Source organism: Micromonospora sp. WMMD714, from assembly GCF_029581315.1.
Classification (GTDB): domain Bacteria; phylum Actinomycetota; class Actinomycetes; order Mycobacteriales; family Micromonosporaceae; genus Micromonospora; species Micromonospora rifamycinica.
This window is the reverse complement of record NZ_CP120744.1, coordinates 5648502-5706172: the sequence shown is the minus strand read 5'-3', so window position 1 is coordinate 5706172 and position 57671 is coordinate 5648502. Positions and strand designations below refer to the sequence as shown.

Genomic DNA, 57671 nt, shown 5'->3' with positions numbered 1-57671 from the left:
GGCCTTCGGGCAGGGCGGGTTGTTGGCGTAGTGCGGCACGTGCACCCAGAACGAGACCGCGTCGACCTCGGCCCGGGTGCAGGCGTCCTGGAGCACCCCGACGATGCCGGTGGGCCCGTCGTAGCGGGTGGGGGTGAGCTGGTAGCGCTGGGCGGCCTGGGCGTCGGAGGCGCTGCCGCTGATCGGCAACGGCCGGGTGTACGGCACGTCGGCCAGCAACGCGCCGAGCAGCACCACCCGCTCCACCTCCAGGCTGTGGCAGATCTCCAGCACCTGCTGGCAGAAGGTGCGCCAGCGCATGCTCGGCTCGATGCCCCGGATCAGCACCACGTCGCGCTCGGTGCCCTCGGGGCTGGCCACCATGAACTTCGTGGTGGGCCACTCCACCCGGCGTGTCTCGCCGTCGGACATCGTGATGGTCGGGCGGCTGACCTGGAAGTCGTAGAACTCCTCCGGGTCGATCTCGGTGATCTCCCGGGCCTGCCAGACCTGTTCGAGGTGTTCCACGGCGGCGGTGGAGGCGTCCGCGGCGTCGTTCCAGCCCTCGAAGGCGGCGATCGCCACCGGGGACCGCAGCACCGGCAGCCCGTCGAACTCGGTCACGCCGTCACCTCGCCCCGCTCGTCGCCGACGGCGCCGGGGGTCGTCCCGGTCACCCGCCCGCCGTGCACGGTGGCGTCCCTGATGTCCTTCACGTCCGCCAGCCTACGTCCCGGCGCGGCGGGTGGCCCGTCGGCCGCGCCGGTCCGCCGACCCGCCGGGTCACCGAACCGGTACGAACCGGCCCGGTGAGCGGAGGGACACATAGTGGGACGGCGCCGGGGGTCAGCAATCGGCGGGACTCGCGCACTAACCTGAACCTGTGCGGACTTCGTTGCGGGATGTGCTGGCCGACCGGATCCTCATCGCCGACGGCGCGATGGGGACAATGCTCCAGGCTGCCGACCTGAGCCTCGACGACTTCGAAGGGCTGGAGGGCTGCAACGAGATCCTCAACGTGACCCGGCCCGACGTCGTCCGCGGGGTGCACGAGGCGTACCTGGCGGCCGGCGCGGACTGCGTCGAGACGAACACGTTCGGGGCGAATCTCGCCAACCTCGCCGAGTACGACATCCCGCAGCGCATCCGGGAACTGTCCGAAGCCGGCGCGCGGATCGCCCGGGAGGCCGCCGACGCGTACGCGACCGCCGATCGGCCGCGCTTCGTGCTCGGCTCGATAGGCCCCGGCACCAAGCTGCCCACCCTCGGCCACGCCCCGTACGCGACGTTGCGCGACGCGTACCAGGAGAATGCCGCCGGGCTGATCGCCGGCGGCTCGGACGCGCTGATCATCGAGACCTGCCAGGACCTGTTGCAGGTCAAGGCGGCCGTGGTCGGATCCAAGCGGGCGATGGCCGAGCTGGGGCAGCAGGTGCCGATCATCTGCCACGTGGCGGTGGAGACCACCGGGACCATGCTGGTGGGCAGCGAGATCGGGGCGGCGCTGGCGGCCATCGAGCCGCTGGGGGTGGACCTGATCGGGCTGAACTGCTCCACCGGCCCGGCCGAGATGGGCGAGCACCTGCGGTACCTCTCCCAGCACTCCCGGATCCCGCTGTCGGTGATGCCGAACGCCGGCCTGCCGGTGCTGACCGCCGACGGGGCGTACTTCCCGCTGACCCCGGTGGAGCTGGCCGACGCCCTGGAGCGGTTCGTCGCCGACTACGGAGTGGGGCTGATCGGCGGCTGCTGCGGCACCACCCCGGAGCACATCCGGGCGCTGGCCGAGCGGCTGCACGACGCCACCCCGGCGACCCGGGAGCCCCGGCACGAGGCCGGCGTCTCGTCGATCTACCACCCGGTGCCGTTCGCCCAGGACGCGTCGGTGCTGATGGTGGGGGAGCGGACCAACGCCAACGGCTCCAAGGCGTTCCGCGAGTCGATGCTCGCCGCCGACTGGCAGGCGTGCGTGGAGGTGGCCCGCAGCCAGGCCCGCGACGGGTCGCACCTGCTCGACCTGTGCGTCGACTACGTCGGCCGGGACGGCACCCAGGACATGCGGGAGCTGGCCGGTCGGTTCGCCACCGCGTCCACCCTGCCGATCATGCTGGACTCCACCGAGCCGCAGGTCATCGAGGCCGGGCTGGAGATGCTCGGTGGGCGCTGCGTGGTCAACTCGGTCAACTTCGAGGACGGCGACGGCCCCGACTCCCGCTACGCCCGGGTGATGCCGGTGATCGCCGAGCACGGCGCGGCCGTGGTGGCGCTGCTCATCGACGAGGAGGGGCAGGCGCGTACCCGGGAGTGGAAGGTCCGGGTCGCGGCCCGGCTGATCGACGACCTGACCGGCCGCTGGGGGATGGACCGGTCGGACATCCTCATCGACGCGTTGACCTTCCCGATCGCCACCGGCCAGGAGGAGACCCGCCGGGACGGCATCGAGACGATCGAGGCGATCCGGGAGATCGCCGCCCGCTACCCGGGGGTCAACTTCACCCTGGGCATCTCGAACGTCTCCTTCGGCCTCAACCCGGCGGCCCGGCAGGTGCTCAACTCGGTGTTCCTGAACGAGTGCGTGCAGGCCGGGTTGACGTCGGCGATCGTGCACGCCAGCAAGATCCTGCCGATGTCCAAGATCCCCGAGGCGCAGCGCGAGGTGGCGCTCGACCTGATCTACGACCGGCGGCGCGAGGGCTACGACCCGGTGCAGCGGTTCATCGAGGCGTTCGAGGGCGTCGACGCCGCGTCGGCGCGGGCCACCCGGGCCGAGGAGTTGGCCGGGCTGCCCCTGGAGGAACGGCTCAAGCGGCGGATCATCGACGGCGAGCGCAACGGCCTGGAGGCCGACCTCGACGCCGCGATGGCGCAGGGCCGGTCCCCGCTGTCCATCATCAACGACATCCTGCTGGACGGCATGAAGGTGGTCGGCGAGCTGTTCGGCTCCGGGCAGATGCAGCTGCCGTTCGTGCTCCAGTCCGCCGAGGTGATGAAGACGGCGGTGGCCTACCTGGAGCCGCACATGGAGGCGGTCGAGGACGGTGGCAAGGGCCGGATCGTGCTGGCCACCGTGCGTGGCGACGTGCACGACATCGGCAAGAACCTGGTCGACATCATCCTGTCCAACAACGGCTACGAGGTCGTCAACATCGGCATCAAGCAGCCGATCAACGCGATCCTCGACGCGGCCGAGGAGCACCGGGCCGACGCGATCGGGATGTCCGGGCTGCTGGTCAAGAGCACCGTGATCATGAAGGAGAACCTCGCCGAGATGGCGTCGCGCGGGGTCGCCGAGCGGTGGCCGGTGCTGCTGGGCGGGGCGGCGCTGACCCGCGCGTACGTCGAGGACGACCTGCGGGCGATGTTCCCCGGCCAGGTGCACTACGCGCGGGACGCCTTCGAGGGGTTGGCCCTGATGGACCGGGTGATGACCGCCAAACGCGGTGGCGCCCCGGTGATCGACCCGGAGCGGGAGGCGGCGCTGGCGGCCCGGCGGGCGCGCCGGGAGAAGCAGCGCACCCTGGTCACCGAGGTGCTGCCGGAGCTGCACGACGCCTCGGTCCGCTCGGACGTGGCGACCGACGTGGTGGTGCCCACCCCGCCGTTCTTCGGCACCCGGGTGGTCAAGGGGGTGCCGTTGGCCGACTACGCGGCGCTGCTGGACGAGCGGGCCACCTTCCTCGGCCAGTGGGGGCTGCGCGGCACGCGGGGTGGCGACGGCCCGTCGTACGAGGAGTTGGTGGAGACCGAGGGGCGGCCCCGGCTGCGGTACTGGCTGGACCGGCTGATCGCCGACCAGGTGCTGGAGGCGGCGGTGGTGTACGGCTACTTCCCGGCCTACTCCGAGGGCAACGACCTGGTGGTGCTGGACGAGAACGGCAACACCGAGCGGGCCCGGTTCTCGTTCCCCCGGCAGCGGCAGGAGCGGCGGCTCTGCCTGGCCGACTTCTTCCGGCCGAGGGGCGACCAGCTGGACGTGGTGGCGTTGCAGCTGGTCACCGTCGGGCAGCCGATCAGCGAGTACACCGCCAAGATGTTCGCCGCCAACGAGTACCGCGACTATCTGGAGGTGCACGGGCTGTCCGTGCAGCTCACCGAGGCGCTCGCCGAGTACTGGCACCGGCGGATCCGCTCCGAGCTGACCCTGCCCGATGGCGGCACGGTCGCCACCGGCGACCCGTCCGACCTGGCCGGCCTGCTGCGCAACGACTACCGGGGCTGCCGGTACGCGTTCGGCTACCCGGCCTGCCCGGACCTGGAGGACCGGGCGAAGGTGGTGGACCTGCTCGGCGCGGAGCGGATCGGGGTGCAGCTCTCGGAGGAGTTCCAGCTGGTGCCGGAGCAGGCCACCGACGCGATCGTGGTGCACCACCCGGAGGCGAACTACTTCAACGCCAAGTGACACCTGAACTGCTTGGGAGCATGGTCCCCATCCGAGGGTCTGACAGGGTGGGGACCATGGGCTGAAGGGGCGTCGATTACCCGACGGGTGCGGCCCCGGCCTGTCGGTCGTAGGTGTCGAGTCCCACAAGGCGTCGGCCGGGTTGAATCTGCCCGCGCCCCTGGGGATGTCACGAGAGCCTGTACGGGCACATCTCGGCTGTGTAGCATAGCGGCCCTAGTCGAAGGACTAGGGCCGCTATTATTGGCGATAGGATTCCGCGAAAGGCGTGATTTGCCTTAGCAGAGTTTGGTTGGCGAAAGCACCAGCTTGGTCACCCTGGCGTAGTCCGGGTACCAGAAGTTGTCGTTGTTGCAGAACGTGTCCTGCCTACCAGTGCTGTAAGTGATGTAGCCTGACCATCCACGGCTTCTGAAGTTGGCCGCGTCCTTGTTGAAAGGATAGTATGTCCCAGTGCAGCTGAACGTGGACTGGGTGCCGTCGCGGTAATCCAGAATCGCCGAGACGCTAGCGGACTGGCAGCTCTGAGCCCTTGCCTGAGCAGGGTTCGTGGCGACCGTGAGGCTGGTGGCGATGGTCATGCCGACTAGCAACGCCACCTGCATTGACTTTTTGGCACCGGTGATCCACGGCGCTCTTGTTTCCATCGTGCTGCCTTTCCCCCGTGTAAGCCTCGATTGAGCGGCTGCTATGAATATAGCCCTCTTGCTCCCGTGAATGCAATAGGCGGAGGCGGGTGGGCAAGCGGGTACGGAGGCTGACGATCCACGGCTGCGCGGATGTGGGACATTGGTCAGCGGGTTGCGCAGGTAATGCGTCCGGCAGCGCCGGCACCACCCCGATCCTGGGCTGCTCGACCAGCTTCTTCACCTGCCGCGTTGAGACGCCGTGCAGATTCGACGTGGACACCATCGATACCACGTCCTGATCGGCGCGCCGGCGGTACGTCAGTAGTGTCGGTAACCGATGGGGGCACCCGAAGACCGAAGACGCGGACGTGCCCCCGCTGCCGGTGCGGTAGCGGGGGCACGGCTGGTCCGCCTACCTGGTCAGGGCAGGGTCCATTTCTGGTTGGCGGCGGACAGGCAGGTCCAGAGGTGGACGGCCTGGCCGTCGGCGGTGGCGGCGTTGCGGACGTCCAGGCACTTGCCGGGGAGCCCGACGATCGGCGGTGACGAGACCATCCACGATGACGTACCGGGTGGACCGCCCTCCGCCGAGCCGGTGCCGCCGTCGTCCGACGGCGCCACCGGCCGGTCTGGTGGAGCGTCAGGTGGCCAGGGTGGCCAGCGGCTTCAGGCCGTAGGTGCGGGCGTAGCCGTTCTCGGTGCCCACCAACAGGTCGACGACCTGGAAGTAGCGGTCCCAGAAGGGGGTCTCGCGCAAGGCGTCGATCAGCAGGCGGTAGGCGTCGTGGTCGTCCGCCTCCCAGACCCAGATGTCGGTGACCCGCGCCGAGTAGAACTCCGTGTCGTAGAAGCGGGAGCGGACACCGCGGGTGCGGGCCTGGATGACGGGGAGAACGTGGGTGGTGAAGGCCGTGACCCGTTCGGCCACGGTCATCGCCAGCCATTCGGGCGTGGTTTTGACCAGCATGAAAGCGGTGACCGGCGGCTCGGTCCGGTCAGCGGGCATCGACGGTCTCCTGCGTGCCGAGGACGGCGGGTCGGAGCGTCTGGGCGCACCACTGCGCGAACGCGGTCGCCGGCCACGCCTGCGGTGAGCGGGCGATGCCCGAGTCCAGGCCCTCGTCCTTGGCGCGTTTCATGTCGACCATGGCCTCGACGAACGCCTCGTTGAGGCCGTAGCCGAGCATGGTGGAGCGCAGTTCGTCGAGCGACTGGCGCTGGTAGCGGACCGGACGGCCCAGTTCCTCGGTCATGATGCGGGCCAGGTCGTCGGGGGAGAGGTCCTGCGGACCGAGCACAGGGACCTCGCCCACGCCGGTCCAGGAGCGGTCCAGCAGCAGCGCGGCCGCAGCGGCGGCGATGTCGGCGACGGCCACCATGGGGGCCGGACGGGCCGCGGCGACGGTGTCGGTGAAGACGCCGTCGTCGCGGATCGTGTCGACCTCCTCCAGCAGGTTCTCGAAGAAGGACGGGCAGGCCAGGGCGCGGTAGGCGACGCCGGAACCGGCGATCAGGTCGTCCATGGCCAGGGAGGCGGTGACCAGCCCGGCCCGGGCGGCCTGCGGGGTGCCACGGCCGAGCGCCGAGATGCCGACGACATGGCCGACGCCGTGAGCGGCGAAAGCCCGCGCGGCCGGGCGGGTGAAGCCGCTGTAGGCTTCGTCGGGCGGGACGGAGGCGTCCGGCGGTACCAGCCAGAAGACGGCGTCCGCCCCGGCGAGGGCACGCTCGACGGTCGCGGCGTCGCCGTGTGAGCCGACGACCACCTCGACCCGTCCACGGACGCCCTCAGGTAGCCGGGCCGGATCCCGGACGACGACACGCAACTCCTCACGACCTGCGGTCGCGTCCTCGATCAGTAGCGACAGCAGCTGCCGCCCGATGTTCCCGGTGGGACCGGTGATGACGATCATGAAACCTCGATTGTCGGATCGACGGGACTCCTTCATCGTGCTGACAGGCATCGCATTGCCACAATGGGAACTTCAGCATCCGATCATTGCCTGAAGTGGAATGAGTGTGTGGGTAGCCCAGCCTCGAACCTCGATGCCAACCTCGCCGTCGCTCTCGACGCCCTACTGACCGAGCAGAGTGTCACCCGCGCCGCCGCACGGCTGCAGACGTCGCCCGCGGCGATGAGCCGTAGCCTGGCCCGGCTGCGCCGGGTGCTCCGAGATCCACTACTGGTGCGGGCCGGGCAGACGATGGTGCCCACTCCGCGCGCCGAGGCACTGCGGGACGAGGCTGCCGCGGTGGTGCGCCGGCTGGAGGCGTTACTCGCCCCGAGCGGCGGGATCGACCCCGCGGCACTGCGGCGCACCTTCACCGTCCAGGCCGCGGACCTGGTCGGCGCCGCGTTCGCGCCCGGTCTGCTCCGGCTCGCCCGACGCCGGGCGCCGGGCGTGTCGCTGCGGGTGCTGGCCGAGGAGTGGGAGGCTGGCCCCGCGCTGCGTGACGGACGGATCGACCTGGAGATCGGGGCCATCGACCACGTCGACCCGGAGACTCACGTCGAGGAACTGGTCACCCTACGGATGGCGGCCGGCGTCAGGGCTGGACACCCGCTCACCGAAGGAGCGCTGACGGCCGCCAGGCTCGCTGCGGCCGAGCACGTGGCGGTCAGCCGCCGCGGACGCTTCACCGGGCCGCTGGACACGGCCCTGGCCGCGCAGGGGCTCGCCCGGCGGGTCGGCGCCGTGCTGCCCGGCCACCTGGCCGCGATGCTGATGGCCGCAGCCGAGGACGTGGTCTGCCTGGTGCCGACCGCACTGCCGGGCGAGCCCTCGTCGCGGCTCAGCGACGCGGCGTACGCGCTGGGGCTGCGCCTGTTGGAGATCCCACTGCCACTGCCACCGCTGACGATCGGTATGGCCTGGCACCCACGCCACAGCGTCGACGGTGCCCACCAGTGGCTGCGTGACGCCGTGCGCCGGGTACTCGGTCCCGCCGGAGAGGAATAGTCGAGGCTGGACCCGGACGGGGTGGCGGGTCCGCGTGTGCGGACGCGGCGGATCACCGACGCTGTCGGGCCATCCATGTAGCCGAGGGTGCCGCCGCCGAGTTGGCCTTCGCCGTGGCTCAGGTCGAGCACGATGTTTCCGTGCCGGTCGAGCCGGGCCGCGGTCACCGTACGGTCGAGGTCGTACTCGCTGAAGATCAGGTCGCCGGGGGCGATCGGGACGGGGCTGGTGGCCCTGGCGTGCACGGTGAAGGTGCCGGGGTGGAGCCCGGCGGCGTCGATCGGCCCGAGCCGTGCGGTGTGCAGGGTGACCGAGGTGACCTGTTCACCACCGTCGAGGGTGGTGGCGTCGAGGGTGAAGCTCACGCTGGTGGGGTGGTGGTCGGCGGCGTGGGCGGCCGGGCCGGGCAGCGTCAGGCCGACAGCGGCGCCGGTGCCACCGGCCAGGACGGTGCGGCGAGTGACGGACGTTGACATGCGGCCCCCGGACACTTACGCAGGCGATCATCGATGGAGAGTCAACCTGGCGTCGTGGAGATCCGCTGGCAACCGGTGCAGGATCCGGAGCATCCGTCAGGTTCCTGTCAGGACGGCCCGCCCGGGTCGCGGTGCACTGGTGAGCCCGCCACCTGCGCCTCGTGGCTGTCGCCGTGCCCTCGCCGTCGGCTATCCCCGACCGGCGGTCCCGGGGGCCGACGCCCGCCGCCGGATCGGCTCGCCCGATGACCTGCGTACGCGAGAACAGGCCCCGGGCACCGCCCGCCTGGCTATCCTGTGGCACGCCGTGACGGGCACGGCTCGCGGCACGAACCCAGCGGGAGGCGACCACTGTGACAGTCTCCCCACGCCGGGGCACCTGGCCGGCGACGACGGTGGCGGCGCACGGGGTCCTGGCCGTCCTGACGGTGCTCGCCCTGGTAGGTAACCGGTACTCCGGCGCGCACCCGGGGCAGATCCTCGCCGCGGCGGGCGCTGCCGTCCTGCTCCACCGGGCAGCGGTAGTGTCCCGTCGGCGACCGTGGGTGGGGTACGCGACCGGCGCGCTGGGCATGCTCGTCCTGGCGACGATCTCCTTCCCGGGCTGGTCGGCGATCCTGCTGCCGTCGGCCCTGTGTTTCCCCTTCACGTTGTGGCGGCTGACCGGCCTTGTCCCGGTCAGATCCTCGGTGGTCGCGCTGGCTGTCGCCGTACTCGGGATCGTCGTCACCGAGGCGGTGGCGTGGAGCCGGCTGCCCCCCGGGATCCCGGGATGGACCCTCCTAATCGAGGGCGGGCTGTTGGTGGCCGTGGTCGGCGGTGTGTGGGGTGCGGCCGTGCTGGTGCGTCGGCGGCACGAGGCGGGCCGGCGGGCCGAGAGCGAACGGCTGGCCGTGGCGGTCGCGGACGAACGGGCCAGCATCCGCCGCGACCTGCACGACGTGATCGCTCACACGGTCACCGTCATGGTCGCGCGGATCGAGGCCGCAGCGGTGACGACGGCGGATCCGGCGACCCGCCGCGAACTGGGCGACATCGCCGAGACGGGCCGGGACGCCCACCAGGGCCTGCGAGCGATGCTGGCCACCCTGGGGCCGGCCACGGCACCGGACGCCGGTGCCCGGCGCGGGCAGGTGCCGATCTCGTTGGATGCCATCGCCGACCTGGTGGCCTCGGCGGCCAGCCCGCTGCACGCGGTGACGTTCACGGAAGTGGGCCGGCGTCGGCCGCTGAGCCTGAGCGCCGAGGTGGCGGCGGTCCGTACCGTGCAGGAGGGCGTCACCAACGCGCTGAGCCACCTCGAACCGCCGGTCGCGGTGACCGTGCGCCTCCGGTGGACCCCGGCCGAGCTGGAGGTGGAGGTGCGCGACGACGGCGGTACGGCGCGGCGCGGCATCGGCAGTCGGGGCACCGGCCTGCTGGGTGTCGGGGAACGGGTGCGTACCGCCGGCGGCAGCCTGTCGATGGCCCAGGGGGACGACGGATGGGTGCTGCGGGCGCGGCTGCCCACGAAGGAGGGGGCATGACCGGGATCCGGGTGATGCTCGTCGACGATCAGGAACTGTTGCGGGCCTCTCTGCGGACGGTCCTGTCGGTCGACGAACGTATCGAGGTCACCCACGACGTCGCGAACGGCAGGGACGCGATCGAGGTCGTCCGGCGGCACCGTCTCGACGTGGTGCTGATGGACATCCGCATGCCGGGCATGGACGGGGTCGCCGCCACGGCGGAGATCGTCAGGATCGCCCCGGCGACCCGGGTGCTCATGCTGACGACGTTCGACGACGACGACCTGGTCGTGGCCGCGATCCGAGCCGGCGCGAGCGGCTACCTGACCAAGGACGTCCGGCCCACCGCCCTGGCGCAGGCGGTGTGTGACGTGGCCTCCGGGACGTCGGCGCTGGCCCCGGGGGTGGCTGCGACGGTCCTCGATCTCGTACGGCAGGCGCCGACCCGCAGGGCGGGGGCGCTGGACGGCCTCACCCCGCGCGAGGTCGAGATCTTCGGCCTGCTCGCCCGCGGCCGGTCCAACGGCGAGATCTGCGCGGAACTGGTGCTGAGTGAGAACACGGTGAAGTCGCACGTCAGGTCCGTGTTGCAGAAGCTGGGTCTGCGGGACCGCGTGCACGTGGTGATCCACGCGTACGAGAACGGGCTGGTCGGTCGGCACGATCTGCCCGGCTGAGGTTTCACTCCGCCGGGTGGTGCCGCCTCACCCCGTGGTGTGATGACCGCCGCCGGGGGGCTGCCTAGGTTCGACGTCGTGACCTTCCTACCTCTGCGTCTGCCCTGGTTGACCTGCCTGACCGCCGTCGCCGGTGTGCTCCTCGCCGTCCTGCTCGGCCCGGCGGTGCCGGCCCACGCCACCGGTGGAGGGCCGGTCGACGACTACCGTTCCGCCTACGCGCCGCCGGGGGTCGCGGCGGCCGTGATCGACGGGTCGTCGGTCGAGACGACCGTGCGGGGCCGGGACGGCGACGGCGACGCGGTGACGACGGGAACGCTGTTCCGGATCGGCTCGATGAGCAAGTCGATGACGGCGGCGGCGGTGATGCTGCTGGTCGACCGGGGCCGTGTCGCCCTGGACGCCCCGATCGTCACGGTCCTTCCCGACTTCCGGATGGCCGATCGGCGCTTCACCGCGATCACCGTGCGGCACGTCCTCAGCCATACGTCGGGCCTGTCGAGCAGCACGAACGACGAGTACCCGTTCCCGCCGCCGCGCGACGCGCGGGAGGCCGTGGCCCGACTGGCCGACGAGACCCTGGCCGCCGATCCAGGGAGCCGAGCGGTGTACCAGAACACCAACTACACGATCGCGGCGAGGATCGTCGAGGTGGCGTCGGGCAGGCCCTTCGACGACTTCCTGCGTGCCGAGCTGTTCACCCCGCTGGGGATGACCAGTACCCGCTCGACGCCGGGGTGTTCGGACGGTGCCGAGGGGCTGCCGTCCGGGTATCAGGTCGTTCTCGGGTTCGCCTTTGCGGTGCCGGAGATGCCGGGGATGTGTGCCGGCAACGGCGGGGTGATCTCGTCCCTGGACGACATGGTGCGGTGGCTGCGGTTCAACCAGGGCGGCCCCGGTGCCGGCCTGCTGAGCGCCGCCTCCCTGGCCGAGCTGCACACCGTCCAGCCCGGGGCCGGCGACTACGCCCTGGGCTGGCAGGCCCGCCGGGGCACCTCGGGCGTACCGCCGATGATCGGCCACGGCGGCACCCTGGCGACGTGGACCGGGGACATGGTCTTCTCGCCCTCGACGGGTGAGGCTGCCGTCGTCCTGACCAACGGTGTCGGCGCCCCCGGCGAACTCTCGGCCAACCTCCTCGCCGAACGGTTCGGGACACCGACGAAGCCGATGAGCAATCCGCTCGACACCGTGAACGCGGTCCTGCTCGGGCTCACGGTGGTGCTGGCGGCGCTGCTGGTCACCGCGGCCGTCCGGGCGCGCCGCTGGGCCGTGCGACGCCGCACGGCGCGGCGACCGCTGCTGGTGCTGCGACTCGTGCCCCTTGCTCTGGCGACGGTGCTGGGCGCCACACTGCCCGCGCTGCTGCCGATTCTGCTGTTCGGCGCGACGTTCGGCTTTGCGTACTGGATCGTCTTCGCCTGGCTGCTGCCGCTGCTGACGCTGCTGTGTCTCGTCAGCTGTGTGCTGGGGGCGGTCGCGTTGGTCCGTCGCCTCTGGTGTCTGCGTGACGCCGGTCCGGCGGTGCGCGCAGTGGACAGTCCCGTGGTGGCCGGGTCGACGGCGTGATCTTCCCGCCGACCGGGTGCCGCAGGGGCCTGTCCCGCCTGTGTCACCCGGTCGGTCGGCAGGCGGCGGGACCGACGCGGCGACGACATCGCGGTCCGCGTCGACTACTGCGGCGTCTGCCACAGCGATCTGCACCTGCTCAACGGGATCATGCCGCACTACCGGAACACCGCCGGCGTGGTGCCCGGCCACGAGTTCACCGGCACCGTCGCCGCCGTCGGGGCTGCAGTCAGCCGCTTCGCTCCCGGCGACCAGGTCGCCGTCGGCACCCTCGTCGACTCCTGCGGGGCCTGCTCGATGTGCCAGGTAGGCCAGGAGAACTTCTGCCTCGAAGGCCCCACCAGCACCTACGGCAGTCCCGACCGGCTCGACGGCACGATCACCAAGGGCGCGTACAGCCGTGAGTACGTCCTGCGGGAGAAGTTCGCCCACCGGCTGCCCGCCGGCCTCGACCCGGCCGGTGCGGCTCCGCTGATGTGCGCCGGCATCACCATGTGGGAGCCGCTGTGCGGGGCGGGAATCGGCTCCGGCAGCCGGGTGGCGGTCGCCGGCCTCGGTGGCCTCGGCCATCTGGGTGTCAAGCTCGCTGCCGCACTCGGTGCCGAGGTCACCGTCTTGAGCCGTACCCCGGGCAAGGTCGACGACGCCCGGAAACTCGGCGCCGCCGATCTGCTCGTCACGACCGACGACGCCCAGCTCGCGCGGGCCGCCAGCCGTTTCGACCTGATCCTGGACACCATCTCCGGCCCGCACGACCTGTCGCCGCTGCTGCGGCTGCTGACTCTCGACGGCACCCTCAGCGTGCTCGGCTTCCCCATGCCGACAACGGTGAACCTCATGGAGCTGAGCTCCGGCCGCAAGAAGCTCAGCTCATCGGGCACCGGCGGCATCAGGCACACCGCCGAACTGCTGGCCTTCGCGGCTGAACACGGCATCACCGCCGACATCGAGCTGCTGCCGTCCGCCCGGATCCGGCAGGCCCTCGACCGGCTCGGACGCGGCGACGTCCGCTACCGCTTCGTACTGGACCTCGCCGACCTCGACTGACACACCACCGGCACCGCCCGGCTCGACGCACGGTGGCCCCGGCTCCCCGGCCGACCGTTCTCCGCCGCTGCCTGACCAGGCTGCGGAACCCCGCGTCGCCGCCGGTCACGGCACCACCGTGAGCGTCGGGACCGGCCATGGTGTCCTGCCCGGCCACGGGACGCGGTGGCGGTGACCACCGCACCCACCCCGGGCAGGACACCCCGCCGGCGCGACCGACACACCGGCCACGGTTCCGACCCGCCCACCGGGTCACCCGCTCACGCCGTACGCCGAGGCCCTAGTTGCCGACGCCGAGGCTCGCCATGAACGCCGCGGGATAGCGGTCACCGCGCGCGGCGCCCTTCGGCACGGCCGCCTCGATCTCGTCGAGATCGGCGGCCGACAGCGTCACCGCCAGCGCCGGCAACGCCTCGGCCAGCCGCTGCCGGGTACGCGCACCGACCAGCGGGACGATGGACGGGTCCTGCGCCGCCACCCACGCGATCGCCAGCTGCGCCACCGTGCACCCCTTCGCGTCGGCGACCCGGCGCAACGCCTCCGCCAGGGCGAGGTTGTGCGCCCCGTTCTCGGCCGCGAAGCGGGGGGCGTGGTTACGCGGATCGTCCGCCCGCCCCGGCACCCAGTTCCCCGAGAGCAGACCACGGCCCAGCACCCCGTACGCGGTCAGCCCGATGCCCAGCTCCCGCAGCGTGGGCAGCACCTCGGCCTCGACCGCCCGCGACAGCAGCGAGTACTCGATCTGAAGATCAGCGATCGGGTGTACGGCGTGCGCCCGGCGGACGGTCTCCGCGTCGACCTCGGAGAGCCCCACGTACCGCACGTAACCGGCGTCGATCATGTCCTTGATCGCGCCGATCGTGTCCTCGACCGGCACCGACCGGTCGAGCCGGGCCGGCCGGTAGATGTCCACGTGGTCGACACCGAGCCGGGTCAGCGAGTAGCTCAGGAAGTTGCGCACCGAATCCGGGCGGGAGTCCTGCCCGGCGAACGTCATGCCCGGCCCCACCTGTTGCCCGAACTTCACGCTCAGCAGATAGCTGTCCCGGTCGCGTCCCCGCAACGCCTCCGACAACAGCAGCTCGTTGTGCCCCATGCCGTAGAAGTCGCCGGTGTCGACCAGCGTGACCCCCGCGTCCAGCGCGGCCCGCACCGTGGCGATGCTCTCCCTGCGATCGGCCGGGCCGTACGCGCCCGACATGCCCATCGCCCCCAGCCCCACCGCGGAAACGGTCGGACCTGTGCTGCCCAGCGTGCGTGTCTGCATCGGAACTCTCCCTCGTCGGTCGATCTCGGCTCCACCCTGCGCCGCTTTCCGGCCGGCCGGCAGCGGAGCGCTCATCGGGGGAGCGCCACTCCCTGGCTCGGTGCCCCGCCCCGGGGGCAGCATGGAGGCATGCAGCGTGAGCAGCTCGCCGACTTCCTGCGGCGGCGGCGCGAGGCCATCCGCCCCGCCGAGGTCGGCATCGCCGACAGCCCCCGTCGCCGCACCAGTGGCCTGCGCCGTGAGGAGGTCGCCCTGCTCGCCGGCATGTCCGTCGACTACGTCGTCCGCCTCGAACAGGGCCGGAGCAGCCAGCCGTCGACCCAGCTCCTCGGCGCCCTGGCCCGGGCACTGCGCCTGACCGACGACGAGCGGAGCCACCTGTTCCACCTGGCCGGTCACCAGCCACCACCCGCCGAGGGTGTCGCCCGCCTGGCCCGGGCCGGCCTGGTCCGCCTGCTCGACCTGGTCGGCGACACCCCCGCCATGGTCCTGTCCGACCTCAGCGAGGTGCTGGCGCAGAACCGCATGTCGATCCTGCTCGCCGGCGACCACACCGGGCTGACCGGTGACCGCCGCTACGTCGCGTACCGCACCTTCACCGACCCGACCATCCGCGACCTCCACGGCCCCGAGGAGTGGCGACGGCACGCCCGCCAGCAGGTCGCCGACCTGCGCGCGGTGGCGGGCCGGCGGGCCGGCGACCCGACCGTGACCGGCCTGATCGAACGGTTACGGGCGGCCAGCGACGACTTCCGGCGGCTGTGGGCCGAGCACGAGGTGGCGGTACGCCGGGCCGACCGCAAGACGTTCAGGCACCCGCGGGTGGGCCGCATCACGATGGACTGCGAAACCCTGGTCACCCCCGACCTCGGCCAGCTGCTGCTGGTGCTGACCCCGGCCGACGCCGAGTCCCGGGAGAGGCTCGAGCTGCTGCGCGTGCTGGGCGTCGAGGAGTTCCCGGCCGGCGTGCCCCACTGACGCGCCCACGCCCGACGGCAGCGCTTCGCGGGCCGACGTCGGCGCCCGCCCGTCGGACTCAGCTCGGCAGTGCGTCGCCTGCGGCCGGTTTCGGGGCCGTCGCCATGGTCGTCGGCCAGCGCAGGTCGACCCCCCGCCGGGCCAGTTCGGACTGGAATTCCTCCAGCAGTTTCGCGCTGGCCCGGACCCCGTGCGGCGATGTCTGGCGGTCCAGGCAGTAGGCGGCCAGCGCGCCGGCGGCCTCTCCGATCGACCACTCGGCCGGGTGCACCCGGTAGCAGCCGTTGGTGATGTGGGTGGTGCCGACGGCCTTGCCGGCGGCGATCACGTTGGTGACCCGCTCGGGTAGCAACGCCCCCAGCGGGATCTCGAACGGGTGCGCCGCCACGTCGAGATATCCGTCACCGCCGGTCGTCGGGTGCAGGTCGATCCGGTAGTGACCGGTGCCGACCGTGTCGGGATAGTGGACCGCACCGGCGGCGCCCCGCACCGCGACCGACAGGTCCTGCTCGGTCGGCGTGGTCACCGCCACCAGCCGGCGGGCCTCCCGGATGTACGGCGCCTGCGCGAAGCCGTCGTCGGTGCCGGTGACGTCGGGGCGCAGCCGCAGGCCGGGGAAGCCGGTGCCGCCGTCCGGGCGGGGTGCCTCGGTCTGCAGCCAGTACAGAAAAGCCTGACTGGCCCGCCTGGCCCGCCGGACGTGCCGCTCGGCATCCGGCACGCCGAACAGCGGCCCGTCCAGGTAGTCGTTCATCGGCCAGTTGACCACCGTCACGTCGCTGGGGAACAGACCGGGCCGGAACGCCTGCCGGTCGAGGATCCGCCGGTACGTCCACAACTCCGGCGCGATCAGGCCCTCCTCCATCGAGGTCGCCGTCGACCGGGGGTTGGGGGTGAACCGGCCGGTGACCGCCCGACCGGTCCGCGGATCGGGGTAGGCCCAGCTGAACAGGGGGCCCGGCCAGCCGGGTGCGGTCCGGGTCCGCCAGTGGTCGTAGTCGGCCGGCCGGTCCACCGTGTGGTCGCCGTCGACGTGTTCGAGGGCGAAGCAGACGGTGGCCGCCTGCATGTTCAGCGGCGCGGGCCGGTCCGGGGCGCTCGGTTCGCCGGTCTGCGCCTGTGACTCGGTGCCGGTGCGGTGTTCGATGCCGGCCAGGGCCAGCAGTTCACCGGTCTCGCTCGCCTCCAGGACGAGGCTGGCCCCGAGGTGGCGCAGCGTGCCGTCGGCGAGTCGGACGGTCAGGACGGTCAGCGTGTCCCCGTCGGTGTGCGCCCGTTCGACCTGCGCCCGGGTGTGCACGGTCAGCCGCCCCGCTGCCCGCCACGGGGCGATCATGGCGTGGAGTACGGCCAGTGCGGCCCGGGGTTCGTGACACAGCGGGCTGACCCAGCCGTTACCCGGGTTGAGCGGCCGGCCGGATCCGTCGGACGTCAGCGGGTACCAGGTCCGGTAGTGGTCGCGTACCGCCTGCCGGAACCGTCGGTAGCTGGCCGTCGAGCCGTGCGTCTCGATCCAGGGGTGCTCGTCCGGCGGCACCGCCTGCGAGGTGAGCTGTCCGCCGATCCACCGGTACGGCTCGACGACGACGACCCGGGCGCCGCCCTCGCAGGCGGCCAACGCGGCGGCGATCCCGCCCACGCCCCCGCCGACCACCAGGACGTCGGTGTGCTGCTCCGTCGGGCTGGTACGCATCAGTCCGCCTCGCCTCGTCGTGCGGTCAGGGAGAAGTGGTAGCGGTCGCCCCGGTAGAGCGACACCGCTCGTTCGACGGCCCGGCCGCGTCCGTCGTAGCCGATCCGGCGGACCTCCAGCAGCGCCGCCGAGGGCGGGATCTCCAGCAGGTCGCACTGCCGCCGGGTGGGTACCACGGCGGCGATCATCTGCTGTGCCACGGTGACCTGCACGTGGTAGCGGTCCTTCATGATCCCGTAGAGCCCGGTGTCGAGGTTCTCGACCAGCAGGCCGGGGAACAGGTCGGCCGGCAGGTGCACCTCTTCGAGGCACATCGGTGCGCCGTCGGCGAGCCGGAGCCGTTCCACCCGGTAGAGCAGTGACCCCTCGGGCAGGCCGAGGTCCGAGGCGTCCGCGTCGCGGGCGACCATCGCGTCCGCGACGATCAGTTTGCTGCTCGGCAGCAGGCCCCGGGCCAGCATGTCCTCGGTGAACCCGCTGAGGCTGGTGCCCTTGGCGATCCGGGTGTCGGAGACGAAGGTGCCCTGTCCCCGGATGGTGTAGACCAGGCCGGCGTCGAGCAGTTCGCGCAGCGCCTGCCGGAGGGTGGTCCGGCTCACGCCGAGTTCCTCGGCGAGGTCCCGCTCGCGGGGCAGGGCCGAGTGCGCCGGCAGGCCCGCGACGCGGTGCCGGAGTTCGGTACGGATCTGGCTCAGTTTGGTGGTCATCACGAGTCCAACCGGGGGTGCGGGCAGGCCTGCGCGAACCTGCGCGTGGTGTTGACCGGGTCCGAGATGGCGGTGCCGACGACGACGGCCCATGCACCCTCGTCGAACGCCGCCGAGACCTGGGTACGGGTACGGTATCGCCCCTCCGCGATGACCGGAACCGGACAATGTCGACTCAGCTTCCCCACCAGGGCGATGTCCGGTCCGTCGGGGACGGGGCCGGTGACGTATCCGGACAGCGTGGTGCCGACCAGGTCGGCGCCGGCGTCCACGGCGGCCATGGCCGTGTCCACGCTGTCCACGTCGGCCATGAACAGCGCCCCGGCGGCGTGGGTCGCCGCGACGAGGTCGGACAGCTTCTCCCCGCCGGGCCGGGGACGGCCGGTGGCGTCGGCCGCGACGATCTGCGCCCCGGCACCGGTCAGCGCGGCCACGTCGGCCTCGGTCGGGGTGATGTAGACCGGGCTGCCGGGGGTGTGCCGCTTGACCAGTCCGACCACCGGAACCCCGAGGCCGACCATGCCCCGCACGTGGTCCACGCCCTGCCCGCGCAGGCCGGCGGCGCCGCCGAGCACGGCTGCGGCCGCCATCGCCATCATGTGTCCGGTGTCCCGGAACGGGCTGCGGCCCTGGGCCTGGCAGGACACGACCAGGCGTCCACGGATGGCTTCGGCCACGTTCATCGGTGTTCTGCCTTTGCGTCGAAGTCGATCTGGACGGTGAGTCCGGGGAACGGACCGGGGCCGGGCGGCCCGTCGGCCAGGGCCAGCGCCCCGGCGAGCGGGTCGCCGGCGGCCGGAACCGGCTGTGCCGCGGGCGCTGCGGCCCGCAGTGCCGCGGTGAACGGCGGCCACAGCAGGTCGGTGGCCCGGAAGACCCCGCCGGTGCCGGCGACCGGGACCGGGGTCGCCTCGAGGCCGACCCGGAACAGCGCCCCGACCACGGATTCGGCGAGCAGTTCGCCGGCCCGGCGCCAGATCCGTGCGGCGGCGTCGTCACCGGCGCGGGCCAGGTCGGCGACCGTGGTGGCGAAGCCCGCGATCCGTTCCGGGGTCGGTGGGTCGGCCCGCCAGCGGGCCGGCAGCGTCTCGACCGGCCCCCAGGCGGCGGTCACCGCGTCGGCGAGTCGGCCGGGTGCGGCCCGGTCCCGGTCGCGCAGGGCGAGCCGGATGGCGGTGCGGCCGATCCAGTGTCCCGAGCCCCGGTCGCCGAGGTCGGCGCCCCAGCCGTCGGAGCGGGCGGTCCGGCCGGCGGCGTCGGCGGCGAGGACCACCGCGCCGGTGCCGGCGGCGACGACCGCGCCGGGGACCGGGCCGAGCGCGCCGAGGTACGCGGTCACGCTGTCGTCGGCGATCCGCAGCCGCCCGGGGTGACCGAGGGTTCGCAGCCGGGCGTGCAGTGCGTCGCTCGCCGGTGGTCGGCCGTTGAGCCCGGTCATCCCGACGCCGACCAGCACCGTGGTGTCGGGGCCGGGTGTGCCCAGGTCGGCCAGCGCGCCGGCCACCGCGTCGGCGATCCGGGTGTGGGCGTCGCCGGTCCAGAAGCCGGGGGTCTCGGCGTGGCCGGTCGAGCGGCCGTGCCGGGCCACCGCGCGGCAGCCGCCCTGGCCCAGGTCGACCCCGACGCGGACGGGTCCGGCGCCGTTCACCGGGTCACCGCCGTGGTCGACGGTGGAGCGTCGGCGAGGCTGGACTCGGCGTAGTGGCAGGCGACCTCGCGTCCGGCGACCGTCCGCAGCTCCGGTTCGACCTCGGCGCAGCGTGGCTGGGCGAGGGGGCACCGGGTCCGGAAGCGGCAGCCGGACGGTGGCGAGGCCGGGGACGGCACCTCGCCGGTGAGCAGGATGCGTTCGGCCGGCGGCGTCGCCCAGGGGCGGGGCACCGGGGCCGCCGAGATCAGCGCCCGGGTGTACGGGTGGGCCGGGGTGTCGTACACCGTCGCCGCCGGTCCGGTCTCCACGATCCGGCCCAGGTACATCACCGCGAGGTCGTCGCTGATGTGCCGGACCACCGACAGGTCGTGCGCGATGAACAGGTAGCCCAGCCCCAGGTCGGCCCGCAGGTCGGCGAGGAGGTTGAGGGTCTGTGCCTGGACGGACACGTCCAGCGCGCTGACCGGCTCGTCGCAGACCAGGATGCGGGGCGACATGGCCAGGGCGCGGGCGATGCCGACCCGCTGGCGCTGGCCGCCGGACAACTGGTGGGGATACCGGTCGGCGAGTTCGGCGGCGAGACCGACCCGGGCCAGCAGGTCGGCGGTGCGGGCCGGCCACTGGTCGCGGGGGACGGAGCCGCGGTGGACCCGCCATCCTTCGGTGACGATGAAGGACACCTTCTTGCGCGGGTTCAACGACGAGTACGGGTCCTGGTAGACCATCTGGATCTCGGCGGTCAGCCGGCGTCGGCGGGCCGCGTCGGCGGTGTCGACCCGTTCGCCGGCGTACCAGATCTCGCCGCCGGTCGGTCGGCGCAGGCCGACGATGGCCCGGGCCAGGGTGGACTTGCCGCAGCCGGACTCGCCGACCAGGCCGAGGGTGCGGCCGGTGGTGACGGTGAGGCTGAGCCGTTCCACGGCGTGCACGGCCGCTGCCCGGCGCAGCGGGCCACCGTGGGTGGGATAGCTGACCCGCAGCTGTCGGACCTCAAGCCGCGTCTCGGACGTCGACACCGGCCATCACCTCCTCGGCGTAGTGGCAGGCCGCCTGGTGGCCGGCGGCGACGGTGCGCAGGGTCGGCCGGTCGGTGCGGCAGGCGCTGCGGGCGACCGGGCACCGGGGGTGGAACGGGCAGCCGGCCGGCGTGGCCAACGGCGACGGCGGCATCCCCTCGATCGGGGTCAGCCGTTCGCCGGGTCGGTCGGGGGCCGGGATCGACGCCATCAACCCCCGGGTGTACGGGTGGGCCGGCGCGTCGTACACGGTGCGCAGCGGCCCCGACTCGACGACCGTGCCGGCGTACATGACGGCGACCCGGTCGGCCACGTCGGCGACCACCCCGAGGTCGTGGGTGATGAGGATCATCGACATCCCGTCGGCCTCGCGCAGTTCCCGGAGCAGGTCCATGATCTGCGCCTGCACGGTCACGTCCAGCGCGGTGGTCGGCTCGTCGGCGATGAGCAGCCGGGGGCGCAGGGCGAGGGCCATCGCGATCACCACCCGCTGGCGCATTCCGCCGGAGAACTGGTGGGGGTAGTCGTGCGCCCGGCGGGCGGCGTTCGGGATGCCGACCCGTTCCAGGCCGGCGACGGCCCGCCGCCAGGCCTCCCGGCGTGAGGTGCGCTGCCGGACCCGGAACAGTTCGGCGATCTGCTGGCCGACCCGGACCACCGGGTTGAGCGCGGTCAACGAATCCTGGAAGACCATCGCCATCTCGGTGGCGGACAACTCGCGGGTACGGCGCACCGGCAGCGCGGAGATCTCCTCGCCGTCGTAGCGGATCGTGCCGCGTTCGATCGTCGCGCTGTGCCGGGGCAGCAGCGCCATGACCGCGCGGACGGTGACCGACTTACCGGACCCGGACTCCCCGAGGATCGCCAGTGTCTCACCCCTGCCGACCTCGAAGGAGACACCGTTGAGCGCCCGGTAGGCGCCGAACGGGCCGTCGAACGAGACGACGAGGTCGTCGACCGTCAACAGGGGACGGGGGGTGTGCGGTGGTGCGACCATCGGGTCCTCCGGGTCCGGTTCTCGGGTCAGCGCAGCGATACGCCGGCGAAGTCGGGCAGGTCGTTCGGGGTCGGGGTGAACCCGTCGACGGTGCCGCGCAGCACGACGTTGCCGTTGAGGTCGAGCGGGAAGATGCCCACCGCCTGGTCCCAGACGATCTTGCCGGCCTGGGCGTAGAGGGTGGCCCGCTTGTCCTGGTCGAGTTCGGCGCGGGCGGCGAGCAGGACGCGGTCCAGCTCGGGGTTGGCGTAGCCGTTGCGCTTGGCGGTGGACAGGTAGAGCCGGGCCAGGGTGAAGTCGGCGTCGCCGGTGACCGTGCTGCCGGTGGTCATCGTGCTGTCCCAGTCGAGCTTGAGCAGCTTGTCCAGCCAGGTGGCCCGTTCCAGCTCCTGGGGCTTGACCACGATGCCGACCTTGGCCCAGTCGCTGATCATCGCGTCGGCGAAGGAGTTGCCGTTGGTGCAGCAGCCGCTGCTCCACATCATCGTGGTGCTGAACCCGTCGGGGTAGCCGGCCTCGGTGAGCAGCTGGCGGGCCTTGACCGGGTCGTAGGTGTACGGGTTCTGCCCGGCGGCACCGAACACGGCCTCCGGCAGCGGGCCGGTGGCGGGGGTGCCGGCCTGGTCGAACAGCGACTTGCTGATCTTGGCGAAATCGACCGCGTGCCACATGGCCTGCCGGACCCGCGCGTCGGTGAACGGCTTCCGGGAGCTGTTGAACCAGATGTAGTAGTTGGCATAGGTGGGGAACGACTGGACGGTCAGGTCCTTGTTGTCCCGCAGCCCGGTCAGCTGGTCCGGCGGCAGGCCCCAGGTCACGTCGATCTCGTTGTTCGCCAGCGCGGTCACCCGGCCGGACACCTCGGGGATGTAGCGGTAGGAGATGCTGGTCAGCTTCGGCCGGTCACCCCGGTAGCTGTCGTTGCGGACCAGGTTCACGCTCTGGCCGGCGGTGAACGACGAGACCTTGAACGGGCCGGTGCCGTACGGGGCGTCGAAGAACGCGCTGTCGCCGATCTTGATGGCGGGGGCGATCCAGAGCAGGGTGAGGTTGCTCAGCACGGTGCCGAGCTGGCTCGTGGTGTGGATGGTCAGGGTGCGCTCGTCGGGGGTGCGGATGTCGTCGACGGTGGCCCACAGCCCGGCCAGCGGCCCCTTGCCGTCGATCAGCGCCCGCAGCGACGCCTTGGCGTCGGCGCTGGTCATCGGCGTCCCGTCGGCGAAGGTGACGCCGCTGCGCAGCACGAACTGCCAGGTCAACGGGTCGGGGTTGGTCCAGCTCTCGGCGAGCTTCGGGGCGATCTTCCCGTCCTGGCGGACCACCAGGGTCTCGAAGACCTCCTGGACGACGGTGAGGGTGGGCTGGTCCGCCGAGTTCGCGGCGAACGGGTTCAGCGAGACCACCGGGGTCGGGTTGGCGACCCGGAGGGTGGTGACGCCGCCGCCGTCACCGGCGGGGTCGTCGGAGCCGAAGGAGCACGCGGTCAGGGCGAGTACGCCGGCGAGGGCCAGCGCACCGAGTCGGGTGGTCGAGGGTCTCATGTGTTCCCATTTCGCTGACGGGTTACCGGGTGGAGAGGTTCGGATCGGAGCGGTCCCGTAGTTCGTCGCCGAGCACGCCGACGCAGACCACGAAGACGGCCAGGACCAGGCCTGGCAGGGTGGCGATCCACCAGGCGCTGGCCAGGTAGTCGCGTCCGTTGGCGATGGTGGTGCCCCAGCTCGGCGTACCGGCCGGGATGCCCAGGGACAGGAAGCTCAGCGACGCCTCGGCGACGATGACGAATCCGAGCTGGACGGTGGCGATGACCAGCAACGGGCTGGCCACCGCGGGGAGCACGCAGTGCCGCACGACGTGCCACGGCCCGGCGCCGAGGGTGCGGGCCGCGTTGGCGAAGTCCCGGGAGCGGGTCGCCATGGTCTGTGCCCGGGCCACCCGCGCGAAGATCGGCCAGGTGGTGATGGACAGGGTGAGTACGACGTTGGTGACGCTGGAGCCGAGTACGCCGGCGACGAAGACGGCGAGCAGGATCGACGGGAAGGCCAGTTGGATGTCGGCCAGTCGCATGACGATCGCGTCCACCACGCCGCCGAGGTAGCCGCAGAGGATGCCGATCGCGGCGCCGACGGTGCCGGCCAGCAGCAGGGTCGCCGCGCCGACCAGCAACGAGATCCGGGCCCCCTGCATGATCTGGGGCAGCAGGTCCCGGCCGACCTGGTCGGTGCCGAGCAGGGCCAGGCCGCCGTCGGACATCCGGCTGCCCGGGGGCAGCAGCCGGTCGGCGACGGAGGTCGCGATCGGGTCGTACCGGGCGATCAGCGGCCCGATCACCCCCGCCACCAGGTAGCCGGCGATCACCCCGAGGGGGAGCCACAGGCGCAGCCGGCGACGTCGGCGGCGGGGTGGGGCGGCCGGTGGGGTCGACGCCCCGTCGGGTGGGCCGCCGTCGGTGGGCACGAGCGGGGCGCCGAGCACGGCCGGGCCGGGTACGCCGTCGGACACGGTGGTCACCTCTCAGACGCTCTCGCGGACCCGGGGGTCCAGCCGGACGTACAGCAGGTCGACGAGCAGGTTGATGACGATGAAGATCACCGCGACGGTGATCACGCAGGCCTGCACGACCGAGTAGTCGCGGGCGGCGATGGCGTCGGTCATCAGCCGACCCACCCCCGGCCAGGCGAAGACGGTCTCGACGATCACCGCGCCGCCCAGCAGGCTGCCGAACTCCAGGCCGGCCACGGTGACGACGGGGATCAGCATGTTGCGCATCGCGTGCCAGCCGACGACCCGGGTCTCGGACAGGCCCTTGGCCCGGGCGGTGACCACGTAGTCCTCGTGCAGCACGTCGAGCAACCCGGAGCGCACCAGCCGGAGCACCACGCTGAGCAGCGGCAGGGCCAGCGTCACCGCCGGCATGACCATCGCGGCCGGGGACGCCGCGCCGGAGCTGGGCAGCAGGTGCAGGAACCGGGAGAAGACCAGGATCAGCATGATGCCGACCCAGAACGTCGGCAGGGACTGGGTGAGCATCGACAGCACCGACACCACCCGGTCCACCACGCCGTCGGGGCGGGTCGCCGCCAGGGTGCCCAGGGCGAACCCGAGGACCAGGGCGATGGCGAAGGCGGTCAGGGCCAGGGCGGCCGTCGCCGACAGGTGGGTGAGCACCAGGTTCGTCGCGGCGTCGTGGAGCCGGAACGACTCACCGAAGTCGAGGGCGACGGCCCGCCGGAGGAACTGGACGTACTGGACGGGTAGCGAGGCGTCGAGGCCGTACTCCCGGCGCAGCGCCTCGACGGCCGACTGGTCGGCGTCGGGGCCGAGCACCGCGGTCGCCGGGTCGCCGGAGACCGCCCGCATCGCGAAGAAGACCACCGTCGCCGCACCGAACAGGACCAGGACCGAGATCGCGAGGCGTCGCAGCGCGTACCGCAGCATCCGGACCCCTCAGTGACCGGGCGGCGGGTCGCCGGCCAGCGCTGCCCCGATGTCCTCGACGACGGCGACGGCCGCGCGGCCCTCCTCGCCGCTGACCGGTGTCGGCCCCCCGGTCAGCGCGGCGTCGACGAACGCCTCCAGCTCGGAACGCAGGTTGTAGGAGCCGCCGCCGTCGCGGCTCGGCCAGAAGTAGGTGTCCATGAAGCTGGCCACCCCGTCACGGCGGGCGTACAGCAGGTCGTTGTGCGAGAGGTTCATCTCGAGGATGCCGTGCTCGCCGACGATCCGCAGACCGGCGTCGGCCCGCGACGGGCGGGAGTGCGGCAGCGTCCAGGTGTTCTCCATCGTGCCGATGGCGCCGTCGTCGAAGCGGACCGTGGCATGCACGACGTCGTGGCTGGGCGAGAGCACCTTGCGGCCGACCGCGCCGGTGACCTCGACCTCGCGGCCGGTCACGAACCGGAGCAGGTCGGCGTCGTGGATGCCGAGGAACCAGGCGACCGACGTCCGGTCCCAGATCCCCTCGCCGACCGCCTGCGAGGTGCACCGCCACACCTTGACGTGCCAGATGTCCCCGAGTTCGCCGGAGCGCACCACCTCACGCAGTCGCAGCACCCGGGGGTCGAACCGCAGCACGTGGCCGATCATCAAGGCGTCGGGATCGGGCCGGCCGGCGATGATCCGGTCGCAGCTGGCCCGCGACAGCGCCATCGGCTTCTCCAGCAGCACCCGCTTGCCCGCGGCGAGCGCGGCGAGGGTCGCCTCCTCGTGTAGGTGGTCCGGCGTGCAGACGCTCACCGCGTCCACCTCGTCGAGGAGGTCGCCGACGTCCGCGACGGCCCGGACGCCGAGCTGGGTCTCGGCCCATGTCCGGTTGGCCGGCGAGATGTCGGCGACGGCGACCAGTTCGGCCTGCCGCACGTCGCGCAGCGCACGGGCGTGCAGCTGTCCCTGGACCCCGACTCCGACAACACCGATCCGTAAGCGGTCCACACCCGGCCCCCACTGTTGCATACCACCGAAAGCTAGATGTGTACCTAGCTCCGATAGTTGTACACCTGCGGTCCAGGTCGCGCAAGACACGAACTCATCTCCGCATCCGGCCCCCGACCTGCGAGATCGACGCTCGGTGGTAGCCATCCACGCGATGGCGCGGCACCACCGGGACCACCGACAGCAGCGTCACCCGCCCGCAGCACCGAGCAGCCACGGAGCCGACCGCGACACGGGGCCGCGCCGACGTTGGTGCGGGCGGCGACCGACGGCGGTCAGGCGCCGAGGATCTGGTACTCGCCGCCGCAGGACTCGGCCAGGGTGGGGCCGAAAAGCGCGGCCGGGGTGTACGCGCCCGGCCTGCCCTGCCCGTCGAGCAGCCGGCGGACCACCTCGGCCGACACTGCGCCCGTCCAGGCCTGGGCCTCGCCGACGCGCAGCCAGCCCTCGCGCGTGCCGCCGCCGGTCCACTCGACGACGGCATGGCCCCACGAGTGCTCGCGTGGCTTCGGTGCCGCCTTGAACCGCACCGCGGCCAGCCGCCGGCGGGTGAAGGCGCGGACCGGCCCGATGTTCAGCAGCGCGGTCGCCGCCGGCAGGATCGCGCGGACGACCGGCGATGTCGGGGCCTCGCTGGACGCGGAGACCACGTCCGCGGCGCCGCTGGCCCGCTGGGCGGCCATCAGTTCACCGAGCGGCATGCTCGCCGTGGTGACGGTCGAACCGTCCGGCAGGACGAGCCGGATCGGGTCGCCGGCGAGTTTGTCGGGCACGAGCCGGCCATCGCGGTACCGCCGGCCCTGGAACCGCCCGCCGCCCTCGATGCCCGGCAGGCCGTTCACCAGGGTGCCCGCGAGCGCGTCGCCGACGACGCCGGCCTCGACCGTCAGCGACGGCACCATGTCGACCCGGACCCGCCGCGGGACCGGCCGTCCGTCGCACAACTTCACCACGACACTCTCCGTGGCGGTCACGCCGAACCCGGCGCCGGTGACAGCGGTGCGGCCGGCGGCCGCGAAGGCGTCGCCGCGGCCGAGAGTCGCCGACACCGCGGCGAGGTCGTTGGACAGATCGAGATAGTCGCTGGCCGGCAGGCACGCGCCCAGCAGCGGCGCGGCGGTGTCGGTGAACGGCCCGATCGTGTTCACCACCACGGCCGGCCGTTCCCGCCGGATCGCGTCCGCCGTCTCGGCGACGGATCCGGCCACCATCGTCGGCAGGCCGTTCGCGGTGGCCGCGAGCCGTCCGGCGTCTCGACCGACGATGACCGGCCGGATGCCCCGGTGCTGTAGTTCGGCGGCGATCACCCGTGCGCTGCGACCGGTCCCGCCGAGAATCCACACGTCTGTCATGGCACAGCTCCGCCCTGGTGCGGCGAGCATCCCGTTGATGACACGCCGTGTCATGACCGTACCGAAGACGACACGCCATGTCATCGCGGCTACCATTCCGGCATGGCACGATGGCAACCCGACGCGCGCGAGCGGCTGCAGCACGCGGCCCTCGAACTCTTCGCCGAGCAGGGCTTCGCCGCGACCACGGTGCCGGCGATCACCGCGCGGGCCGGCCTGACGACACGCACGTTCTTCCGGCACTTCGCCGACAAACGCGAGGTGCTCTTCGCCGACGAGGCCGAACTGCCCGCATACGCCGAGCAACTCGTCGCCGGGGCGCCGGCCGGCACCAGCCCGCTGGCCATCGTCCTGGCGGGTCTGCGCGCCGTCGCCGAGGCGCGGTTCGAGGGCCGCAAGGACACCATCCGGCAGTGGCGTGCCATCGTCACGGCCGACGCCGGCCTACGCGAGCGTGAGCTGCAGAAGCGGGCCGCGCTGGCCGCCGCGATGCAGAGTGGTTTCCACGCCCGCGGCCTCGATCCGACCCGGGCCGCCCTGCTCGCCGAGACGTCGGCGACCCTGATGTACGTGTCGGTCACCGCCTGGCTCGAAACCGACGACGACCGCAAGCTCTACGACATCATCGAAGCTGCCCTCGACACGCTGCGGGCAACCCTCGACACGTAGTGCTGGCTCGGGTGACTTCCTCGCTCCCCCCCGGTGCCAGGTGCTCCGCCCCGCGTCCGGCGATCATCCGTCCTGGAGGCTCTCCCGCAGTTCGACGGGGGCACGCATCCGCCATGCGTCGACGATCAGCTCGGCGAGGCGTTCGGCTGAGACCTCGGCGAGGCGCACCATGACGAGGGGAAGACCGTCGTACCCGGCCGTCGTGAAGAACAGGTCGGGCTCGCCGCGGAGCAGCGCCTGCTTCTCTGCCTCGTCGCCGACGTAGAGCACCGCGACGTCGGTACGGATCATCCGCGGCTTTCCCGGCAGGCGTTCCGGGTAGGACCAGACGAATCCCTTGTTCTCCACCCGGAAGTCGAAGCCGTCGCTGGCGATCTCCACCACGCGGGGCAGCGCGAGCGCCAGCCGGCGTACATCATCGGCGTCAGCCATCCGCAGAGGTTACAACGGCGCCCGGCCCTCCCGTCGCCTCGGCCAGCGCTCCTCCAGCCGGGTGTCCCCGCTCCGTCGGATCGCGAATCGCCTGGTGGGGGCCGTGATGGCGGTCAGGTCGGCGGGTCCGCGCCCATTCGATTGACGGTGAGTGGGAGCATCAGTACGATCAGTTTCATGATCTACTGACACCGCGCCCCGCCCGTGCCTGCGGCGATCCTGCCCGATCAGGGGACGCCCGCACGGGCGAACGGATCCGATCGCCTTTCAGGTTCGATCTTCTCTGGTGGCAGGTGTCAACATGTCAGACAGTGTCTTTTGTGCGCCCGTGATGTGGCGAAATCCTATGGTGATCGGCAGATCTTCGACGGGACGTCGCTGTCCGCGTCCCCGGGTCAGCGGATCGGTCTGGTGGGCGAGAACGGCGTCGGGAAGTCGACGTTGCTGCGGCTGCTGGCCGGGGTGGAGGAACCCGACGCCGGCGAGTTGCGGCGCCCGGCCGACTGCGGTTTCCTGTGGCAGGAGTTGCCGTTCGCGCCGGATGCGGCGGTGCAGGACGTCATCGACGACTCGCTCACCGAGCTGCGGGCCGCCCGCGCCAGGTTGGCGCAGCTGACCGGGGAGCTGGAACGGCGGCCGGACGACGCCGACGTGCTCGCCGCCTACGGCGACCTGCTGGAGTGGGCACAGGACCACGACCTCTGGGACGCCGACCGCCGTGCCGAACTCGTGCTGGCCGGGCTCGGGCTGGCCGCCACGCAGCGGTCGCGACCGCTCGCCACGCTCTCCGGTGGCCAGCGCTCCCGACTGGGTCTCGCCGCCCTGCTGATCCGGCAGCCGCAGGCGATGCTGCTCGACGAACCGACGAACCACCTCGACGACGAGGCGGTCGGTTTCCTGGAGCAGCGGTTGCGCGGGCTGCCCGGGGTGGTCGTCGTCGCCTCGCACGACCGGATGTTCCTGGACGGGGTCTGCACCGACATCGTCGACCTGGACCCGACGCGCGGCACGGTGACCCGCTACGGCGGCGCGTACACCGAATACCTGGCGGCCAAGCGTCGGGAGCGGATCCGCTGGGAGGAGCAGTACGCGGCCGAGCAGGAGGAGCTCGAAGAACTCCGTGCGGCCGTGCGGACCACCGCGCGGGCGGTCAACCACGCGCGGACCATCAGGGACAACAACAAGATCGGGTACGACCGGCACGGCGGCCGGGTGCAGCGGCAGATCTCCCGGCGGGTGCGCAACGCCCAGCAACGCCTGGACGAGTTGACCCGGGACCAGGTGCGCAGACCCCCGGCGCCGCTGACCTTCGTGGCGAAGCTCACCGGTCGGCCGGCGGGTGAGCGGATCGCGGTGTCGCTGTCCGGCGTGACGGTGGGCGGACGGCTGCGCGTCGACCGGCTCGATCTGTCCACCGCGGAGCGCTTGATGGTCACCGGCCCGAACGGCGCCGGCAAGTCCACCCTGTTGCAGGTGATCGCCGGTCGTCTCGCTCCGGACGGCGGACAGGTGCGGCGGGCCGGCGGCGTCACGGTCGGCCTGCTGGAGCAGGAGGTCGACTTCCCCGATGACGAACTGACCGCGCGGCAGGTGTACGACGCGACGGCCGGAGCCGACACGGTGTCGCTGGCGCGGCTCGGTCTGCTGGCTCCGTGCGACGTCGACCGCCCGCTCGGTCACCTCTCCGTCGGGCAGCGGCGGCGGCTGGCGCTCGCGCTGCTGGTGGCCACACCGCCGGACGTGCTGTTGCTGGACGAGCCGACCAACCATCTCTCGCTGAGCCTGGTCGAGGAGCTGGAGGACGCGCTGCGGACGGCACCCGGCGCGGTGGTCGTGGCCTCGCACGACCGCTGGCTGCGGCGCGGCTGGGAAGGCTCCGAGCTCTGCCTGGTCAGCGGCAGGATCGCCTGAATCGACAATCCCCGCGTGGGCCACGTCCCGGTCCGGTTGCTGGACCCGGGATGGTCCGTCCTCCGCGCCCGACGATCGGAGGTTCCCATGTCAGGTCAGCTCACGCTCCGGGAGGTCAGCAGGTCGTTCGCCCACCGCTGCGTGTTCGATGCCGTCTCCGTCACCATCGTGCCCGGCGAGCGGGTCGGCATCGTGGGGGAGAACGGCTCCGGCAAGTCCACGCTGCTGCGGTTGATCGCGGGCCGGGACCGTCCGGACGACGGGGAGGTCGTCGTGATGGCGGCCGGCGGGGTGGGGCACCTGGGACAGGTGGTCGACCTGCCGGACGACGCGACCGTCGGCGACGCGGTCGATGCCGCGCTCGGCGAGATCCGTGAGCTGGAACGGCGGATCGCCGCCGCCGAGCGGGAACTCGGCTCCGCCTCGCCCGCGCGGATGGCCGACTACGGCGCGCTGCGGGCGGCCTTCGACCTGCGCGACGGGTACCGCGCCGACGCCAAGGTCGAGTCGGCCATGTCCCGGCTCGGCATCGGCGACCTCGACCGGGACCGTCGGCTCGGCACGCTCTCCGGCGGCCAGCGCGCCCGGCTCGCGCTGGCCGGGGTGCTCTCCGCCGAACCGGAGCTGCTGCTGCTCGACGAGCCGACGAACGACCTCGACCAGCAGGCGGTGTCCTGGCTGGAGGACCGGTTGTGCGGTCACCACGGCACGGTCGTGGTCGTCACCCACGACCGGCTGCTGCTGGAACGGGTCGCCACCGCGATCGTCGAGGTCGACGGCGACCGGCGGACGGTGCACCGGTACGGCAACGGCTACGCCGGCTACCTCGCCGAGAAGCGTGCCGCCCGGCAGCGCTGGGAGCAGGCGTACGCGCAGTGGACGGGCGAGATCGCGCACTGGACGCGGTGGGGCGCGACCACCGCCTACCGGGTGGCGCCCGGCCGGGCGATCAGGGACCACAACAAGTGCAAGTACAACGGCGACGGCAGACGGGTGCAGGAGTCCGTCTCCACCCGGGTCCGCAGCGCGGCCGGCCGGCTCGAACGGCTACGGGCCGAGCCGGTGCCCGAGCCGCCCGAGCCGTTGCACCTGCACGCTCCGTTGGACGCCGACGACCGCGAGGGGCCGGTGCTGGAGCTGCGCGGCGTACGGGTCGACGGGCGGCTCGACGTGGACGGACTGGTGCTGTACGCCGGCCAGCGGCTGTTGGTGTCGGGACCCAACGGGGCGGGAAAGTCCACCCTGCTGGAGGTGGCGGCGGGTCGGCTGCGCCCGGACCGGGGCACGATCGACCGCCACGGTCGGACCGGGTACCTGTCCCAGGACGTGCCCCCACCCCGTGCGGACGTCAGTCTCCTGGTCGCCTTCGGCCAGGGGCGGGCGGGCACCATCGAGGAGCACGGGGAGCGGCTGCGGTCACTCGGACTGTTCCGGCCGGCCGACTTCCGTACCCCGGTCGGGGCGTTGTCGGTGGGGCAACGACGTCGGCTCGCGCTGGCCCGCCTGCTGGACCACGACGCCGACCTCCTGCTGCTCGACGAGCCGACCAACCATCTGTCGCTCGCGCTGGTCGAGGAGTTCGAGGCGGCCCTCGACGGCTACCCCGGGGCGGTCGTCGTGGTCGCGCACGACCGGATGCTGCACGGGCGGTGGCGGGGCGGCGAACTCGCCCTCGCGGCCGGGCGCGTCGTGCGGCAGGGAGACGTCAGGGCCGTCCCGCGGATCGCGAACGTTCGTTGCCGGACAACGCCTCCACACACCGCATCACCGTCTGCGGCCAGTACTCTGCCAGGACCGCCAGGGGTACCTGCCACGACGCCGCCGCCAGCACCTCAGCCAGAATTCGGCCAGCCCGGCGGGCGTCACCAGCGGCGGCCACCACCCGGGCCACCGCGGTGAGCGCTGCCGCCTGCTGCTCTGGGCCGGTGATCGAGCGGGCGACGGCCTCGGCCCGGTCGAGGTCACTGGCGGCTGCGAACATTTGGGCTACCGCGGTGAGCACCCGTGCCTGCTTGTCCGGATCGGTAATCGCTCGTGCGGTCTGTTCGGCATCGTCGGCCAGGCGTTCGACCCGGCCGATGTCGGCTGCCGCCACGGCGATGAGTGCCTCCACCTTCCTTCGCCGGTCGGTGATGGAGTAGGCGATGCGTTCTGCCGTGTCCGGGGCGACCTGGGCCAAGGCTGCCGCCAGCGCGGCCAACGACCGTCCCCGTGACTGCTCGGTGGCGTGGAGTTCGTACACCAACTGTTCGGCCTTGTCGGCCAACTGTTTGGCTCTGTCGGGGTCGATAGCGGCCACTGCTGCCACCACGGCGGCCAATGCCTCTGCCTCATCGTTCGGGTGATCGGTCGTGTGGGCAATCCGCTCGGAAGTATCTGGATTGGTGCGGGCTGCCACACGGGCCACGTCAACCAGGGCACCTGTTATTGAGATCGTGTCGGGGATGCTGCGGGCGATCTCCACAGCTCTGTCGGGGTTGGTGCTGGCCATCGCTACAGCAATGGCTTCCAGGGTCGGAGAAATCTCCCTGGGGTCGTGGCGGGGGACAGAGTGGGCGATGCTTAAGGCGTCGTCCGCCAACCGCTCGCCCCTGTCGGGGTCGGTTGCGGCCACTGCCGTCGCCACCACGGCCAACGACTGTGCGGTGACGTCCGGGGCGGGAATGGTGCGGGCAATCCGTTCGGCGGTGTCGGGGTCGGTTCCGGCCACCGTGTCCACCACTGCGGCCAGTGCGCGCGATTGCCAGTGCGGAAGGGTGATGGTGTGGGCGATGCTTTCGGCCAGGGCAATGTCGATTCCGGCCACCACCGATGACAGTTCCATCAACCGCCGTACTTCCCGCGGGGATTTGGCGATGGCGCGGGCGCGCCGTTCGGCGTCCCGAGCAATCCGTTCGGCGTGGCCGGTGTTACCGGCTGCTGCTGCCGCCCTCGCCGCCACAACGAGCACACGCGCCCGCTCGGTCTCGTTGATGATCGAGCGGGCGACGGTCTCGGCCTGCTCGGCGAGTTGTCCGGCGTGGCCGGTGTTACCGGCTGCTGCTGCCGCCCTCGCCGCCTCGGCCAGCGCAGGTGCCTGCTGCTCCCGGTTGGTAATCCAGTTGGGAATCGAGCGGGCGACGGTCTCCGCCTGCTCGGCGAGTTGTCCGGCGTGGCCGGTGTTACCGGCTGCTGCTGCCGCCCTCGCCGCCTCGGCCAGCGCATGTGCCTGCTGCTCCCGGTTGGTAATCGATCGGGTGATGGCTCCGGCCCAGAGGGGTTCGCCGGCAGCGGCAGCCGCTTGGGCTGCTGCGGTGAGAGCCTGCGCCCGTGGTGCCGCGTAGCGGATGCTGCGGGCCAGGTCCTCGGCGCGAGTGATGTAGCCGGCTGCTGCTGCCGCCCTCGCCGCCTCGGCCAGCGCAGGTGCCTGCTGGGCCTCTTCGGTGATCGAGCGGGCGAGGGTCTCAGCCTGGTCGGCGAGCTGCAGGATATGGCTGCGGTTGCGGGTCGTCGCTCTGAGTGCCTGTGCCCGCCAACCCAAGTTGGTGATCGACCGGGCGATGGCTTTGGCGCGGAGGATGTCGCCGGCGGCTGCGGCTGCTTCGGCTGTTGCGGCCAGTGCCTGTGCCCGCCAACCGCCATTGGTGATCGAGCTGGCGATGGTTTCGGCGCGGAGGATGTCGCCGGCGGCTGCGGCTGCTTCGGCTGTTGCGGCCAGCGCCTCTGCCTGCTGGTCAGCATCGGAAATCGAGCGGGCGATGGCCTCTGCACGGGCGGGCTGTCCGAGGGTGGCCCAGAGAGCGGGCAGGCTGGGAGGGAGATTGCTGTTGCGGTCGATGAGGTTGGTGCGGCGGATGCATAGCCGCAGCATCGCTTCCAGGTCTGGTTCCGGATCGGCGAGAACGAGGTCCTGGCACATCGTGATCTCGGTGAGGGCTGCGGCGTCGCCACCGGACAGGTCGAGCATCCGGTCGTGGCGGTCCGGGTCGGTGACCAACTCGACCAGCTTCGACACCTCGCCGTCAACGGCCAGCATCCGTGGGTAGCCCAGCAGCAGATACTCCGGAGTACGCGGCGGCCAGCGGTACCCACCGTAGCGATCGGCCCAGTCATGCAGCCGGTCGCGGAAGCCGGTCAGCCGGGTCCGGTCGAGGTAGCGGCGGGCCGCGACGGCCAGCTCCTCGTGACCGAGCAGATACCCGGATTGGTGGTCTTCCCCGGCCCACTGCAGGTCGCGGCGGGTGAAGGTACGGCCGGAGGCAGTGTGCAGCACCTCCTCGATGTCGAACAACCCCTCCCCGGTCAGTTCGCGCAGATCGTTGCTGGACAGGCCACCGCGGGCGGCGGTCAGCAGGCCGAGCAGGGTCTGCTCGATCTGACTGCCGGCAAGTAGCCGCTTCAGCTCGGTCTGCCCGAGCCGTTGCAAGTCATGGGCGTACGGGGAAGCCGCGAGTCGACGCACGATGCTCGGGTCGCGTAGTGGATGCCAATCGGGCACATCGTCCGGCACCGGCGGGTTGGGCCGACCGGCCACGATCACTCTCATCCCCGCCGACGGAACGGCGGGTAGCAGTCCGGCGATGCTGCGCGCATGCGGGCCGGTAGTCACTCCCCGGTCCTCGTCCAGGCCGTCGACGAGCAACACCAGCCGCCCGCCGCGTTGCTGGCATGCCTTGGCCGCCTGGGCAAGGAGGTCCAGCAGCCACGCCTCCCGCAGCGACTCGTCGATCACCGCCGGGACCTGCTGACCGGTCAACGCGGCCAACTGTTCACCGACCACAGCGGTGAACGCCTGCCGGGTGTCCTGCGCGGCGAGCCGGGCGGTGATGAAGAACGCCACCATCTTCACCTGTGACCGCACCCTGCCGGGCGGATCCAGCACGAACGTCGACAGCAACGCCGACTTGCCCGCCCACGGCCCGGCCTGCCACCACACGTACGGCCCGGCCTGCTCGTCCAGACAGAACCGGGCCAGATCCTGCAACTCCGCGTCGCGGCCGGCCAGCACCGGCGGAGCGATCTGACGAACCTGTGCCAGATAGGCCGACGCCAACACCGGCTCCGGCGACCGGCCAGGCACGTTCATCAGGTGGGTGACCTGCGCGGCGATCGTGTACTCATCCTGGCCGCAGCCCCGTGCCAGCATTCTGGCGACCGCGCGGACGTCATCCAGCGGCGCCGGCCCGCCCCGCGAGATGACCCGATGGATCAGGTCTTTCTTCGGCGCCCCGTCGAGGCGGTCATCGCTGGCGATGCGTCTCTCCAGGTCCTCCATCGAGGGTCTGCCTGCCTGCTCATGCAGGTCGTAAAGCAGATCGCGGAGCTGCTGCTGTGGCCCGGGATCGAGATCGGGTAGGGCCAGCTTCCGCGGACGACGTACCGGAGCGCGCTTGCCGGGCGCTGCTGGCCGGCGGCGCACTGGTCGGGACTCATCGGCACTCATCGCCAACCCATGATGCCCCACTGCCACCGACGGTGGACTCCTCGACACCCGTCGGCACTCAGGTCGGCACCCTCACCGAGACCTGAGGGTGAGAACGCACGCCAGCGCCGGCGCCGTTCTTCTCCGACATCCAGGGAGCACCCGATGACTCGATCCCCGCAGCGCCCCGACCGCCCCGAACCCCTTCGCCCCCGGATCACTCTCGCTGTGATCACCGGCGTGCTGGCCGGAGCCACCCGAGCATTGACCGGCTGGCTTCTCGACCGTCTGACCGCCGGCAGCTGACGTCGCCGCGGACCGGATCCCGCCGACCGGTTGCGGGATTCGGCCCCCAGCCACCGGCCAGCTGTAACGTCCAGGGTGGACGTGACGGGACAGGTGTCACCCAGGCGGCCCCACGACGTCGACGTCGTGGGGCCTCATCGGATCCGCCGGGTCCGGAGCCGACGAGACGCCGGTGTCGGCCGGGTGGTCAGGGGCCGGTGTGGATCAGGGCGGCCCACAGTTCCGGGCGGTCCGGGTGCGTCCGGCGTACCCGGTCGACGGCCCGGTCCAGGGCGACGGCCGCGGCGTCGGCGTCCAGCTGCCGCCCGGCCCGCAGGCCGGCGTAGACGTCGTCGGCGACCTGGGCCGCCACCCGGTCGGCGACCGCCCACTGGCTGCCGATGACGTGCCGGAAACCGGCCATCTGCAACGCCGCGGTGAGCTGGATGGCCTCGTCGGGCAGGTCACGGCCACCCGCCGCGGTGCGGCACGCGGACAGGTAGGCGAGATCGGCGCCGCCGGCCGACCGGCTGCGGGCGGCGAGACGCCCGGCCAGGTCCAGGACGCTGAGCCTGCCGTCGACCAGGCGGAGGGCGGCGGCACTGGGTCGCTGGAAGTCCTGGTCGCCGTGGCCGGCGAAGTGCGCCCAGCTGTGCCGTTCGAGGGCGGTCAGCACGCCCTCGACGGTGGCGCCGCGGCCGGACAGCACCCGTAGGCCGGGAACGTGGGAGCTGACCGCGCGCAGCTCGTCGCTGACCGCCGGCAGTGGTGCCTGGCCGGGCAGGGTGCCGAGCCCCACCGCGAAGGCCCGCGGCGGCCCGGACGGCACCGGGGTGGCGCGGGCACGCAGCAGTACGGACAGGCTCGGGGTGTAGGACGACACGCAGCGGGCGGCGACCGAGATCCGGCGTTTCGCGGCGAGCGAGGCGTTCGCGCCGAACCGGCCGGCGGCGTGCAGTGGCAGCATCGTCAGCGGCCCGGTCGGGCACCACCACACCCGGTGCCGCCGGTCCGGCGCGCTACCGAGGACGTCGTCGAGGGCCGCGCAGACGGCCTCCCCGACGGTGTCCCACAGCCATCGTTGCAGCGTCACCAGTGTCTGGCGCAGCGCGACCCGTTCGGCCGGCCCGCCGCCGCCTTCGACCGCCCGCTGCACGTCGAGGAAGGCCACGGCACGACGCTGTGCGGTGTCGTGGGACAGCCAGGGCAGTGGTACGGCCCGTACCGTGTCGGGGGTGACGATGATCGCGTCGCTGCGCCAGCGCGAGGCGTTGACCAGCACCACCGCGCCGCCGGTGGTCGCCGGTCGCAGCGCGGCGAACGACGGTGGGCGGAGGAAGTCCCCGAAGCCCGGCTGGCGGCGGGCCTCGGCGACGAGGTCCTCCCAGCGTTCGGCCAACCGGCGGCGGTGGCCGGCGTCCTCGGTGTCGGCGCGGTACGGCCCGCCCAGCGCGCTGGTCAGCAGGTCGCGGCCCATCTCCCAGCCGGGTCGGGCCGGTAGCTCGACGATCGGGGAGGCCTCGGTGCCGTCCAGTTCGCGGCGTGTCCGGTCGAGTTCGGCGGCGAGCGCGGGCGCGACCGCGGCGAGCGCGGACAGGTCGCTGCGGGTCTGCAGGGCCTGTGACCACAGCACCTGACGGCCCTGCTCCAGCAGCTCCACCGCGCGTTCGGGCTGCCCGGCGGCGATGGCCCAGGCGGCCGCGTCGCCGGCCAGGCCGGTCACCGCGGTCAGCCGCTTCTCCTGCACGGTGCGGTCCAGGCCGCGCCACGCCAGCAGCGGCAGCAGACCCACGGCGGTGCCGTACGCCTCCAGGGCCAGCTCCGCGTCGCCTGCTTCGGCGGCCGTCTGTGCCCAGGTGCGGGCCGCGGTCATCCGGATCTCGATGGCCCCCGCCCGGGAGGCCGACGATGACCGCCACATGCCCACTGCGGTGTCGAGGTCGCGCGGATCGTGGTCGATGAGGTAGCGGATCCGCAGAGCCGTGCCGAGCACGTTGAGGGCGCGGGCCCGGTCCGGGTGGCCGGGGGAGAAGCCGGCCAGGGCGGCCATGCCGGTGTCGACGGCGTCGCTGACGCCGGCCGGGTCGCTGCTCATCCGGGCCCGGATGAGCAGCGAGTGGGCCAGGTTGACCAGGTGGCCGGCCCGCTGGGTACCGGCCGTCGGCGCGTCGACGGCCTCCCGGGCGCTGCGGATCGCCTCGTCCAGGTGCGCCGGGGAGTTGCTGCTGAGGCTGTGCATGACCAGCAGCGCGCCGTGGGTGGCGAGCAGTTGCGCGCGTACCGTGCCGATGTTCGGCAGGTCCGCGACGACCTGCCGGCTGACCCGGACCGCCTCGTGCAGGTCGGTGTCGTCGTCATCGTCGAGACCCACCCAGCGTTGCACCAGCGCGATCACCAGCACACCGTTGAGCGCGGCCCGGTCGACGTGCCGTGCGGGCATGGCGGCCAGACCGCTGCGGCAGTGCGCGACCGCCTCGTCGATGTCACCGGGGCTGCCGGTCCGGGCGAAGCGCATGACCAGGCAGAGGGCCAGCAGCTGACGGGCGGTGAGCAGGTGGTCCGGGTCGGTCGAGCGGTGCACCTCCCGGCTGAGACGGACGGCCGTGTCGATGTCCGCCAGCTGGCCGAACCTCTCGAAGCTGAGCCGGTACACGTTCACGCAGCGGATCAGCACGTCGATCCGGACGGGGTCGCCCTCGCCGACGGCGGCCACCGCGACGTCCGCGTGTCGCTTCGCCAGGGACAGGTCCGACACCGCGCGTCGCTGTTCGAAGCGGAAGCCGACGACCAGGGCGAGCTGGGCGTTGACGTACGGCCACCACGGGTCGTCGGGCGGGGTCAGCGCCGTCGCCTTCTCGGCGGCGGCCACGGCGGCGTCGAGGAGCTGCGGGTCCGAGGTGCGGCCCCGCAACATCAGGACGGTGGAGAGCGCGGCGAGCACGTCCACCCGGGACGGATCAGCCGCGAGGATCCCCCGCGCCACGCCCTCGGCCCGTACCAGCAGGGATTCGTCGCCGCTGTCGTTGTACGCCACGATGAGCGGATCCACCGCATCGACGGATCCTCCGGCGGATGGCACGGCTTCAGTAGATTCGACGGCGGCTCGGGCGTCAACCGACGGGAGTGTCGTGTATGGAGCAACGTCGTCTGCTGGCATCGCTGTGCGCCGCCGTGCCCACCCTGCGCGAACGTGCCGAGGCGGGGCTGTGGACCGATCTGCTCGACGAGCTCCTCGACGACCTGGCCGCCGGTAGGCCGGTGGCGGAGGTCTGCCGGCAGCTCGGCTGGCGCGGCGAGACCGAGACCGAACGCAGCATCGGCCCCGGATCGTCGCTTCCCGACCACGTCGAGGGCGCCCAGCTGGAGGGCCTCGCGCCGGTGGTGCTCAACGGCGACTACCGCTGCCCGGGTCACCGCTGCTCACGCCGCGCCCACCGCGACGACCGGGGTCGGGTGCCGCACTGTGCGCTGGCCGGTACGCCGATGACGTACCGGCCCGAGCCGTGATCGAAGTACTGCTCGGCGAGGTCGGACGACGCCTCAACGACCGCTGGCTGACCCGGGCGCTCGGCCCGGCCCTGCTGTGGTGCGTGGTGGCCGCGTTCGCCGTGCTGCCGGGACGCGGGTCCGTCGTCGACGTACCCGGTGCTGCACTCGCGTTGGCCGACGCCCTCGACCACCTGCGGGGCCGGGTCAGCCTGGCCGTGGTCGTCGGGCCGCTCGTCGTCGCGGCCGCCGCGGTGGCCGCCGTCTGCGCCCAGGCGGCCGGCAGGGTGGTCCGCCACGTCTGGCTGGGCTCCTGGGCCGGCCCGGCGGGCCGGATCGCGACCGCGCTGACCGTTCGCCGTCGGGCCGCCGCCGAGCGTCGACTCACCGGCCGACGCCGGGTGGTGCCGGCGGTGTACCTGCCCGCCCGGCCGACGTGGATCGGCGACCGGATCCGGCTCACCGACGACCGGGTGGCCGCCCAGTACGGCCTCCGCCTCGCCCTGATCTGGCCGCGACTGTGGCAGCTGCTCGACGCGGACGGGCGGACCGACGTCATGCAGGCGCGCGACCGGTTCGACCGGGCCGTCACCTCGGCCGGCTGGGCGGTGCTCACCCTCGCGCTGACGCCGTGGTGGTGGCCGGCGGCGCCGCTCGGCGTGATCCTCGGCGCCGTCTCCTGGCGGCGGGCCCGATCCGCGGCGGGCCTGTTCGCCGACGTCGTGGAGGCGACCGTCGACCTACGGCACCGCAGCCTGGTCGTCGCGTTGGGTTTCCCGGTCGAGGACGGTCGTCCGGTGCCGCCGTCCACCGCCGCCGCCGTCAACGACCTGCTGCACAAGGGGGCCAGCGGTCACGGGCAGGACGCCCTGACCGGTGCGGACAGCGAGCCGACGTGGTACCCGTCGTCGTCCTTGACCAACGACAGCCGGGACCGCCAGCAACCGGACGACGGGCCGTCACCGACCGGCTCGAACACCACGTTGACCTGAGGGCTGCCGCTGGCCGCGGTGCGGATTCCGATGATCGTCGCGGCGTGGAACGGGCCTTTCCCCGCCAACGTGGCGACGCGGGCGGTCTGGGTCCTGCTGCGGTCGTCCAGGGACACCGCCTTGTTCCAGAGCGCGCAGAGGAAGCTGTCGACGGCGGAGACGGCGGCTTTCGTCCGGGCGGACGCCGCGTTCAGGCCCCGTCCCACCGTGACGTCGTTGAGCAGGCAGGCCCTGATCAGGGGAAGGCGGCTCGCGAGGTCGGGATAGGTGGGGTATCCCGGTGTCCTTCCGAGCGCGTCGGTGGGCAGGACCAGACCCGGAATCCTCGTCGGCAACCCGGGGTAGTCGAGCGGACGGTCGCTGTTCCACGGGTATCCCGTCGGCAGGTTCTGCCCCGTCCGGGGGTACGTGCCCGACGGGTCGCCGTTGGCGTTGATCAGGCCGACCAGCGGCACGATCGCCGCCACCGCCGCGGCGACGAGCAGCCCCCAGCCCCGACCGGCCGGTCGGGGCCGGGCCACCGCCCCGGGCCGGGGGACGATCCGGCGTACGGGGCTCGGACGGGACGGCTCCTGGCGGGGCGGCTCCCGGCCCGCCGGGGGAGTGCCGGGCGGCGTCGGGGGCGTGCGTCGGATGCTGCGGTCCAGGACGTCCAACCACTGTTGCGGAGCCGGCCTGCGGTCCGGGGCGGGATCGAGGCTCCGGCCGGCGAGGAGGGCCAGCTGCCGGTCGAGCCGCCGCCGGGCCGCGTCCGGATCGCGGGTCTGCTGGTCACCGGCGAACAGGCGGACCGCGAGCAGCCCGAACTTGAACGCGTCGGTGGCCGGGGTGGCCAGCTCCTCGGCGTCGGCATCCGGCACGTGCCACTCGGGGGTCTCCGCCTGCGCCAGCACCGAGTCGCCATCCAGCCGCATCGCGTCGCAGTCGATGAAGTAGCACCGTGGCCGGGCGTCGAGGCTGAACAGCAGGTTGTTCGGTGACAGGTCACCGACGCAGACGCCGAGCCGGTGCAGCAGGGTCAGCGCCTCACCGGTGTCCCGCAGTAGTTCCAGGCGCATCCGGTCATCGATGTGCAGCCCACGGTCCCGCAGGTAGTCGTCGTTGTTGAGCAGGTACTGCACCTGCGCCAGGACGGTGTCCGGCCCCCGGGGCAGCTGGATGCGGACGTGGAACCGCTGGGGCACCCGGGGCATCAGGAACCCCCGGACCACACCCTCCTTGCGGACGACCGCGGTGGGCCAGGCGGCGAGACCGAGCAGCGCGTCGGCGTCCGGTCCGGCCCCGGCGGCGAGCCGGACGAAACGGTTCAACGTGGTGACGTCGACGTCGTCGACGAGCCGGGTCGCGTACTCCTTGTAGACCCACCGCGGGTCCTCCGCGAGGGCGTAGACCGTGCCCTGACCGCCGGCCCCGATCCGGGTCCGCGGACCGAGGGCGGACAGGCTCACCTCGGGCGGCAGCGGGTTGGTCACGACGGCCCCGGCGGCTCCGGCCAGACGGCCAGCACGGTCCGGTCGTCGTCCCACGACCCGCCGGTGAAGTCGAGCATCCAGGCGAGCCGGGTCATCGTCGGAGGCGTGGCCAGCCCGTCGCCGAACAGCTGCCCGAGATCACCGGTGCCGTGCCCGAGCGGCTCGGCGAAACCATCGGTGGCGAGCACCAACACGTCGCCCTCGGCGATCACCACCTCCACCGGGTCGACCTCCGTGGGCACCCGGGGCAGGGCTGCGACACCATCCGGGAGCAGCTCGTCGCGGGGGTCGGACAGGGTGGTGAACAGCGGCTCCCACCCGCCGTCGCGCAACCGCCAGGCGGCCGAGTCGCCGACCCGGACCAGCTGGGCGACGGCCCGTCCAGGGCCGTCCGGGCGGACCAGGGCCACGACCACGGTACTGGCCAGCAGCGTCTCGGCCCGCTGCGGATCGGTTTCACCCCACTGCCGCCCGGCGTACTCCACCAGCGCCCAGCCGGCACAGCGCAGCAGGTCGTGCCAGTCGACGGTGGCGTCGGCGCGCAGCAGATAGTCGACGACCGTCCGGCACACCATGGTGGCGCCCAGGTGGGACAGCGGGGCGTTGGAAACCCCGTCGGCCACCACTGCGATCACCGAACCGGCCACCGTGGCCACCGCGAAGTCATCCTGCCGGGGTACGCCGGACGCCCGGTGACCCGGCCCGCGCACCGAGGCCGCCCGCACCGCGAAACCGTCCGCCGCCCAGCCGTCGATCACGGTGTCCGGCCGGTACGGCTGCGTCTGCGGGGCGCGGGCCGGCACCTCCGGCGGACCCGTCACCCCGATCAGCGGGGGTGCCCAGTCGAAGCTCACACCACGTCCACGGCCATCCGGAAGCTGTCCGGCCGCTCCACCACCAGCTCGGCCGCGTCCCCGCCGACGGCCTGCCCCGACCTGATGACGCTGCGGGTCAGGGCGGTGCAGAACTCGGCGATCGCGAACCCCACCTCCACCCCCGGCGTGGCCACGAACGCGAACTCCGGCCGGGTCGCTACGTGCAGGATCGTCTCGGCCCGCGCCTCGCCGATGCCACACGCGATGATGTTCGGCGCGGTGGGGGTGCGCTCCCGGTCGGTCAGCTCGGCATAGACCGGCTCCCACTCACCCGGGTCGGTCGGCTGCCCGTCGCTGAGGAAGAACACCGCCGGCCGGTGCACCGCGAAGCCCTCCCGCTTGAGCGCCCGCACGTCGGCCGGGATCCGGTCGATCAGCAGCCCGAACGCGGCACCGTAGGCCGTACCGGACCGCACCGACAACTGCGGCAGGGCCGTCTCGTTGCGCAGGTCGGACAGCGCGGAATGGACGATCACGTCCTCGGAGAAGCCGATGATCGAAAAGCGGACCTTGGCTGCCGCGAGGGGCTCGCGCAGCAGCGCGTCGTGGAGCGACTGGAGCCCCGCGTTCAGCTCGCCCACCACCGGAGTCATGGAGACGGACTCGTCCGCCACCAGATAGACCGGCAGCACCCGCCCAGCAGTCTCCGCCATGCACACCCCCAACCGTCGCCAGTGGACGGCCCCAACGTAACACTGCGTGTCTATGTCAGGACCGCGCTCCGCGGTGTCCCCGCTCGCGGCGTCGCCGACCGGCCGGGACGGGAGCGGCGGCGACCCGGGGCAACCCGTACGCCGTGCCGGTCCCGAAAAGCGGGTGTGACCCTTGCCTCATCATCGATCCGTCTCTATCGTTTTCGGAAAGCGCTTTCCCGTCCCAGGGTGCTCCCGTCCGGAAGGTGAAACCAGATGAAACGCAGAGTCGCCTCGCGGTGGTTGGCCGGTGGTGCCACCGTGGTCGCAGGTGCCGTCGTCGCGCTGGCGCTGCAGATCCCCAGCGCCTCGGCCGCCACCAACCTGAGCCTCGGCGCCGGCGCCGACGGCTCCAGCAAGGCCAGTGGTACCAGCTACGGCAACGTCATCGACGGCAACACCGGCACCTACTGGTCGCCGGCCGGCTCCACCGGCACCGTCTCGGTCAAGTGGGGCAGCGCCACCACGGTGTCCTCGGCCGTCATCGTGCAGGCCTCGGGCGGTGGCTCGATCAGCGGCTGGCAGCTCAAGAACAACGACACGAGCGCTGTCCTGGCCAGCGGCAGCAGTGCCCCGGGCACCATCACCTTCTCCGCGATGTCGCTGAAGAAGATCTCCTTCGTCATCACCAGCGCGTCCGGCACCCCACGGATCGCCGAGTTCGAGACGTACTCCAGTGGGGGGTCGAACCCGACCACCGGGCCGACCTCCGGCCCCACCAGCAGTCCGACGTCCGGCCCGACCGGCAACCCGGGCACGCCGACCGGCGCGTGGCCGTCGTCGGCCGGCTCGGTCGGCATCTCCGGCACGGTCAACGTCTCCGGCACCTTCGACGGCGGGATGAAGACCTACTGCTGCATCGGTGACGGTGGGCAGGGTGAGTCGCAGGACCCGATGTTCAAGATCGCCAACGGTGGCACGCTGCAGAACGTGATCCTCGGTTCGCCGGCCGGCGACGGCGTGCACTGCGAGGGCACCTGCACCCTGCGCAACGTGTGGTGGAACGACATCGGTGAGGACGCCGCCACCTTCAAGCAGACCAACGGCGGCACCTCGTACGTCATCGGCGGCGGCGCACGCAGCGGCAGCGACAAGACCTTCCAGCACAACGGCAACGGCACGGTCAACATCTCCGGCTTCTACCTGAAGGGGTCCGGCAAGCTGTACCGCGGCTGCGGCAACTGCACCACCTCGTACACCCGCCACGTGCGTATCGACAACGTCCTGGTCGACGACATCGACATGCTCGCCGGCATCAACAGCAACTGGAACGACACCGCGACGATCACCCGCGTGGTGGTTATCGGCTCGGCCACCATCTGCGGCAAGTACAAGGGCGTGCCCAAGGGCAGCGAACCCAGCTACCTCGGCGAGGGCTGGAACGACGCCAACTGCAAGGTCAACAGGAGTGACGTCATCTTCCGGTAGTCACCCCGGAAGAGTTTCTTCCCGGAGGGGCACGGGTCTGCTGCACCGATGGGTGACATCTGAGATGGCTTGCCCTGCGGGCGGGCTGGAAGGATGTCGCTGTGCCCAAGCCTTACCCCCGAGAGTTCCGCGATGATGTCGTGCGGGTGGCCCGTGACCGTGATCCGGGCGTGACCGTCGAGCAGATCGCGAAGGACTTCGGGGTCCACCCGATGACGTTGTTCAAGTGGCTGCGCCAAGCCGACATCGACGCTGGCGCGAAGCCCGGCACGACCGGTGGCGAGTCAGCCGAGCTACGCGAGGCCCGCAAGCGGATCAAGCTCCTCGAACAGGAGAACGAGGTCCTGCGGCGGGCCGCGGCGTACCTGTCGCAGGCGAACCTGCCGGGAAAAGGCTCTACCCGCTCGTGAGCGAGCTGGCCGCCGACGGTATCCCCGTCGCGGTGACGTGCCGGGTACTGAACATCGCTCGTCAGCCCTACTACCGGTGGCTCGCCCAGCCCATCGGCGACGCCGAACTGGCTGCGGCTCACCGGGCGAACGCTTTGGTGGACGCCCACCGCGACGATCCGGAGTTCGGCTACCGGTTCCTGGTCGACGAGGCCCGAGCAGCCGGGCAGGCGATGGCTGATCGCACCGGGTGGCGGATCTGCTCGGACAACGGCTGGTGGAGCGCGTTCGGCAAGCGCAAGCGGCGCGGCAAGGGTCGCAAGGTCGGGCCGGCGGTGCACGACGACCTGGTCTGCCGGGACTTCACCGCCGACGGTCCGAACCGGTTGTGGCTGGCCGACATCACCGAACACCGCACCGCCGACGGCAAGCTCTACCTGTGTGCGATCAAGGACGTGTGGTCGAGGCGGATCGTCGGCTACTCCATCGACTCACGGATGACGTCGAGGCTGGCCGTCAACGCCCTGGACAACGCCGTAGCCCGCCGGGGTGACGTGGCCGGCTGCGTGCTGCACACCGACCGCGGGTCGCAGTTTCGAAGCCGGAAATTCGTCCACGCCCTCAACCAACACCACATGATCGGGTCGATGGGCAGAGTCGGCGCCGCCGGCGACAACGCCGCCATGGAATCCTTCTTCGGCCTGCTGCAGAACAACGTCCTCGACCGCCGAACCTGGACGACCCGGCAGCAGCTGAGGACCGCGATCGTGACCTGGATCGAACGGACTTACCACCGCCGTCGACGCCAACGATCCCTGTCCCGCTTGACCCCTATCGAGTACGAGACCATTATGACCCCACCGGCCAGTCAGGCCGCGTGACTGAAACTGTCACCTATCGGTGCAGCAGACCCCAACAACGCCGGCGGTTACGCCACCTCGACGACCATCTACGACGCACAGATGAGGGTGCGCCAGACCCAGAGCACCAGCCCGGCCGGCGGCCGCATGATCGCCGACACCTTCTACGACACCCGAGGTTGGGTACGCGCCACCTACGACGGCTGGTGGGACGAGGCCAACAACCCGGCAACCACGCCGGTCTCGGCAACCAATCTCGGCAAGACGGTCTATCACCAGACCTTCAACACCTATGACGGAGCAGGTCGGGCGATCCTGGTCCAGAACGCCCGGGACAACCAGGTCGTCTCTGCCACCAGAACCGTCTACAACGGCGACCGCACCACAGTCATCCCACCCGCCGGGGGCACCACCACCTCCACCGTCACCGACCCGACGGGCCGCACCGACAAGGTGCTCCAGTACCAGACGACCCCGATCCTGGTCACCCCGTCGAACTCCTTCACCGGGACGTACTACCTCACCGGCGGAACCACCACCGCCACCAGCTACGGCTACGACGCACGCGGCAACCAGGCCAGCCTCACCAACGCCGCTGGGACCACCTGGAGCAGCCGGTACGACCTGCTCGCCCACGTGATCGAGAAGACCGACCCGGACGCCGGCACCAGCACCATGACGTACGACGGTGCCGGCAACCTCACCCAGACCACGGATGCTCGCGCCAAGACCCTTTCGTTCACCTACGACTCGGTCAACCGCAAGACCGGCACCTTCGCCGCGCCCCTGTCCGGTCAGTCGTCGTCGAACAAACTCGCCTCCTGGGTGTACGACAACGACAACGCCGCAGTCGCCAACATGACCAACCCGATAGGCAAGCTGACCACGGTCACGGCCCACCGCAACAACGCCGCCTACATCACCCAGTACAACGGCTTCAACGCCTTCGGCGTGTCCACCGGCGAGACCATCACCATTCCCGCGGTCGAAGGACTGCTCGGCAACACGTACACCTTCGGCCATGGCTATCTCGGGGTGACCGGACAGCCGTACAGCAACGCCTTCCCGGCCAAGGGCGGACTCCCCTCCGAGACCGTCACCTACGCCTACACCGGCGCCCTGGAACTGCCGACCACCGCCGGTAGTCTGCTCGCCACCTACGCGAACGCCACCTACTACGACGCCTGGGGTCGGGTGACCGGCGGCCGGATCAACGCGAGCAGCAGCCTGGCCACCGTCATCAACGCCTATGACGACCACAACAGTCGGCTGAAGACCCAGAAGATCACCAAGACCACGACCACCACCAAGGACGTCGCCCAGAAGGAATACGAGTACGACCTGTTCGGCAACATCACCAAGCAGGTCGACACCCGCTACGAGCCGGCTACCACCGCAGAGACCCAGTGCTACCGGTACGACGCGCTTCGCCAGCTCACCTCCGCCTGGACCGGCACCGACAACTGCGCCCTCGTCCCGAGCGGCAGCAACCGCGGCATGGTCGGCAGCGGCATCAGCCCCGCCAGCGCCTACTGGACCGAGTGGACGGTAGACACCCTCGGCAACCGCCAGAACCAGAAGCAGTACTCGCTCACTGGTGGCACGGACATCACCACCACCTACGCCTATAACGGCAACAACAAGGGGCAGCCGCACACCCTGACCAGCACGGCAACCAGCGGTGGACTGACCGGCACCACCTCGTACACGTACGACAAGACCGGCAACATGGCCACCCGCAGCGCGGGTCAGGGCAACCAGACCCTGAGCTGGGACGACACCGGCGAACTCACGGCCGTCACCGGCGGCACTGACGGCGACAGCTCCTTCCTGTACGACGCCGACGGCAACCTGCTCATCCAGAAGGACCCCGGAACCAGCACCCTCTACCTCCCCGGGCAACAGATCACCCTCAACACCAGCACCCAGACCCTGAGCGGCGTGCGGTACCACCCACTCCCCAACGGTGCGACCGCGATCCGCACCGGAAGCGGCACCAGCTACGGCTACACCATCCCCGACCACCAGGGCACCCCGAGCCTCTACCTCAACAACACCGCCCAGGTCCCCACCTGGCGGCAGTACACCCCGTACGGCGACCCCCGCGGCGCCACCGTCACCACCCCCGACAACCGAGGCTTCCTCAACCATCCCCTCAACACCAACACCGGGCTGACCCAGGTCGGCGCCCGCAACTACGATCCCGCCCTCGGTCGCTTCATCTCCCTCGACCCACTACAGGACCTCGCCGACCCACAGCAGTGGAACGGCTACGCGTACGCCAACAACTCACCCGTCACCACCAGCGACCCGAGTGGACTGATCCCGGCGGACTGCCGCGAATTCGACTGCTACGGCTACAGCCCCACCAAGGGATGCCCAGGCGGCTGCGGCACCCCGGAGAACGAGCGTTGGGGAAAGCGCAACGGCCGCAAGGGCACCGCCCCTACCCGACGAAATGACCCTCGCATCCTCGGCCACGTGATCCGAGTCCCCGTCACGGTGTCACTGGAGGAGTTTGCTCGCCGTTGGAACGACCAGCGCGGTGAATGGTTCGGCCGGGAGTTCTCCTCCAATGATCTTTTAGAGGCTCAGGACGAGCGGCGCCTCGCGATGAACATCTGCCATGAGATGGGCCGACCGGATGGCTGCCGGCAATGGATCAAGGAACTGTACAACCCGTATATCGACTCTCTGGCAGCTACCCTGCCATCTGATGATCTGATCCCCGGCGGCGTGGGCAGCCTCGGTGCCGCGGCAGCCACCGGACGCGGCACTGGCGCGGGAGGTCGACCTTCCGCAGGTGGCGGCTGTAGGAGCTTCAGCGGCGACACCAAAGTCCTGATGGCCGACGGCCGCACCAAACGCTTGGACGAGGTACAGCCAGGCGACGAAGTGCTTGCCGCAGACCCAGAGTCGGGCATCCAAGGCCCGCGGCGTGTAGAGCACGTCTGGATTCATCCAGACGAACTGATCGACCTAAAGGTCGGCGGCGCACTCCTCACCACCACCGAGGACCACCCCTTCTGGAACCACACCGACCGCCAGTGGCAGCGGGCCGACCAACTCGATCCCGGTGATCTTGTCCTTAGCCCCAACGGACTCCACGCCGTCGGCGGTCTGCTCTCCGCCTCCACCCAGACAGCCCTCGCCTACAACCTGACGGTAAGCTCCATCCACACGTACTACGTGCTCGCCGGCAGCAGACCGGTTCTCGTGCACAATGACAATGGTCGGATCGATCTGAACGGGAAGAGTTACACGGTGTGGCAGCGTGGTCCATACCGCATCGACATCGAGGCTCGAAACGGAATGAAGCAGATGCATTTCCAGGTGCAGATAAAGGGTGTGAATTCCGGCGATGCACCCAAGTATCAATTCAATCCGGAAACCGGACAGTTTGCCGGAATGCCCAAGTCGCTACAACGAGATCTGGCAAAGAACTACCCGGATTATCAAAAGGGTCTTAGTAGGGGTGCGGACGTCTTTGGCCGAGTAATCGGCACTTGTGGGTGAGCTTTGCGATTCGGACAGGTGGGGGCGGATTATCCGTGGGCTGGTTGAGCGTCGGGGCGATCCGGATGGTGGGATCCGGTTTCCTTGAAACTATTAGTCGAAACGATTTGCTTCCTGAGTTGCGGGAGGTGGTTAGACATGGGTGGGTGAGCATTGCCGATGCTACTCTGTTGAAGGCCTGGTACGAGAGCTACTATGGTGATCGATCGCGGTTCCCGGAAGTTATGGATTATGAGATTTCCGTTAATGGTCGCGGAATCCCCGACATTGATTTATCTGACGTAGGCGAAGAGCGTGTTGTGCGATTGTTGAGATGGGGGACGGCATTTGCTTGGGCTGCCCTGCACGAGCAGCGTATTAAGTTGCCGGAAGTTGCAGTTGCTGCCTATGTGTCGGCTGCGCCGACTTTGGTGGATCCGGACCACTTCACTGGAAATGTAACCTTCTGTACTATCTATTCGGGGCAGGCTCCGTACATCGATCCTGCTCAATTATCTGACGAAATTGTTGTATCACTCTCAACCGAGGATTGCGAGAAGCCCCTCCCCATGGGATAGCTTGATACTAACGACCTCGTGCGCGGTAGCGAATCCTTGAGCATCGATGATCGTTGTTCGCGTCATGGTGGGCGCTGCGATCATGACCAACCGGCGTTTGACGGGCCTGTCCCGCTCGGTGATTGAGGACCTGGTCAGCGAGTTGAGGCCGCGGTGGCAGGCTCAGCACCGCGACCGGCTCGCCTCGCGGATACGCCGTCGCCGGATCGGAGCAGGTGCCAGGCACCGGTTCGGGTTCGTGGATCGGCTGCTGGCCACGCTGGTCCATCTCCGTCACGGGCTCACCCACGACGTGATCGCGGCCTGGTTCGGGGTGCACCGCTCGACGATCAGCCGCAGCATCGCCGAGATCAACCCCCTGCTGGCCGAGCGCGGCTGCCGGGTACGCGACGGCGTCCGGCTCCGGACCCTCTCCGACGTGGTGGCCCACCTCGGCTACCACCCGCAGGCGTTGATGGACGCCACCGAGGTGCGGGTGCGCCGTCCGGTCGCGGGCCGAGCGGGCCGGGACCGGTTCGTGTCTGGCAAGGCCCGGCTGAACACGATGAAAGCCCTGGTGATCTGTGATCCGCTCGGGCGGTTGCTGTTCTGCGGCGAGACACGTCCCGGGTCGATGCACGACATCACCCAGGCCCGCACCGCCGGACTGGTCGACCTTCTCCTGAACGCGCCACTGGACGTACAGATCCTCGCCGACGCCGGCTACCAGGGCCTCGGCACCGACACAGGCGGCGCGGTCATCACCCCCAGACCCAAGCCACGCAAACGTCAAACCTCCCTGCCACCGATGTCATCGCCGCCCACGAGGCCACCCGCAAACGGCACTCCTCCCAGCGCATCCGAGTCGAGCACGCCATCGGACACCTCAAGAACTGGCGAATCCTCGGCCGCTACCACGGCCGGCGGGAGTCCTTCGACACCGCCATCCGCGCGATCGCCGGCCTCCTGTCCGACCACCAACACACCAGCCGCAGCGAGAACACCACCCGGCGGCGCAGTGCGCTACCCGCCGCACCTCACGTTCGGTGAGACGCGCTCATCTCATCATCGCGCCACCAACTGTGCACGAGGTCGTTAGAGAGGTGTTACCGATCAAATCTGGTGGCCTTGCAGCGTTGGCAGTAATTGCCGAAAAACGTATTGCAACTCGGTGGTCCGGTCGATGATGGAAACTATTTATCGTGCGTTTCGGTGCCCGTAGCGCCGACCGCGAGCACCGCGCCGGCCGGCGGGCCGCGTCGGTGTGACGTCGGGCGGGGTTCGCGCTGCCGCCCGGCACCGCGAGGTGCGGGCAAGGGTAGGGGAGGGGCGGCGGGGACCTCGGTGGCCTCACCCGGCCTCGTCGTACGACCGGCGGGCGGCCTCGATGGCGGGCAGGTGCCGACCTGCCCAGTCGAGGAGCACGTCGACCGGGTGCCGGAGGGTCTTGCCCAGCGTGGTGATGCGGTACTCGACGGCGACCGGTCGTGAGGAGAGGACGTGCCGGGCGACGATGCCGTTGCGTTCGAGTCGGCGCAGGGTGGCGCTCAGCGACTTCTGCGACACGGTGGGGATGGCATGGCGCAGCTCGTTGAACCGGGACGGGCGTTCGCAGAGCTGGTTCAGCACCTCCAGGGACCACTTGTCGAGGACCTGGTCCAGGAGTTCCCGGTGCGGTGGGGTGATCTGGAGGCGTTCTGCCGCGAGGGGGTCGGAATCTGCCATGACACCTAGTCTCGTTGAAGTTTCCTCCAGGCACCAGGTATCCATGAGCTACTGAAAAAGGTGTGAGCCACCACGAGGAAGGAAACCGATGGGCGTCCAGTTCTTCTCCCCGCAGGGCATGACGCAGCCCGTCCCCTATCACCACGTCGCGGTCGCGTCGGGGTCGCGCCACGTCCATGTCGCCGGCCAGATCAGCCGGGACGAGGCAGGCCGACCCGTCGCGGGAGGTGACCTGCGGGGTCAGGTCGCCCAGGCGCTGCGCAACACCGGGCGCGGCCTCGGCGGCGCCGGCGCGAGCTTCGCCGACGTCGTCCGCCTGACGTTCTACGTGACCAACTGGTCGCCGGAGCGGATCGGCGACTTCCTGGCCGGCGTCGAGGACGTCGCCGGCGAACTCGGCCTGCCGCAGCCGCTGCCTCCGTCGTCGCTCATCGGCGTCGACTACCTGTTCGAGCCCGACGTACTGGTCGAGGTCGAGGCGACGGCGATCCTGGACTGATCGCCCGTCCCGCAACCGTCGCACCGGCTATATTCCTGGAATCGGCTGGCGGAAGATTGGCTCGAAACGAGGAAAACCCATTTTTCGCTCATTCTGATTCCACTATTTCTGATGATTCTTCGGATTCCGGTAATGGCGCGGACGCCCTTGCCGGACACGCCACCTCCGGGCGGACCGACGCGGTCCGTTCCGGCGCTGCCGGCCAGCCGCGAGCCCACCGCCGTCCCCCGCTGGGAGGTCAGATGGTCAGCCAACTCCGTGGACGGTCGTCGCGTCCGCCGATCGCCGTGCCGGGCCGGTCCCTCCGACCGGTCCGGGCCGCCGCCGTGGTGGTGCTGGTCATGGCTCCGGCGGTCGGTGGCGCCTCCGTCGGACACGCGAACGGCCCGCCACCCGACCGCACCGTCATCTCCGCGTCGGCGCGGCCCGTCCCGCCGCGGGCGGCTGTGGGTGAACTCGGCTCGGTGACGGCTGTCGCCGCCGGATACTGGCACAGTCTCGCCCTGCGCTCGGACGGCACCGTCGTCGCCTGGGGCGCGAACGTCGGGGGCGTCCTCGGTGACGGCACCACCGTCAGCCGTTCCACTCCGGTGCGGGTGTGCGCCGTCGGCCAGACCGCACCGTGCACCCGGTTCCTCACCGACGTGGTCGCCGTCCGGGCCGGCGACTTCCACAGCCTGGCCCTGCTCCGGGACCGTACCGTCGTCTCCTGGGGATCGAACACCGAGAGCCAACTCGGTGACGGCACCACCATCAACCGTACCGTCCCGGTCCGGGTGTGCGCGGTGGGGCAGACGGCGCCCTGTAGCCAGTTCCTGCACGGGATCCGGTCCATCTCGGCCGGGACGTTCCACAATCTGGCGGCGACGGACACGGGGCTGGCCCTGGCCTGGGGCTCGAACTACGTGGGTCGCCTCGGTGACGGCACCGGCATCTACCGCCCCGTTCCGGTCCAGGTCTGTGCGGTGGGCGAGAGCGCCCCCTGCACGAGGTTCCTGAGCGGGGTCAGATCTGTCGCGGCCGGTGCCGCGCACAGCCTGGCGGTGGTGGACAACGCGTCGGCTGTCGCCTGGGGCTGGAACGGCCAGGGGCAGCTCGGCGACGGCAGCACCGTCAACCGTGCCGTCCCGGTGCGGGTGTGCGCGCTGGGGCAGGCGGCACCCTGCCAGCGGTTCCTCACCGCGGTGAACACCGTGGCCGCCGGCTTCCACAGCATGGCGCTGCGCGGCGACGGTAGCCCGGCCGTCTGGGGCATGAACACCGACGGGCAGCTCGGCGACGGCACCACCGTCGACCGGACGACACCGGTGCGGGTGTGCGCCCCGGGGGAGACCGCGCCCTGCACCCGGTTCCTCTACGGCGTCCGGCAGATCGCGGCCGGCGAGTCGCACAGCATCGCGCAGTTGAGTAGCGGTGGCGTGCTCACCTGGGGCGACAACCGTGCGGGCGGGCTCGGCGACGGCACCTTCGTCAGCCGCTCCACCCCGGTGCGGGTCTGCGCGGTGGGTCAGACCGCTCCGTGCACGCGGTATCTCGTCCTGATCAGAGCCGTCTCCGCCGGGGTGTGGTACAGCCTCGCTCTGCAACCCGACTACACCGTGGCTGCCTGGGGCCACAACGACTTCTTCCAGCTCGGCGACGGTACCCATCTCACGCATCCCGTCCCCGTGCAGGTCCTCGCACCCCGCACGTAGCGCCGTGGGGAAGCCCTCCGGGTGGGCGTCCGGGGGCGCGGCCCGCAACACCTACGAAAAGCCCCGGCAACAGGGCAGAATGACGTACATCGATCTATGGAAGGGTGTGTCGATGGGACGTCTCCGCCACGCCGCTCTGGCGGCGGTGCTCTGCGTGCTCGGTGGCCTGCTGGTGGCCGTACCCGCGCGGGCCAACGCCGCCGGGCCGGTCCCGCACTACCTGATGACCGCGTTCACCAACAGCAGCGAGTCCAACATGTACGTCTACGACTCGGCCGACGCCACCCGGTTCACCCTCCAGCGGGCCAACGCCTACACCCCGCCCTCCGGGCTGGTCCGCGACCCCAGCGTCATCCGGCACACCGACGGCTACTACTACCTCGTCTACACCACCGGCTGGACCGGCAACACCATCGGCGTCGCCCGCAGCAGCGACTACCTGAGCTGGACGTTCCAACGCAACGTCACCATCGGCGTCGCCCCCGCCAACGGCAGCACCTGGGCACCCGAGTGGTTCGTCGACAGCGACGGCAGCGTGCACATCGTGGTCTCGGTGTCCCAGACCGGCACCGCCGGGCAGTTCCAGCCGTACCGGATCACCGCGACGAACTCCGCGCTGTCGGCGTGGAGCGCCCCGGCCGCGCTCAACGGCATCGGCACCAACCACATCGACAGCTTCATCGTCAAGGTCGGCAACACCTATCACAACTTCATGAAGAACGAGACCACCAAGTACATCGAGCATGCCACCGCCACCGCGCTGACCGGCCCGTGGAGCTGGGTCGGCACCGGCAACTGGGCCGGCTGGGGCGCCGGCCTGGAAGGCCCCGCCCTGGTCCGGCTCCCCGACAACCGCTGGCGCATCTACTTCGACCAGTACGGCGCCGGCCGCTACTACTCCGCCGACAGCAGCGACCTGTACGGCTTCACCGGCAAGACCGAACTGGCCGGGCTGTCCGGCACGGTGCGGCACTTCACCGTGCTGCGGGAGAGCGTCGGCGACAACTCCGCCCCGCCCACCGGCAACCGCTCGCTGCGCTCGGCGAACTTCCCCGACCGGTACGTCCGCCACCGCGACAACGTCGCCCGCATCGACGTGCTGGGCAGTGGCAGCCCACTCGCCGACCGGCAGGACGCCACCTTCCAGATCGTCCCCGGGCTCGCCAACGCCTCCTGCTACTCGTTCCGCGCGGTCAACGGCTCCTACCTGCGGCACTGGGACTTCTCGATCCGGCTCGCCGGCAACGACGGCAGCGCCGTCTTCGCCGGGGACGCCACCTTCTGCAGCCGCACCGGGCTGGCCGGCGGCGGCAGCTACTCCTTCGAGTCGTGGAACCACCCGGGCCGCTACCTGCGGCACTACGACTACGTGCTGCGGGTCGACCCGTACGCCGCCGGCAGCACCTTCGCCGGGGACGCCTCGTACACCCTCACCACGCCGCTGGCCTGATCAGGCCGAGGGTCGGCCGGCGGTGGTGGTGCGACCGCCGGCCGACCCGCCGTCAGCGGGTGGCGGGCAGGCCGAACGCCGGGAACAACGCGCCGTCGAGGAACGACGTGAGCTGGGCGATCCGCCCGTCACGCACCGTCAGCACCGTGATCGACCAGGGCAGGTACGGGCCGCTGTCGCCCGCGCGCAGGTAGTTGGCCACCGCCGGTTGGCCGTTGGCCGCCACCGGGACGTGCCGCCACCCGCCGCAGCTGCCCAACGGCATCGCCCGCGCGAAGTCGAGCACCGCGTCGAGCCCGGCGTACCAGTGCGGCAGCGGCGGCATCGCCCAGGTGACGTCCTCGGTGAGCAGGGCGACCAGGGCGTCGGCGTCGCCGTTCTCCAGCGCGGTGGCATAGCCGGCGGCGACCGCCCGGAGCCGGGTGTCGCCGAGCGCCCGCAGGGTCCGCTGCTGGCTGTGGGCCGGCACCCGGTCGGCGACGACCCGGCGGGCCCGCGCCAGCGCCGAGTTGACCGAGGCGGCGGAGGTGCCCATCATGGCGGCGATCTCGGCGGCGCTGAATCCGAGCACGTCGAACAGCAGCAGAGCGGCGCGCTGGTTGCCGGGCAGGTGTTGCAGCGCGGCGACGAACGCCAGCTCGACGGCCTCCCGCTGCTCGTACCGGACGTCCGGGGCGGCCGGGCCGGCGGCCACGGCGGCATCCGGGTACGGCCCGAGCCACCGGACGTGCCCGGCGGCGGCGCTGTCCGGCACGGCGTGCGCGCTGGCCGGCCCCAGGTCGACCGGCAACGCCCGCCGACCCCGGCTGGCGGCCAGGTCCAGGCAGGTCCGGGTGGCCACGGTGTAGAGCCAGGTCCGCAGCGAACTGCGCCCCTCGAACCGGGGCAGTGCCCGCCAGGCCCGCAGCAGCGCCTCCTGCACCGCGTCGTCGGCGTCGAACGGTGAGCCGAGCATCCGGTAGCAGTGCGCGTGCAGCTCCGCCCGCAGCGGCCCGACCAGCGCGGAGAACGCGGCGTCGTCCCCGCCCCGGGCGCGGGTCAGCGTCACGTGGTGGTCGTCGGTCGGCATGCCGGCGAGAATAATCCGCCCGGCCGACGATTCCGCAGCTCGCGGAGAGTCTGTACTGGGTAAGCACCACACCTGGACACCCGGAGGACCCCGAGATGAGCAGTCCCGCCACGATGCCAGTGACCACCGCCACCCTCGACGTCCCGGACGGGACGCTGTACTTCGAGGTACGCGGCAGCGGTCCGCTGGTGGCGCTGGTCGCCGCCCCGATGGACGCGCGGGCCTTCGGCCCCCTGGCCGACCTGCTCGCCACCGACCACACCGTGCTCACCACCGACCCGCGGGGCATCCGCCACAGCCGGCTGCACGACCCCGAGCAGGACTCCACGCCCGTGCTGCGCGCCGACGACCTGGCCCGGCTGCTCGCCCACCTGGACGCCGGACCAGCGACGGTGCTCGGCTCCAGCGGTGGCGCGGTCACCGTGCTGGCCTTGGCCCAGCACCACCCGCAGGCGGCGCACACCGTGATCGCGCACGAACCGCCGTTGCTGCTCCTGCTCGACGACCGGGCCGAACTCCTCGCCCGGGAGGACGAGATGGTCGCCACCTACCGGCGCGGGGACCGGCTGGGCGCGTGGCGCCTGTTCCTCGCCAACGCCAACATCACCATGCCGGAGGAGGTGATCCAGGGGATGTTCGCCGCCACGCCCGACCCGCAGGACGCCGCCGACGAGCGCTACCAGTACCTGCACACCCTGCAGGGCACGACCCGCTACGAGCCGGACGTCGCCGCGCTGCGTGACGGCCCGACCCGGGTGCTGGTCGGCCTCGGCGCGGATTCGGCCGGGGAGCTGTGCGACCGCAGTTCCCGGGCGCTGGCCGCCGCGCTGGGGGTGCCGCCCACCATGTTCCCCGGCGGGCACCTGGGCTTCGCCGACGACCCGGCCGGCTTCGCCGCCCGGCTGCGCGAGGTCGTCACCGGATAACCGTCGGAAGCCGGCGGCCAGGCGTCGA

45 protein-coding genes (1 of these 45 only partly in view) are annotated in these 57671 nt (G+C 71.3%); 21 read left to right on the top strand and 24 right to left on the bottom strand.

Annotated features, from left to right (window positions below; genetic code table 11):
- Positions 1-603, bottom strand: partial view of a PAC2 family protein gene (locus O7625_RS24355; protein ID WP_067305527.1) — the 5' portion only. Its footprint begins 267 nt before the window's first position; the window shows 603 of its 870 coding nt (coding positions 1-603); it begins with the start codon at positions 601-603; its stop codon lies beyond the left edge, outside the window.
- Between the two features lie 259 nt (positions 604-862).
- On the opposite strand from O7625_RS24355, the gene metH reads away from it, so the two are divergent.
- On the top strand, positions 863-4378 hold the full coding sequence (gene metH / locus O7625_RS24350) for a methionine synthase (protein ID WP_282341837.1): 3516 nt from the start codon (positions 863-865) through the stop codon (positions 4376-4378).
- A gap of 278 nt (positions 4379-4656) precedes the next feature.
- Here metH and O7625_RS24345 read toward each other — a convergent pair whose 3' ends face one another.
- From O7625_RS24345 to O7625_RS24330, 4 genes are all read right to left on the bottom strand, one after another.
- Positions 4657-5025: a hypothetical protein gene (locus O7625_RS24345; RefSeq protein WP_282341835.1), complete on the bottom strand. Its 369-nt coding sequence runs from the start codon at positions 5023-5025 to the stop codon at positions 4657-4659.
- A gap of 402 nt (positions 5026-5427) precedes the next feature.
- On the bottom strand, positions 5428-5562 hold the full coding sequence (locus O7625_RS24340; protein WP_084261192.1) for an RICIN domain-containing protein: 135 nt from the start codon (positions 5560-5562) through the stop codon (positions 5428-5430).
- Positions 5563-5647: 85 nt separating this feature from the next.
- Positions 5648-6013 (bottom strand): darcynin family protein, encoded by a 366-nt coding sequence (locus O7625_RS24335; RefSeq protein ID WP_067305580.1) that lies wholly within the window; start codon positions 6011-6013, stop codon positions 5648-5650.
- Positions 6003-6920, bottom strand: coding sequence for an NAD(P)H-binding protein (locus tag O7625_RS24330; protein ID WP_282341831.1), 918 nt, complete (start codon positions 6918-6920; stop codon positions 6003-6005). The genes O7625_RS24335 and O7625_RS24330 overlap by 11 nt, the downstream gene beginning before the upstream one ends.
- Positions 6921-7028: 108 nt before the next feature.
- Here O7625_RS24330 and O7625_RS24325 point away from each other — a divergent pair, with 108 nt between their 5' ends.
- From O7625_RS24325 to O7625_RS24300, 6 genes are all read left to right on the top strand, one after another.
- Entirely contained in the window at positions 7029-7967 is a 939-nt protein-coding gene (locus tag O7625_RS24325) for a LysR family transcriptional regulator (protein WP_282341829.1), read from the top strand.
- Positions 7968-8266: 299 nt separating this feature from the next.
- Positions 8267-8440, top strand: a complete 174-nt coding sequence (locus O7625_RS24320) for a hypothetical protein (RefSeq protein ID WP_282341827.1) — start codon at positions 8267-8269, stop codon at positions 8438-8440.
- A gap of 356 nt (positions 8441-8796) precedes the next feature.
- Positions 8797-9969 carry a histidine kinase gene (locus O7625_RS24315; protein WP_282341825.1) on the top strand — a complete coding sequence of 391 codons (1173 nt, stop codon included), beginning with the start codon at positions 8797-8799 and terminating at the stop codon, positions 9967-9969.
- Positions 9966-10628 carry a response regulator transcription factor gene (locus O7625_RS24310; protein ID WP_282341823.1) on the top strand — a complete coding sequence of 221 codons (663 nt, stop codon included), beginning with the start codon at positions 9966-9968 and terminating at the stop codon, positions 10626-10628. Before O7625_RS24315 ends, O7625_RS24310 begins: the two co-directional genes overlap by 4 nt.
- Positions 10629-10706: 78 nt before the next feature.
- On the top strand, positions 10707-12197 hold the full coding sequence (locus O7625_RS24305) for a serine hydrolase domain-containing protein (protein WP_282341822.1): 1491 nt from the start codon (positions 10707-10709) through the stop codon (positions 12195-12197).
- Positions 12198-12284: 87 nt separating this feature from the next.
- On the top strand, positions 12285-13244 hold the full coding sequence (locus O7625_RS24300) for an NAD(P)-dependent alcohol dehydrogenase (protein ID WP_282347073.1): 960 nt from the start codon (positions 12285-12287) through the stop codon (positions 13242-13244).
- Positions 13245-13524: 280 nt separating this feature from the next.
- On the opposite strand, the gene O7625_RS24295 is transcribed toward O7625_RS24300, so the two are convergent.
- Positions 13525-14511 carry an aldo/keto reductase gene (locus O7625_RS24295; RefSeq protein ID WP_282341820.1) on the bottom strand — a complete coding sequence of 329 codons (987 nt, stop codon included), beginning with the start codon at positions 14509-14511 and terminating at the stop codon, positions 13525-13527.
- Between the two features lie 129 nt (positions 14512-14640).
- On the opposite strand from O7625_RS24295, the gene O7625_RS24290 reads away from it, so the two are divergent.
- Complete coding sequence (locus O7625_RS24290; protein WP_282341818.1) at positions 14641-15489, top strand: helix-turn-helix transcriptional regulator; 849 nt, start codon at positions 14641-14643, stop codon at positions 15487-15489.
- A 58-nt stretch (positions 15490-15547) separates the two neighbouring features.
- Here the strand turns inward: O7625_RS24290 and O7625_RS24285 are convergent, their stop codons facing one another.
- The 11 genes from O7625_RS24285 to O7625_RS24235 form a co-directional block, all read right to left on the bottom strand.
- Positions 15548-17182, bottom strand: a complete 1635-nt coding sequence (locus O7625_RS24285; RefSeq protein ID WP_282341817.1) for an FAD-dependent oxidoreductase — start codon at positions 17180-17182, stop codon at positions 15548-15550.
- Entirely contained in the window at positions 17182-17889 is a 708-nt protein-coding gene (locus O7625_RS24280; protein ID WP_282341816.1) for a GntR family transcriptional regulator, read from the bottom strand. The genes O7625_RS24285 and O7625_RS24280 overlap by 1 nt, the downstream gene beginning before the upstream one ends.
- Positions 17889-18572: a putative N-acetylmannosamine-6-phosphate 2-epimerase gene (locus O7625_RS24275; RefSeq protein WP_067309954.1), complete on the bottom strand. Its 684-nt coding sequence runs from the start codon at positions 18570-18572 to the stop codon at positions 17889-17891. The genes O7625_RS24280 and O7625_RS24275 overlap by 1 nt, the downstream gene beginning before the upstream one ends.
- Positions 18569-19537: a BadF/BadG/BcrA/BcrD ATPase family protein gene (locus O7625_RS24270; protein ID WP_282341814.1), complete on the bottom strand. Its 969-nt coding sequence runs from the start codon at positions 19535-19537 to the stop codon at positions 18569-18571. The genes O7625_RS24275 and O7625_RS24270 overlap by 4 nt, the downstream gene beginning before the upstream one ends.
- Entirely contained in the window at positions 19534-20556 is a 1023-nt protein-coding gene (locus O7625_RS24265; RefSeq protein WP_282341813.1) for an oligopeptide/dipeptide ABC transporter ATP-binding protein, read from the bottom strand. The genes O7625_RS24270 and O7625_RS24265 overlap by 4 nt, the downstream gene beginning before the upstream one ends.
- Complete coding sequence (locus O7625_RS24260; RefSeq protein WP_282341811.1) at positions 20531-21553, bottom strand: ABC transporter ATP-binding protein; 1023 nt, start codon at positions 21551-21553, stop codon at positions 20531-20533. Before O7625_RS24260 ends, O7625_RS24265 begins: the two co-directional genes overlap by 26 nt.
- A gap of 26 nt (positions 21554-21579) precedes the next feature.
- The gene (locus O7625_RS24255) at positions 21580-23094 is read right to left on the bottom strand and encodes an ABC transporter substrate-binding protein (RefSeq protein ID WP_282341809.1); all 1515 of its coding nucleotides are present in this window, start codon (positions 23092-23094) and stop codon (positions 21580-21582) included.
- 22 nt (positions 23095-23116) lie between these two features.
- Positions 23117-24064: an ABC transporter permease gene (locus O7625_RS24250; protein WP_282341807.1), complete on the bottom strand. Its 948-nt coding sequence runs from the start codon at positions 24062-24064 to the stop codon at positions 23117-23119.
- A 3-nt stretch (positions 24065-24067) separates the two neighbouring features.
- Positions 24068-24991 carry an ABC transporter permease gene (locus tag O7625_RS24245; RefSeq protein WP_282341805.1) on the bottom strand — a complete coding sequence of 308 codons (924 nt, stop codon included), beginning with the start codon at positions 24989-24991 and terminating at the stop codon, positions 24068-24070.
- Positions 24992-25000: 9 nt separating this feature from the next.
- The gene (locus O7625_RS24240; protein WP_282341803.1) at positions 25001-26005 is read right to left on the bottom strand and encodes a Gfo/Idh/MocA family oxidoreductase; all 1005 of its coding nucleotides are present in this window, start codon (positions 26003-26005) and stop codon (positions 25001-25003) included.
- Positions 26006-26259: 254 nt separating this feature from the next.
- Positions 26260-27336, bottom strand: a complete 1077-nt coding sequence (locus O7625_RS24235; RefSeq protein ID WP_282341801.1) for a hypothetical protein — start codon at positions 27334-27336, stop codon at positions 26260-26262.
- Positions 27337-27438: 102 nt separating this feature from the next.
- Between O7625_RS24235 and O7625_RS24230 the strand changes: the two genes are divergently transcribed.
- Positions 27439-28005, top strand: a complete 567-nt coding sequence (locus tag O7625_RS24230; RefSeq protein WP_282341799.1) for a TetR/AcrR family transcriptional regulator — start codon at positions 27439-27441, stop codon at positions 28003-28005.
- Between the two features lie 63 nt (positions 28006-28068).
- On the opposite strand, the gene O7625_RS24225 is transcribed toward O7625_RS24230, so the two are convergent.
- Entirely contained in the window at positions 28069-28437 is a 369-nt protein-coding gene (locus O7625_RS24225; protein ID WP_282341797.1) for an MmcQ/YjbR family DNA-binding protein, read from the bottom strand.
- A gap of 333 nt (positions 28438-28770) precedes the next feature.
- On the opposite strand from O7625_RS24225, the gene O7625_RS24220 reads away from it, so the two are divergent.
- On the top strand, positions 28771-30348 hold the full coding sequence (locus O7625_RS24220; protein ID WP_282341795.1) for an ABC-F family ATP-binding cassette domain-containing protein: 1578 nt from the start codon (positions 28771-28773) through the stop codon (positions 30346-30348).
- 87 nt (positions 30349-30435) lie between these two features.
- A complete protein-coding gene (locus tag O7625_RS24215) occupies positions 30436-32247 on the top strand; it encodes an ABC-F family ATP-binding cassette domain-containing protein (protein WP_282341793.1) in 1812 nt (603 codons plus the stop codon).
- Positions 32248-36242: 3995 nt separating this feature from the next.
- On the opposite strand, the gene O7625_RS24210 is transcribed toward O7625_RS24215, so the two are convergent.
- A complete protein-coding gene (locus O7625_RS24210; RefSeq protein WP_282341791.1) occupies positions 36243-39083 on the bottom strand; it encodes a CHAT domain-containing protein in 2841 nt (946 codons plus the stop codon).
- A gap of 83 nt (positions 39084-39166) precedes the next feature.
- Between O7625_RS24210 and O7625_RS24205 the strand changes: the two genes are divergently transcribed.
- A complete protein-coding gene (locus O7625_RS24205; RefSeq protein WP_282341789.1) occupies positions 39167-39541 on the top strand; it encodes a hypothetical protein in 375 nt (124 codons plus the stop codon).
- A gap of 832 nt (positions 39542-40373) precedes the next feature.
- Here the strand turns inward: O7625_RS24205 and O7625_RS24200 are convergent.
- From O7625_RS24200 to O7625_RS24190, 3 genes are read right to left on the bottom strand one after another with little or no spacing between them, the layout of a single operon-like run.
- Positions 40374-41984, bottom strand: a complete 1611-nt coding sequence (locus O7625_RS24200; RefSeq protein ID WP_282341787.1) for a hypothetical protein — start codon at positions 41982-41984, stop codon at positions 40374-40376.
- On the bottom strand, positions 41981-42838 hold the full coding sequence (locus O7625_RS24195) for a protein phosphatase 2C domain-containing protein (RefSeq protein ID WP_067309921.1): 858 nt from the start codon (positions 42836-42838) through the stop codon (positions 41981-41983). Before O7625_RS24195 ends, O7625_RS24200 begins: the two co-directional genes overlap by 4 nt.
- Positions 42835-43512, bottom strand: coding sequence for a hypothetical protein (locus O7625_RS24190; RefSeq protein ID WP_282341786.1), 678 nt, complete (start codon positions 43510-43512; stop codon positions 42835-42837). The genes O7625_RS24195 and O7625_RS24190 overlap by 4 nt, the downstream gene beginning before the upstream one ends.
- Before the next feature lie 255 nt (positions 43513-43767).
- Here O7625_RS24190 and O7625_RS24185 point away from each other — a divergent pair, with 255 nt between their 5' ends.
- The 5 genes from O7625_RS24185 to O7625_RS24165 all read left to right on the top strand — a co-directional run bounded on the left by O7625_RS24185 (position 43768) and on the right by O7625_RS24165 (position 51379).
- A complete protein-coding gene (locus O7625_RS24185) occupies positions 43768-44979 on the top strand; it encodes a pectate lyase (RefSeq protein WP_282341785.1) in 1212 nt (403 codons plus the stop codon).
- Between the two features lie 101 nt (positions 44980-45080).
- A protein-coding gene (locus tag O7625_RS24180; RefSeq protein WP_282341783.1) for an IS3 family transposase occupies positions 45081-46249 on the top strand; the annotation gives its coding sequence in 2 pieces (ribosomal slippage) (positions 45081-45365 and positions 45368-46249; 1167 coding nt in all).
- An 81-nt stretch (positions 46250-46330) separates the two neighbouring features.
- Positions 46331-49744, top strand: a complete 3414-nt coding sequence (locus O7625_RS24175) for an RHS repeat-associated core domain-containing protein (RefSeq protein ID WP_282341782.1) — start codon at positions 46331-46333, stop codon at positions 49742-49744.
- A 146-nt stretch (positions 49745-49890) separates the two neighbouring features.
- Positions 49891-50301 carry a hypothetical protein gene (locus O7625_RS24170; RefSeq protein WP_282341781.1) on the top strand — a complete coding sequence of 137 codons (411 nt, stop codon included), beginning with the start codon at positions 49891-49893 and terminating at the stop codon, positions 50299-50301.
- Positions 50302-50347: 46 nt separating this feature from the next.
- Positions 50348-51379 carry a transposase family protein gene (locus tag O7625_RS24165; protein WP_282341780.1) on the top strand — a complete coding sequence of 344 codons (1032 nt, stop codon included), beginning with the start codon at positions 50348-50350 and terminating at the stop codon, positions 51377-51379.
- A 251-nt stretch (positions 51380-51630) separates the two neighbouring features.
- On the opposite strand, the gene O7625_RS24160 is transcribed toward O7625_RS24165, so the two are convergent.
- The gene (locus O7625_RS24160) at positions 51631-52005 is read right to left on the bottom strand and encodes a helix-turn-helix domain-containing protein (RefSeq protein ID WP_282341778.1); all 375 of its coding nucleotides are present in this window, start codon (positions 52003-52005) and stop codon (positions 51631-51633) included.
- 88 nt (positions 52006-52093) lie between these two features.
- Between O7625_RS24160 and O7625_RS24155 the strand changes: the two genes are divergently transcribed.
- The 3 genes from O7625_RS24155 (at position 52094) to O7625_RS24145 (ending at position 55648) form a co-directional block, all read left to right on the top strand.
- Positions 52094-52504 carry a RidA family protein gene (locus O7625_RS24155; RefSeq protein ID WP_282341776.1) on the top strand — a complete coding sequence of 137 codons (411 nt, stop codon included), beginning with the start codon at positions 52094-52096 and terminating at the stop codon, positions 52502-52504.
- 242 nt (positions 52505-52746) lie between these two features.
- Complete coding sequence (locus O7625_RS24150) at positions 52747-54198, top strand: hypothetical protein (RefSeq protein WP_282341774.1); 1452 nt, start codon at positions 52747-52749, stop codon at positions 54196-54198.
- A gap of 112 nt (positions 54199-54310) precedes the next feature.
- A complete protein-coding gene (locus O7625_RS24145) occupies positions 54311-55648 on the top strand; it encodes a glycoside hydrolase family 43 protein (protein WP_282341773.1) in 1338 nt (445 codons plus the stop codon).
- 52 nt (positions 55649-55700) lie between these two features.
- On the opposite strand, the gene O7625_RS24140 is transcribed toward O7625_RS24145, so the two are convergent.
- Positions 55701-56717, bottom strand: coding sequence for a sigma-70 family RNA polymerase sigma factor (locus O7625_RS24140; protein WP_282341771.1), 1017 nt, complete (start codon positions 56715-56717; stop codon positions 55701-55703).
- A gap of 95 nt (positions 56718-56812) precedes the next feature.
- Between O7625_RS24140 and O7625_RS24135 the strand changes: the two genes are divergently transcribed.
- Positions 56813-57643, top strand: coding sequence for an alpha/beta hydrolase (locus O7625_RS24135; protein WP_282341770.1), 831 nt, complete (start codon positions 56813-56815; stop codon positions 57641-57643).
- Positions 57644-57671: the final 28 nt, after the last annotated feature.

What these genes read in the sequence shown, in the direction of transcription:
- O7625_RS24135 (WP_282341770.1), top strand. Translation starts at nt 56,813, where the DNA reads ATGAGCAGTCCCGCCACGATGCCAGTGACCACCGCCACCCTCGACGTC.
- O7625_RS24335 (WP_067305580.1), bottom strand. Translation starts at nt 6,013, where the DNA reads ATGCCCGCTGACCGGACCGAGCCGCCGGTCACCGCTTTCATGCTGGTC.
- O7625_RS24165 (WP_282341780.1), top strand. Translation starts at nt 50,348, where the DNA reads ATGATCGTTGTTCGCGTCATGGTGGGCGCTGCGATCATGACCAACCGG.
- O7625_RS24215 (WP_282341793.1), top strand. Translation starts at nt 30,436, where the DNA reads ATGTCAGGTCAGCTCACGCTCCGGGAGGTCAGCAGGTCGTTCGCCCAC.
- O7625_RS24330 (WP_282341831.1), bottom strand. Translation starts at nt 6,920, where the DNA reads ATGATCGTCATCACCGGTCCCACCGGGAACATCGGGCGGCAGCTGCTG.
- O7625_RS24255 (WP_282341809.1), bottom strand. Translation starts at nt 23,094, where the DNA reads ATGAGACCCTCGACCACCCGACTCGGTGCGCTGGCCCTCGCCGGCGTA.
- O7625_RS24240 (WP_282341803.1), bottom strand. Translation starts at nt 26,005, where the DNA reads ATGCAACAGTGGGGGCCGGGTGTGGACCGCTTACGGATCGGTGTTGTC.
- O7625_RS24230 (WP_282341799.1), top strand. Translation starts at nt 27,439, where the DNA reads ATGGCACGATGGCAACCCGACGCGCGCGAGCGGCTGCAGCACGCGGCC.
- O7625_RS24340 (WP_084261192.1), bottom strand. Translation starts at nt 5,562, where the DNA reads ATGGTCTCGTCACCGCCGATCGTCGGGCTCCCCGGCAAGTGCCTGGAC.
- O7625_RS24235 (WP_282341801.1), bottom strand. Translation starts at nt 27,336, where the DNA reads ATGACAGACGTGTGGATTCTCGGCGGGACCGGTCGCAGCGCACGGGTG.
- O7625_RS24280 (WP_282341816.1), bottom strand. Translation starts at nt 17,889, where the DNA reads ATGACCACCAAACTGAGCCAGATCCGTACCGAACTCCGGCACCGCGTC.
- O7625_RS24295 (WP_282341820.1), bottom strand. Translation starts at nt 14,511, where the DNA reads ATGCAGACACGCACGCTGGGCAGCACAGGTCCGACCGTTTCCGCGGTG.
- O7625_RS24310 (WP_282341823.1), top strand. Translation starts at nt 9,966, where the DNA reads ATGACCGGGATCCGGGTGATGCTCGTCGACGATCAGGAACTGTTGCGG.
- O7625_RS24190 (WP_282341786.1), bottom strand. Translation starts at nt 43,512, where the DNA reads ATGGCGGAGACTGCTGGGCGGGTGCTGCCGGTCTATCTGGTGGCGGAC.
- O7625_RS24290 (WP_282341818.1), top strand. Translation starts at nt 14,641, where the DNA reads ATGCAGCGTGAGCAGCTCGCCGACTTCCTGCGGCGGCGGCGCGAGGCC.
- O7625_RS24185 (WP_282341785.1), top strand. Translation starts at nt 43,768, where the DNA reads ATGAAACGCAGAGTCGCCTCGCGGTGGTTGGCCGGTGGTGCCACCGTG.
- O7625_RS24145 (WP_282341773.1), top strand. Translation starts at nt 54,311, where the DNA reads ATGGGACGTCTCCGCCACGCCGCTCTGGCGGCGGTGCTCTGCGTGCTC.
- O7625_RS24175 (WP_282341782.1), top strand. Translation starts at nt 46,331, where the DNA reads ATGAGGGTGCGCCAGACCCAGAGCACCAGCCCGGCCGGCGGCCGCATG.
- O7625_RS24155 (WP_282341776.1), top strand. Translation starts at nt 52,094, where the DNA reads ATGGGCGTCCAGTTCTTCTCCCCGCAGGGCATGACGCAGCCCGTCCCC.
- O7625_RS24140 (WP_282341771.1), bottom strand. Translation starts at nt 56,717, where the DNA reads ATGCCGACCGACGACCACCACGTGACGCTGACCCGCGCCCGGGGCGGG.
- O7625_RS24160 (WP_282341778.1), bottom strand. Translation starts at nt 52,005, where the DNA reads ATGGCAGATTCCGACCCCCTCGCGGCAGAACGCCTCCAGATCACCCCA.
- O7625_RS24245 (WP_282341805.1), bottom strand. Translation starts at nt 24,991, where the DNA reads ATGCTGCGGTACGCGCTGCGACGCCTCGCGATCTCGGTCCTGGTCCTG.
- O7625_RS24150 (WP_282341774.1), top strand. Translation starts at nt 52,747, where the DNA reads ATGGTCAGCCAACTCCGTGGACGGTCGTCGCGTCCGCCGATCGCCGTG.
- O7625_RS24225 (WP_282341797.1), bottom strand. Translation starts at nt 28,437, where the DNA reads ATGGCTGACGCCGATGATGTACGCCGGCTGGCGCTCGCGCTGCCCCGC.
- O7625_RS24275 (WP_067309954.1), bottom strand. Translation starts at nt 18,572, where the DNA reads ATGAACGTGGCCGAAGCCATCCGTGGACGCCTGGTCGTGTCCTGCCAG.
- O7625_RS24345 (WP_282341835.1), bottom strand. Translation starts at nt 5,025, where the DNA reads ATGGAAACAAGAGCGCCGTGGATCACCGGTGCCAAAAAGTCAATGCAG.
- O7625_RS24285 (WP_282341817.1), bottom strand. Translation starts at nt 17,182, where the DNA reads ATGCGTACCAGCCCGACGGAGCAGCACACCGACGTCCTGGTGGTCGGC.
- O7625_RS24205 (WP_282341789.1), top strand. Translation starts at nt 39,167, where the DNA reads ATGGAGCAACGTCGTCTGCTGGCATCGCTGTGCGCCGCCGTGCCCACC.
- O7625_RS24260 (WP_282341811.1), bottom strand. Translation starts at nt 21,553, where the DNA reads ATGGTCGCACCACCGCACACCCCCCGTCCCCTGTTGACGGTCGACGAC.